The organism is Zoogloea sp., from assembly GCF_023150065.1.
In the GTDB taxonomy this organism is placed as follows: domain Bacteria; phylum Pseudomonadota; class Gammaproteobacteria; order Burkholderiales; family Rhodocyclaceae; genus Zoogloea.
This window is the reverse complement of sequence record NZ_JAKLLN010000003.1, coordinates 166,209-221,398: the sequence shown is the minus strand read 5'-3', so window position 1 is coordinate 221,398 and position 55,190 is coordinate 166,209. Positions and strand designations below refer to the sequence as shown.

The window sequence follows — 55,190 nt, the reverse complement described above, 5'->3', positions numbered from 1 at the left end:
TACCATCCCGGCGCAACAATGAGCCCCGGGGCAAGGAGACAGTCTGGTGAATGACAGGGATCAGCAGGAGGCACGGCGCTTCACCCTGCCCGATGACGAGAAGGAGCGCCGCCTGCAGGACGTACGGGCGCGCCTGCGCGTGGACGGGCATGCCGCGCCGGAAACGCCTGGCGGCGGTGGCTGGCTGCTGCCGGCCCTGTTCTGGACGGCGCTGATCGGCCTGGGCACCCTGGGCGCCAGCTACTGGATGTCGAACAGCAAAGGCGACACCACGTTTCAGGTGGTGGCCGACGGCAATCTGGAGCTGCGCATGGGGCGTGGTGGCCACTACGCGGTGAGCGGCGCGGTGGGGGGCGTGCCCGTGGAGTTTCTGGTGGACACCGGGGCCAGCGTCACCGCCATTCCCCGCCAGCTGGGGGAGCGCATCGGCATCCGTGAATGCGCCGCCATCGGCTTCGACCTGAGCGCCGGCAACGCGCCCGGCTGCTGCCGCAAGCAGACCTTCCATACCGCCAACGGCACCACCGAAGCCTGTGTCGGCCGCGTGCCCTCCCTGCGTTTCGGGCCCTTCGAGGTGCGCAATGCCAGTGTTGCGGTGATGCCCGGCATGGGTGAGCAGGCCCTCTTGGGCATGAACGTGCTGAAACACTTCAACCTGCTCCAGGAAGGGCGCCGGCTCACCGTGTCGCCGGCGCTGGTGGCGCGCTGATGGCGACCCCGGGCCGCTACCCCCTGGCCATCCTCGGTGCAGGCGCCCTGGGCCTGCACTTTGCGGCCCGCCTCGCGGCCGTCGGCCCGGTGGCGCTGGTGGCACGCAATGCAGTCCGGGCTGCCGCCCTGCGTGCCGGCGTGGAGGTGGATTCGCGACGCTTCGTACCCGAGGTCTTCGCGCCGGATGCGCTGCCGCAGGCCGACTGGGTGATCCTGCTGGTCAAGACCGGCGACACCGCCGAGGCCGCCCGCACCGCCCTGGCCCTGCAGCCGCGGGGCGTCGTGTCCCTGCAGAACGGGCTGGTGGAGGCGTTGCTGACGGAGGCATGTGGCACCGTGCCGGCGGGGCAGGGCATCACCACCGAGGGCGCGTTTCGGGAGGGTTCCCGGGTGCAGCCCGCCGGGGCCGGCGAGACCCTGCTGCCGCCCGGTTTCGAGACCTTGGCCGCGGCCCTGGGTGCCGCGGGTTTGCGTGCCCGCGTCGAGCCGGACATTGCCGCCGCACGCCTGGCCAAACTGCTGGTGAACGTGGCCATCAACCCGCTGGCAGCCTTGTTCCGGGTGCCCAACGGGGCTCTGCTGGAGGCACCCCACCGGGTGCTGCTGGAGGCCCTGGTGAGCGAGGCCTGGCCGGTGCTGCGGGAGGCCGGATTGACGCTGGACGAAGCCGCCGCGCTGGCACGGGTGCAGGCGGTCGCCACCGCCACGGCGGCCAACCGGGCCAGCATGCTGCAGGATGTGCTGGCCGGGCGACCCACCGAGATCGACGCCATCACCGGTGCCCTGCTGGCCATGGCTGCGGCCCAGGGGCGGGGGCTGCCCACCCACCAGGCGGTCTATACCCTCATCCGGCGTCTGGCGGGCTGACTTCGCTGGCGGCGGGGGCGTCGCCGTCCTTCAGGTGGGTGCGGATCAGGAAGCCGCCACCCGCCACCAGTACCGAGCCCACAAAGGCCACCAGCCCCAGGGCCATGCCCATGAACATGTTCCAGTTGGCCTCGGCGTTGAGGCCGTCCGGCTGGTCCACGCCCCCGCTGAAGGCGGTGACGAGGCTGTCGATGGCGGGCAGCGCGGTGTAGCGCAGGGCCGTGAGGCCCAGGGCGATGAAGATCACCCCGATGAACAGGAAGGGGCCGGGCCGCAGCAGGCGGGCCAGAAAGGGCGGGCGTGACGGTGTTTCGGACATGGCCATTCGTCCTGTGGGCTCAGACGCCGCCGGGGCCGGCAAACACCGGCTCGGGCTCCAGGCTCACGCCGAAGCGCTGCCGTACCTCGGCCTGCACCGCGGCGCTGGCCGCCACCACGTCGGCGCCCGTGGCCCCGCCATGGTTCACCAGCACCAGGGCCTGCTTCTCGTAGCAGCCCACCGGGCCCAGGCGCCGGCCCTTCCAGCCGGCCTGTTCGATCAGCCAGCCGGCGGCCAGCTTGACCCGGCCGTCGGGCTGCGGGTAGCTGGGCAGGCCCGGGTGCAGGGCGATGAGGCGCGCGTGTTCGGCGGCGTCCACCACCGGATTCTTGAAGAAGCTGCCGGCGTTGCCGATCTCGTCCGGGTCGGGCAGCTTGCGGCGACGGATGGCGATGACCGCGTCCGACACCTGCAGGGCGTTGGGCTGGGTGATGCCCCGGGCTTCCAGCTCCCGGGCCACGTCGGCGTAGCCGGTGCTGGCCTTCCAGGCCTTGGGCAGGCGGAAGGTGACGGCGGCGATGAGGTAGCGGCCCTTGCCGGCCTGCTTGAAGAAGCTGTCCCGGTAGCCGAAGGCGCAGTCGCCCTTGTCGAAGCCCACCGTCTTGCCGGTTTCCAGGTCGTAGGCGCGCAGGCTGTAGAAATGTTCGGCCATCTCGATGCCGTAGGCGCCGATGTTCTGCACCGGCGCGGCGCCGACGGTGCCGGGGATCAGGGACAGGTTCTCCAGCCCGGGCCAGCCCATCTCCAGGGTCCAGCGCACGAAGTCGTGCCAGTTCTCGCCGCCCCCGGCGCGGATGTAGAAGGCCTCGGCGTCCTCCTGCACCCGGCTGCGGCCATGAAAGGCCACGTGCAGAACCAGGCCGGGAAAGTCGCCGGTGAGCACCAGGTTGGAGCCGCCGCCGATCACCAGCCGGGGCAGGCCGGCCACCCGTGGATCGTCGAGCACGGCGCGCAGGCCGTCCACGTCGTCCACTGCGGCAAACCACGCGGCCCGGGCGGGCAGGCGCAGGGTGTTGAGGCTGTCGAGGGCCACGCCCTGGCGCAGCAGGCTGTCGGCGGAGACGGTGGGATTGCGGCTCATTGGCGGACTTCGGCAAGGAGCGCCGGCGCGGACAGGCCCGCGGTGCGCCGGCAGGGGTTGATGTCCAGCCCGCCGCGGCGGGTGTAGCGGGCCCACACGCACAGCTCGGTGGGCCGGCACTGGCGCAGCACGTCGGTGAAGATGCGCTCCACGCACTGTTCGTGGAATTCGTTGTGGCGGCGGAAGGAGATGATGTAGCGCAGCAGGGCCTCCCGGTCGATAGGCGCGCCCCGGTAGCGGATCACCACCATGCCCCAGTCCGGCTGGCCTGTGACCAGGCAGTTGGACTTGAGCAGGTGGGAGTACAGGGTCTCCTCCACCTCGGGCTGGCTGGCGTCGGCGCGCAGCAGGCCGGGGTCGGGGGTGTAGCGGTCGACTTCGATGTCCAGGGTGTCCAGCAGCACGCCCTCGGGATAGCCAATGGCCCGCCGGGGCCGGCCCGACAGGGGCTCCACCTGCGCCGTTACGGGGGCGCCGGCCGCGGCCGACAGATCCCGCGCCAGCGTCGCCTCCAGCTCGGCCACGCTGGCCACGGTGGTCTGGTTGAAGGCGTTCAGGTAGAGCTTGAAGGACTTGGATTCGACGATATTGGGCGAATCCGCCGGCACCCGGAAGTGGGCCAGCGCCACCTCGGGCTTGCCCCGGGGGCCGAGCCACGACAGCTCGAAGGCCGTCCACAGGTCTTCGCCGATGAAGGGCAGGGCGCCGGGCGCGATACCGATCTCGTCCCGCTTGCCCTGGCGGGCGATGGGAAAGAGCAGCTCGGGGGCGTAGTGCTCGGCGTAGGCGACGGCCTTGCCGAGGGGTGAGGCGTCGGGGTGGGACGCGGCTGCGCTCATCCGCGGTTCTCCTTGAGGGCCTTGAGTAGCTTCTGCCCGGCCCGCCCATCCACGTTGTGCCCCAGCCGCTGCTGTTCGACCCGGATGGCGGCCCGGCTGGCGTCGCCGAGCATGCCGTCGATGGCGCCGATGGCGTGGCCGCGGGCGGCCAGCAGGGTCTGCACTTCGCGGCGTTCGGCGCGGGACAGGCCGGCGTCGTCGGTGGGCCAGGGGGTGCTGAAGGGGCCGGCGCCGCGCAGCCGGTCGGACAGATGGGCGATGGCCAGGGCGTAGCTTTCGGCGGCGTTGTAGCCGTAGATGGCGTCGAAGTTGCGGAAGACCAGGAAGGCCGGGCCTTTCGGGCCAGCGGGCAGGAGCAGGCCGGCACTGCCGTCGCCGGCGAGGGGGCTGCCGTCGATGCGCTTGACGCCCCGGGCGGCCCAGGCGGATAGGGCCTGCTTGTTGCGCCGGCCGGCGCCGCTGGTGTCGAAGCCGGCGGGCAGGCGCACTTCGTAGCCCCACACTTCGTCCTCGCGCCAGCCGGCCTTCCTGAGGAAGTTGGCGGTGGAGGCGAGGGCGTCGGGCACGCTGCCCACCAGGTCGCGGCGGCCGTCGCCATCAAAATCCACGGCCAGGCGCAGGAAGGTGGAGGGCATGAACTGGGTGTGGCCGAAGGCGCCGGCCCAGGAGCCGACCATCTGTTCGGCCTTCACGTCGCCGGCGTCCACGATCTTCAGGGCGTCGTAGAACTCGCCGCGGAAGTAGGCCTGGCGGCGCCCGTAGCAGGACAGGGTGGACAGGGAGCCGAGCAGGGAGCGGCTGCCGAAGTTGCGGCCGAAGTTGCTCTCCACGCCCCACACGGCAACGACGGTGGCCGGGTCGACCTTGTAGCGGGCGGCCACGGCGTTGAGGGTGTCGCCCCACTGCTTGAGCATGGCCTGGCCGTCGGCCACGCGCTCGTCGTCCACCAGGCCAGAGAGGTAGTCCCAGATGGGGGTGCGGAACTCGGGCTGGTAGTCGAGAAAGTCCAGCACCTTCAGGTCGGGCTGCAGGCTGGCGGTGAGGCGCTCGTAGCCGGCGGCGGAGACGCCCCGGGCCAGGGCGCCGGCCTTGAGCTCGGCCACACAGGGGGTGAAGCGGGCGGGGTCGGGGGCGTCGGCGTGGGCCAGGCCGGCGGCCAGCAGGCCGAAGAGGGCGGGGAGGATCTTCAGGATCGGTGGGGTGAGTTTCTTCATCGGATGAAGGATTGCATAAGGGCGAAGAAGCGTCCGTAGAACTCGGCGTCGGTGACGGTCTCTTCGCCGACCTTGACCAGGGATTCGTTGTTGCCGCCAAACGGCAGCGACAGGGAGCCGATGCCGGTGACGCTGAGGCCGGTGCTGGCGGAGCCGGCCTTGAGTTCTTCGCGCACCTGGCGGACGTTGGCGTAGACGGCGGACCCCTTGGTGTCGCCCTGATCCTCGGCAAGGCAGAACAGGCTGAAGGTGAGCTGGATCTGGGTGCTGCGGTCGGGCTGGAAGTACTTGCGGGCACGCACCGAGTCAGGCTTGCTCTCGTCGATCAGGTAGCCCTGGCTGAGCAGGGCCCGGCGCCCGGCTTCGCAGGCGGCTTCGGGGCTTATCTCGAAGGACTGCTCATAGGGCGAGTCGGGGGTGAAGTTCTCGAGTTTGTAGCTTTCGTCCTTGGGTTTGGACGACAGGCTGCTGCAGGCGGCGAGAGCGAAGCTGAGCAGGAGTACGGTAAAGCGGTGGTGCATGGGGGAGGGCATTCTGGTCCGGGTTGGGGCTCAATGGGCTTCGTCCCAGTTTGCGCCGACGCCCACTTCGGCAACCAGGGGCACGGAAAGTTGCGCCACGCCGGCCATCAGGCGGGGCAGCTGTTCGCGGATCAGGGCGACCTCGTCGTCGGGCACTTCGAGCACCAGCTCATCGTGCACCTGCAGGATGAGCTTGCTCTTCACGCCGGACTCGCGGAGCCAGGCCGAGGTGGCGATCATGGCCTTCTTGATCAGGTCGGCGGCGGTGCCCTGCATGGGGGCGTTGATGGCGGCCCGCTCGGCGGCCTGGCGGCGGCCCACCTGCTGGGCGCGGATCTCGGGCAGGTGCAGGCGGCGCCCGAACACCGTCTCGACGTAGCCTTGGAGCTTGGCCTCGGTACGGGTGCGCTCCATGTAAGCGGCCACACCGGGGTAGCGGGCGAAGTAGCGGTCGATGTAGTTGGCGGCGGCGACCCGGTCGATGCCCAGGTTCTTGGCCAGGCCGTGGGCGCTCATGCCGTAGATCAGGCCGAAGTTGATCACCTTGGCGTAGCGGCGCTGCTCGCTGCTGACTTCCAGCGGGGTGATGCCGAAGATCTCGGCGGCGGTGGCGCGGTGCACGTCCTCGCCTTCGGCAAAGGCCTTGAGCAGGCCCGGGTCGGCGGACAGGTGGGCCATGATGCGCAGCTCGATCTGCGAATAGTCGGCCGACACGATCCTGTGGCCCGCCGGGGCGATGAAGGCGGCGCGGATGCGGCGGCCTTCCGGGGTGCGGATGGGGATGTTCTGCAGGTTGGGCTCGGTGCTGGCGAGGCGCCCGGTGACGGCCACGGCCTGGCTGAAGCTGGTGTGCACCCGGCCGGTGCGGCGGTTCACCATCAGCGGCAGCTTGTCGGTGTAGGTGTTCTTGAGCTTGGCCAGGCTGCGGTGCTCCAGCAGCAGCTTGGGCAGGGGGTAGTCCTCGGCCAGCTGGGTGAGCACGTCTTCATCGGTGGAGGGCTGGCCGGTGGCGGTCTTCTTGACCACCGGCAGGCCCAGCTTGGTGAACAGGATCTCGCCGAGCTGCTTGGGCGAACCCAGGTTGAAGGGCTGGCCGGCCAGCTCATGGGCCTGCAGCTCCAGCTCGTGCAGGCGGCGGCCGAGCTCCTCGGAGTGCTGGGCGAGCAGGAAATCGTCGATCAGCACGCCGTTGCGTTCCATCTCGAAGAGCACCCGGGCGGTGGGCAGCTCCACGTCCCGGTAGAGGGCGGCGAGGGTGGGCTCGGCCTCCAGCTGGCGTGACAGGGCGTGGTGCAGGCGCAGGGTGATGTCGGCGTCTTCGGCGGCGTATTCGGTGGCCCGGGCCAGCTCCACCTCGCCAAAGCCGATCTGCTTGGCGCCCTTGCCGCAGACCTCGGCGTAGGTGAGGGTCTTGATGCCCAGGTGGCGGCTGGACAGGGAGTCCATGTCGTGGGACTTGTCGCTCTCGAGGATGTAGGACTCGAGCAGGGTGTCGTCGGCAATGCCGGCCAGGGCAATGCCGTGGTTGGCCAGGATGTGGGCGTCGTACTTGAGGTTCTGGCCGACCTTGCGGTGGGTGTCGGATTCGAGCCAGGGGCGCAGCACGTCGAGCGCTTCGGCCAGGGGCAGCTGGGCCGGGGCGTCGGCGTAGGTGTGGGCCAGGGGCAGGTAGGCGGCCTCGCCCTCGACGGTGGCGAAGGACATGCCCACCAGGGTGGCCACCATGGGGTCGAGGCCGGTGGTCTCGGTATCGAAGGCGGTGAGGCTGGCGGCGGAGATCCTTGCCAGCCAGGCGTCCAGGGCGCTGCGGTCGAGCAGGGTTTCGTAGCCTGTGCGGTGGGCGCCGGGTTCGCCCGGGGCTTCCACGGGGGCGGCCTGGTCTGCAGGCGCTGCCACCGGGCGATGGACGCCCTCTTCCAGCTCCTTCAGCCAGCCTTTGAATTCCATGCGCCGGTAGACGGCGGCCAGGGCTTCCTTGTCGTCCTCCCGGGCGGGCAGGTCGGCGGGTCCGACGGGCAGCTTGAGGTCGGTGACCACGGTGACCAGCCGTCGCCCGAGGGGCAGGAAGTCCAGGTGCTTGCGCAGGTTTTCACCGACCTTGCCGCTCACCTTGTCGGCGTTGGCGACCAGGTTGTCCAGATTGCCGTATTCGGTGAGCCATTTGACGGCCGTCTTGGGGCCGCACTTCTCCACGCCGGGCACGTTGTCCACGGTGTCGCCGATCAGGGTGAGGTAGTCGACGATGAGATTCGGCGGCACGCCGAACTTGGCGGTCACGCCGGCTTCGTCCAGCACCTCCTCGCTCATGGTGTTCACCCAGCGCACGCCGGGCTGGACGAGCTGGGTCAGATCCTTGTCGCCGGTGGAGATGACCACCTCCCAGCCGGCCTCCACGGCCCGGCGGGTGAGGGTGCCGATCACGTCGTCGGCCTCCACGCCGTCCTCCATCAGCAGCGGCCAGCCTTCGGCTTTCACCGCTTCGTGCAGGGGCTCGATCTGGGCCCGCAGGTCGTCGGGCATGGGCGGGCGCTGGGCCTTGTAGTCTGGAAACCACTCGTCGCGGAAGGTCTTGCCCTTGGCGTCGAATACGCAGGCGCGATACTCCGCCTTGTAGTCGGATTCGAGGCGACGTAGCATGGACAGCACCCCGCGCACGGCACCGGTCGGCTCGCCCGCCGAGTTGCGCAGATCGGGCAGGGCATGGAAGGCGCGGTACAGGTAACTGGAACCGTCGACGAGCAGCAGGGTCGGCATGGGCAATCGGGGAGGGCCGGGCAAGCCGGGCCTCCCGCACTCCTCAATCAGAAAATCAATGACTGCAAAAGACAAACTTCCCCGGATGGCGCCGAGCACGGCGGCGCAGAACTTCACGGCCAGGGAGTCGTGGCGGATTTTCGGGATTATGGCAGAGTTCGTCGAGGCGACTGAGCGGCTCAAGCCCATCCGCCCGGCGGTGTCCATCTTCGGCAGCGCCCGCACCAAGCCCGATCACCCCTACTACGCCACCACCGAGCGGATCGCCCGGCTGCTGTCGGATGCGGGCTTCTCGGTGATCTCGGGGGGCGGCCCCGGCATCATGGAGGCGGCCAACAAGGGGGCCTACTTCGGCAAGTCGCCCAGCGTGGGGCTCAACATCCAGCTGCCCATGGAGCAGCAGGCCAACCCCTATCAGGACATCTCCCAGACCTTCCAGCACTTCTTCGCGCGCAAGTTCATGTTCGTCAAGTTCGCCACGGCCTACGTGGTGATGCCCGGTGGCTTCGGCACCCTGGACGAACTGCTCGAGGCGATGACCCTGATCCAGACCGGCAAGAGCCGCAAGATCCCGGTGATCCTGGTGCATGAACCTTTCTGGCGCGGGCTGATCGACTGGTTCAAGGAGCGGCTGGTGGCCGAGGGTATGGTCAATCCGGACGATCTGGACCTGATCCAGGTGATCGACGAGCCGGAAAAGGTGGTGGATGCCATCTTCGATCACTACCAGAGCCGCGGCTTCCTGCCCCTGCCCGAAGAGCACGAGCTGATGCTCAACCTGTAGCCGATCGGCCAGGGGTTACAATTGCGGCATAGCCAGGAGATAACGAAAATGCCCCGCGCACCTTACATTGCCGCCCTGTTGCTCGCCCTCGCCGCCCCGGCCTGGGCCCAGCAGCCCCCCAAGCTCGAACCCCTGCCCGAACCGCCGCCCCCGCCGCCGGGCATGGAGCTCGACCAGGCCGCCGAGCCCCAGGTCACCATCACGAAGAAGGGCGAGGACACGGTGGAGGAATACCGGGTCAATGGCCAGCTCTACATGGTCAAGGTCACCCCGCCGGGGGGCGTGCCCTATTACCTCTACGACGATATCGGCAACGGCGACTTCACCCGCCGCGACGCCCAGGACAGCGGCATCCGCGTGCCCAAGTGGGTGATCAAGCGCTGGTAGGGCATACCGGCTGCGTTGGCAAGACGCGTAGGGGCGACTTCAGTCGCCCCTACCGAGCCTCAAACTGAGGGCTTCTTCACCAGTGCTCAGGGCGCCTCGCACTGGCAGTGCAGATACATGTGCCCCGGGTCGTTCCACAGGGCCAGGCCTTCCAGCTCACTGCGCAGTCTGGCCAGCGTGCTGTCCACCAGTGAAACCCGTGCCCGGGCCCCTTCGGCGTCCTCGCCATTGTCGAGCAGCTTGGAGAGCAGCTGGTCCCGCGGGGACAGGGGCTTCTCCACGTAGCTGACTTCGTACTCCTTGATATGGGCGCGGCTGGCGGCGGCCTGGATGGCTTCGTCAAGGCCGCCGATCTTGTCCACCAGGCCCTTTTCCTTTGCCTGACTGCCCAGCCACACGCGGCCCTGGGCCACCTGGTCCACGGCCGCCACGTCCATCTTGCGGCTCTTGCCCACCAGCTCGAGGAAGCGCTTGTAGCCGAACTCGATGCTCTGCTGGAGCACCCCGGCCACCTGCGGGTCGAGGGGGCGGCGGGGATCAAGGCCGCCGGACAGGGGGGTGGTGCCCACGCCGTCCACCGCCAGGCCGAGCTTGTTCAGGGGGCCCGACAGATCCGGCAGCATCGCAAAGATGCCGATGGACCCGGTGAGGGTGCTGCGCCCGGCCCAGACCTCGTCGGCGGCCATGCTGATCCAGTAACCACCTGAGGCCGCCACCGAGCCCATGGAGACGACCACCGGCTTGCCGGCCTGGCGGGTCAGCTCCAGCTCGCGACGGATCACCTCGGAGGCGGTGGCGCTGCCGCCCGGGCTGTCCACCCGCAGCACCACGGCCTTGATGGATTTGTCTTCCCGGGCCTGGCGGATCAGCCCGGCCACGGTGTCGCCCCCCACCACGCCGGAGGGCTGCTCCCCATCGACGATGGCGCCCTGGGCCACCACCACGCCGATCTTGTCTGCGGGGGCGGTGGTTTCCTCACGCATCCGCGAGATGTAGGTGCCCATGTCCACGTGCTTGTAACCCTTGCCCTGCTCACCGGCCCCGAGCTGGGCCTTGAGGTGCTCACGCCACTCGTCGGCGGTCTTCAGGCCATCCACCAGCCCGGCGCCCAGGGCCATGCGGGCTGCGTCGCCCCCGGATTCCGCCAGCAGGGCCGCGGTATCGCCCACATAGCGGGCCAGGTGGGCGGCGGCCTTGGGGCGCACCGCCACGATGTCGGCCTGGTAGGCCTTCCAGGCGGCGTCCAGGTAGTCGCGGGTGGCCTCCCGGTCTTCCGGCGACATGTCGCTGCGGGTGTAGGGCTCGACGAAGGACTTGTAGGTGCCCACCCGGAAGATCTGCATCTTCACGCCGACCTGTTCGAAGAGGCCCTTGTAGTAGGTGGGGAAGCGTCCGAAGCCCGACAGGAAGACGTAACCGTCCGGGCTGACGAAGACTTCATCGCCCTGGGCGGCCAGGTGGTACTGGACCTGGTTGAAGTTCTTGCCGTGGGCATAGACCTTCTTGCCCGTCTTGCGGAACTCGGCCACCGCCGCGGCGATCTCCTGCAGCTTGGGCAGGCCGGTGCCGGCCAGGCCGTCGGTCTCGATCACCAGGGCCTTGATGCGCGGGTCGGTGGCGGCGGCGCGGATGGAGTCCACCACATCGCGCAGCAGGATCTGGCGGATGCCGTCGCCACCCTGCAGCACGCTCATGGCGCTGCGCACGGTGCGCTGCTCGACCAGCTGCCCGCTCGGGGCGATCAAGAGCGCCACGTCCGAGGGCAGGGGCGTCGGCCGGGCTGCCAGCCAGCCAGCCACCAGAAAGACCACCACCGCGATGAACAGGATGTTGAGACTGATCTGCCGGAAGCGGTCAATCGCCCGCCACAGCCCCCCGATAACACTTCTCACGACACCCGGCCGTGCTTTCCGATCCATCACACTCTCCAGAACGGGCCTTGCGACCCGGCGGCCGGCGGCCGCCTCCAAGGTTTGCGGGCACCGCCAATCCGGTAGAATCCCGCCATGTTTGCCAATCCCTCACCCGACCAGATCCGCAGCCTGCTGCAGGAGGTCAAGACCATTGCCGTCGTCGGCCTGTCGCCGCGCCCGGAGCGCCCGAGTTACCGGGTTTCCCGCGCGATGCAGGGCTTCGGTTACCGCATCGTACCGGTTCGCCCGGCCGTTGCCGAAATTCTCGGCGAAAAAGCCTGGGCGCGCCTCTCCGAGATTCCATTCGCCGTGGATATGGTGGATGTATTTCGTGCCGGTGACCAGATCGACCCGGTCGTTGATGAATGCATCGCCCTCGGCGTGAAGCGTCTGTGGCTGCAGGACGGGGTGATCAACGAAGCCGCCGCCGCCCGCGCCCAGGCCGCCGGCATCACCGTGGTGATGGACCGCTGCGTGTGGCGCGACTACATGGATCTCGTCATATGAGCAAAGAACTCGCCTTCACCAAGATGCACGGCCTCGGCAACGATTTCGTGATGATCGACGCCGTGCGTCAGGACATCCAGCTCACCGAAGCCCAGGTGCGCTACCTCGCCGACCGCAATTTCGGGGTGGGCTGCGACCAGCTGCTGGTGGTCGAGCCGGCCCAGGCGCCGGGGGTGGATTTCCGCTACCGCATCTTCAACGCCGACGGCGGCGAGGTGGAGCAGTGCGGCAACGGCGCCCGCTGTTTTGCCCGCTTCGTCTTCGACCAGGGCCTCACCGACAAGCGCGAGATCCGCGTCGAGACCAAGAAAGGCATCATCACTCCGCGCCTCGAGGCCGACGGCAACGTGACCGTGGACATGGGCGTGCCGGTGCTGACCCCCGCCGAGGTGCCCTTCGTCAGCGAGTCCGATGCCTGGGTGCAGCCCCTCGACGTGGCCGGCACCACCGTGGCCATCACCGCCGTGAGCATGGGCAACCCCCACGCCGTGCAGGTGGTGGCCGACGTGGACACCGCTCCGGTGGCCGGGCAGGGCCCGCTCATCGAGCACCACCCGCGCTTCCCGGCCCGGGTCAATGCGGGCTTCCTGCAGATCGTCGATGAGCACCGTGTCCGCCTGCGCGTCTTCGAGCGCGGTGCCGGCGAAACCCTGGCCTGCGGCACCGGCGCCTGCGCCGCCGTGGTGGCGGGCATCCTGCGTGAGCTGGTGGTGTCGCCGGTCACCGTGGAAACCCGCGGCGGCGAGCTCAGCATCGCCTGGAACGGCGTCGGCACCCCGGTGATGATGACCGGCCCGGCGGTCACCGTGTTCAGCGGCACCCTGACCCTTCCCTGAATCTCTCCTGCTCCACCTGCTCCGGCCCCACGCCATGAATCCTTCCGACGTCATCCAGTTCCTGCAGGAAAACCCCGACTTCTTCGACCGGAACTCGACCCTGCTGACTGACCTGACGGTGACCCATCCGCACAACGGGCAGGCCATCTCCCTCACCGAACGCCAGCTCATCGCCCTGCGTGACCGCATCGCCCAGCTCGAGGACAAGTTCGCAGAGCTGCTGTCCTTCGGCGAGGAGAACGACGCCATCGGCGAGAAGGTGCATCGCCTCAGCCTGAGCCTGCTCGAAGCCGAGGATTTCGAGTCGATCCGCACGGCGGTGTATGTGCACCTCAAGGAAGACTTCTCCGTGCCCCACGTGGCCTTCCGGGTGTGGAACAGCGTGCTGTCGCGCAGCGGCCCCGAGTTCCTGCCGGTGGGGGAGGAGGTGCGCTTTTTCACTGGCGATCTGGTCCAGCCCTACTGCGGTGCCCCGGCCCTCAAGGAGATCACCAACTGGTTCGGCCCGGCCGGTCGGCAGATCCGTTCGGTGGCCCTGGTGCCCCTGCGCCGGGACGAACAGACCTTCGGCCTGCTGGCCATGGGCAGCGAAGACCCGGAGCGCTTCTATCCCGAGATGGGCACGCTCTACGTGACGCGCATCGGCGATATGGTCTCTCACATCCTTCGCCGCCAACTCGGCTGAGGCGCGCATAAAGCTACTGCGCAGGCCGATCTTGCGCCTGCGATGCTCGCCGTACTCCAGTACGGCTGCGCTTCTCGGCACAACCTCGACCTGCTCGCTACGCTTTCTGCGCACCTCGAATGTGTGGCGACTCCTTATTTTAGAAGCTTGGTGATTTCCTCATGGCTGATCTGATTCTCAAACCTGGCAGTGACCGTACCGTCGTGCGGCGGCATCCCTGGATCTTCGCGGGTTCGGTGGACCGGCTGGAGGGCCGGGCGCGGCCGGGGGATACGGTGCTGGTGATGGATTCCCGCGGCAAGCCGCTGGCGCGGGCGGCGTGGTCGCCGGAGTCGCAGATCCGGGCGCGGGTGTGGACCTTCGACCCGGAGCAGTCCATCGACCATGCCTTCATCAAGCGGGCGGTGGCGGCGTCGGTGGCGCGGCGGGCGGTGCATCCCTGGCTGGCGGGGCAGGACGGCGTGCGCCTGATCCACGGGGAATCCGACGGCCTGCCGGGGGTCATCGCCGACCGTTTCGGGTCGGTGGTGGTGGTCCAGCTGACCAGCGCCGGGGCCGACAAGTGGCGTGATGCCATCGTCGCCGGGCTGGTCCAGGCCACCGGCTGCAGCACGGTGTACGAACGCTCCGATTCGGACGTGCGCAAGCTCGAAGGCCTCGGCCCGGTGACCGGCCTGGCCCACGGCGAGCTGCCCGAGCTGCTGACCATCGTCGAGAACGGAGTGCGCATGGAGGTAGACGTGGTCAGCGGCCACAAGACCGGCTTCTACCTGGACCAGCGCGACAATCGCCTGCTCACCGGCCAGCTGGCCGTCGGCCGCGACGTGCTCAACTGCTTCTGCTACACCGGCGGCTTCTCCCTGCAGGCCCTGGCCGGCGGCGCGAAGAGCGTGGTGTCCATCGATTCGTCCGGCCCGGCCCTCGTCACCGCGGCGCGCAACGTGGCCCACAACCCCCAGCTCGACGCAAGCCGTGCCGAGTGGCGCGAGGACGACGTATTCCAGGCCCTGCGCGGCTTCAAGACCGAGGGGCGCAAGTTCGACCTGATCATCCTCGATCCACCCAAGTTCGCGCCCTCGGCGGCCCATGCCGAGCGGGCTGCCCGCGCCTACAAGGATATCAACCTCCTGGGCTTCCGCTTGCTCAACCCGGGAGGTATCCTGATGACCTATTCCTGCTCGGGTGGCATCGGCCAGGAGATGTTCCAGAAGATCGTTGCCAGTGCGGCGGCCGACGTGGGTGTGGAAGCCCGCATCATCCACCGTCTGTCCGCCGCGCCGGATCATCCCATCGGTCTGGCCGTACCCGAAGGGGAATATCTGAAAGGCCTGGCCTGCCAGGTTTGAGCGACTGCTCAAAGCGGGTAGTCATCCAGGCGTCAAACCGGGCGGAGGTGTGTATCCTCAAGGGGCTCATGAACAGTTAAAAGTTGTTACTTGAAACTGTTCCGATCATGCCACGGAGATACAGATGAATACCCCGCAGCCCCACGATTTGGCCCCGATGGCCGACGAAGACCCTGGGGTCCAGGCACGACGCCAGCAACGCATCGCTGCCCTGCTGCTTTCCCGCTACAACCTGCGTTACATGGTCCGCCTGTATGCGGCCTTCGAAGGCGATCTGCTGCTGCCCATCGTGCTTGGCGAGGTGGGCCTCTACAACGTCGGCGGGCTCGGGCTGGACGATCAGGCCCTGGCCGCCATCCGCTGCAGCGACGATGATTTCGGCAAGCTGCCCCTGCGCCCCTGCAACGCCTTTTCGATCAGCTCTTCCACCGGCATCCCGCGGGAGACCGTGCGCCGCAAGGTCAGCCACCTGATCCAGCTGGGCTGGATCGCCCGCGATCAGAAGGGCGGCCTGACCATCACCGCCAAGGCCGCCAACCTGTGCCTGGAACCCTTCGACCAGGACAACCTGGCCGATTTCCTCGGCACCGCCGACCGGGTCCGCCTGATCGCCAGCGCCCCGCAAGGCTAGTCTTCCCTCCCGCCGGTGCCCCAGTGGGGAAGGGGCATGTCGGTGACCGAAGTCCGCGGGCGACTGAAGTCGCCCCTACCATCCCTTCAAGCGCACTTCAGCCTGCACCTTCGTCCCACAGCTGCCCACCCTGCCCGGGCGCCCTCAGCCCGAAGTGTTGCCAGATGGATGCCGTCGCGATGCGCCCCCTGGGCGTGCGCTGCAGGTAGCCCTGCTGGATGAGGTAGGGCTCCAGCACGTCCTCGATGGTGTCGGATGATTCGCCGATGGCGGCGGCCAGGTTGTCCAGGCCCACCGGGCCACCGCCGAATTTTTCCAGCATCGCGCCCAGCAGCTTGCGGTCCATCAGATCCAGGCCCAGGTGATCCACGTCCAGCATGGTCAGGGCAGCATCCGCCACCTCGGCGGTGATGCGGCCGTTGGCGCGCACCTCGGCGTAGTCACGCACCCGGCGCAGCAGGCGGTTGGCGATGCGCGGGGTGCCCCGGGCGCGGCGGGCGATCTCGAAGGCGCCGGTGTCGTCGATCTCCACTTCCAGCAGGCGTGAGGAACGGCTGACGATGTAGGCCAGCTCCTGGGCGGTGTAGAACTCCAGCCGCGAGACGATGCCGAAGCGGTCGCGCAGGGGGTTGGTGAGCATGCCGGCGCGGGTGGTGGCGCCCACCAGGGTGAAGGGCGGCAGGTCGAGTTTCACCGAGCGGGCGGCGGGGCCTTCACCGATCATGATGTCGATCTGGAAGTCTTCCAGCGCCGGGTAGAGGATCTCCTCGACCACCGGGCTGAGGCGGTGGATCTCGTCGATGAACAGGACGTCGTGGGGCTCCAGGTTGGTCAGCAGGGCGGCGAGGTCGCCGGCCCGCTCCAGCACCGGGCCGGAGGTCTGGCGCAGGTTAACCCCCATCTCGGCGGCCACGATGTGGGCCAGGGTGGTCTTGCCCAGGCCCGGTGGGCCGAACAGCAGCACGTGGTCGAGGGCCTCGCCGCGCTTGCGCGCCGCCTCGATGAAGATGCTCAGCTGGTCGCGGATCTTCTGCTGGCCTACGTAGTCGGCCAGGCGCTTGGGGCGCAGGGCCCGCTCCAGGGCTTCCTCCTGGTTGCTGGCGCGCTGGCCGGTGATGAGGCGGGCGGAGGGGTCGGGGCTACCGCCCTTGATGTCGTCGGTGTGGATCATGCCTGCCCCTCCCGGGCCAGATCGCTGTCGCTGTCGCTATCGTTCTCGGTGCGGGTTTCCGCTTCAAGCTGGCGGCTGGCCGTCCAGCTGGTGAACAGGGCCTGCCCCAGGGCCAGGAAGGTGGGGCCGAGGAAGATGCCGATGAAGCCGAAGGCCAGCACGCCGCCAAAGGCGCCCAGTGCGATCAGCAGTATGGGCAGGCTGGCGGTGCGGCTGATCAGGAAGGGCTTGAGGAAGTTGTCCACCGAGCTGATGGCCAGCACGCCCCACAGCACCATGAAGATCGCCCAGCCATTTTCGCCCTGCTGATAGAGCCAGAAGGCTGCGCCACCCCAGATCAGGGGCGGGCCCACCGGCACCAGGGACAGGAAGAACACCCCGGCGGCCATCAGCAGCGCGCCCGGAACGCCGGCGAGCAGGAAGCCTACCAGGGCCACCAGGGCCTGGGCCGCGGCGGTGCCGACGATGCCGATCATCACCGCCTTGACGGTGTTGCCGGCCAGCTCCAGCAGCTCGCCCCACAGCTCGCCTCCCAGGCGCGCCGCGCCGGTTTCGAGCTGGGCCTGGATGCGGGCGCCATCCCGGTACAGGAAGAACACGATGAACAGCACCAGGGAGATCTGCAGCAGCCCCTGGCCCACCACGCCGCCGAGCCCGAGGGCAAACTTGCGCGCCGGCTCCACGGCCTGCAGGGCCAGCTTGCGCATCTCGGCCTGGCTGTGGGTGAGCTTGCGGATGTAGGCGTCCACATCGGCGCCCACCACCGGGATCTCCTTGAGCCAGGCGGGGGGACGGCCGTCGGACTGCTCGATGAGCGTGCGCACGTAGTCCACCAGGTCCACCGCCGATTCGGTGAGGGAGGCGGTGAGGCCGATCATGGGTACCAGCAGCACGGCCGTCAGGAGCAGGGTCATGGTGATGGCCGCCAGCCCGTCCCGTCCACCCAGCCGGCGCAGCAGGGACTGGTAGAGGGGCCAGGTGGTGATGCACACCGTGCCGGCAAACAGGATCGCTGCGAAGAAGGGGCTGAGCACGAAGGCGCAGCCGAGAAGCAGCACGGCGGTGATGGCCAGCTGGGCGATGCGTCGGGGTGTCATGGGGGCGAGGTCCGGAACGGAATGGCGGGATTATCCCTGATTCTTCTGCTCCGCAGCATGGCCGCCGCCGCTGGCCGGAATGACGTTCAGCTGCCGGGCTTGAGGCGCACGTAGATCGTCTTGTCCACCCGCGCCACCACCTCGCCCTGGCGGTTGAGCACGTCAACGCCGAACACCGGCTCGTGCTTGTCGCCGCCTGCGGTGGCCTGGCGGATGGCGTCGATCTGCGCCGGGGTGATGCGGAAGGTGGCGTGCACCGTGCCCCGGCCGGGCAGCCTGTAGTCAATGGCCGAGGCCTTGTCCCAGACCACGTAGCGGCGCCCCAGCTGGTGCATGATCAGCAGGGCGAAGAAGGGGTCGGTCATGGCGTACAGGGAGCCGCCGAAGTGGGTGCCCATGTAGTTGCGGTTGAGCAGGCCCATGCGCATGCGCACCCGGGCCTGGGTGTAATCCGCCGCGATGTGCTCCACATGGATGCCCGCGCCGATGAAGGGCGGCCACAGGTTCATGAGCAGGCGCAGGCTGCCGGCGCCCAGCTTGACGTTGCGCATGAAGCCCTGCTTGAGTTTCTGGCTCATGGCGGCGGTGGTTCAGGCCTTCGACAGGCCCTTGAGGGCCTGGCGGATGCCGTCGGAGACGCTGACCCCCTCGGGCAGGGCCTTGGTGGCGCCCAGAGCTTCCTTCTCGTTGTAGCCCAGGGCCAGCAGGGCGTTCATGATGTCGCTGCGGTCGTCGCCGGGCAGGCTGGCAGCCACGCTGCCGGCCACGGCGGGCAGGGCCTTGGCGAGCTTGTCGCGCAGTTCCAGCAGCAGGCGTTCGGCGGTCTTTTTGCCGATGCCGGGGATCTTCACCAGGCGGCCGCTCTCCTGCAGCGCAATGGCCTGGGCCAGGTCGGCCACCGACAGGCCGGAGAGCACCGCCAGGGCGGTGCGGGCGCCGATGCCGGCCACCTTGAGGAGCTGGCGAAAGGCGGTGCGCTCGTCCTCGGTGGCAAAGCCGTACAGGAAGTGCCCGTCCTCCCGCACCGCCAGATGGGTGGACAGGGACACGGCCTGGCCGGTGGCGGGCAGGCCGTAGAAGGTGCTCATGGGCACCTCCAGTTCGTAGCCGACGCCATTCACGTCCACGAGGATCTGGGGCGGGTTCTTCTCGGCCAGGCGGCCGGTGATGCGTCCGATCATGAGTGCTTTCAGGGTTACGCGGGGGTTACGAGTAGTCGGCGGCGGTGAAGGCCGGCAGGGCCTCGGCATTGGCGGCCAGGGCGGCGATGCCCGGGTAGTCGCTGTCGGCCACCAGGCCGGGGGCCGAATAATGGGTGAAACGCCAGGCCACCGCCACCGTGATGTCGGCCTGGGTGGGGTGTTCGCCGCACAGCCAGTCGCCATCGCCCACGTGTTTCTCGAGCACCGCGTAGGTGTCGGCGATCTGCCCTTCCACCCGGCGCAGCCACTCCGGGTCGCGGAATTCCCGGGGGCGCACCTTGGTCTCGTAGACCCGATGCACGCTCTTCTCGGCGGCGGCCAGGCCCAGGCTGGTGAGCTGCAGGCAGCGCCGGTACAGGTCGTCGTCCGTCGGCCACAGGCTGTGCCCGGGGGCGGCGATGCGTTCCAGCCAGGCGATGATCTGGGAGCTGTCCACCATCACCTCGCCGTCGTCCATGACCAGGGTGGGGGCCTTCACCAGGGGGTTGATGGCGTGAAACGCGTCGAAGTTGCGAAACACCGACAGGGACTCGTGCTCGAAGGGAATGCCGAGCATCCGGGCGGTGATGAAGGTGCGACGCACGAAGGGGGAATCCAGCATGCCGATCAGTTTCATGGTGAGCCTCCGGAGACAGGTTGAGCACACAGGGCGGCGCTGCGGCGCAGCCGGGCGAGGACGGCTTCGGCCTCCTCGCGGCTTTTCACCGGGATGCGGGCCTCGTGGCCGCTCCCCAGGTTGCCGCCGCCGTAATAGATGCGGACATCGTCGTTGCGGGCTTCCACATACTGGACGATGCCCAGGTTGATCCAGCGCTGCACCCCGCCATCGGCCGGCACGGGAAACAGGCAGAAGGCGGTGGAGCCGGTGGCCTGGGCCAGGGCGCCGCTGGCCTGCAGCAGCAGGGCGAGGAGCAGGGCGGCGCGCATCAGCCGACCCTCGTGGCCAGAAAGCCGGCGATGTCATGCAGGCTGGCCGCCACGGGTACGCCGGCCTGGCGCAGGTCGTCGGCGGGCTGCAGCAGGTCGGGCACCATCACCACCCGGGCGCCGGCAGCGAGGGCGCCGCGCACGCCGGCGTTGGAATCCTCCAGCACCAGGCAGTGTTCGACCGCCACCCCCAGGCGTTCGGCGGCCGCCAGGAAGATGTCCGGCGCAGGCTTGCCCCGGGCCACCTCGTCACCGCACACCATGCCATGCACCCGGGGCAGCAGGCCCACAGCGGCCAGCTTGGGTTCGGCCCGGGAGCGCCGGGTGGAGGTGGCGACGACGCGGCCCAGGGGCAGGGCGTCGAGCACGTCGAAGAGGGCGTGGACGCCCGGCTTGAGGGGGATGCGGCCTTCCTCGATGGCCAGTTCGTAAAGCCGGCCGAAGGTGTCGTACAGCGCGGCGGTGGGGTAGTCCTTGCCCAGGTGCTGGCGGATCACCGCCGGGCCGTCCTTCGAGTTGAGGCCGACCAGGGCCAGGCCCACCTCGTAGCGCCAGGGCACGCCCAGCTCGGCGGCAGCGTCGGCGACGGTGGCCAGGGCCACCCGCTCGCTGTCCAGCAGCAGGCCGTCCATGTCGAAGATGACGGCGTGCACGTCGTGGGGAGTGAAGGGCAGATGAAGGTTCATGGGGTGGGTCCGGGCCAGCGGCCGAAGGCCAGGGTGGCGGCCAGCAGCAGGCCGTGCAGGTTGGCGGCGAGGATGGTGAGCTTGAGGGCCGGGGCCAGTTCGGCGGGCTCGTGGGCGTGGGCCATCAGGTTGCGGGCAGCGCGGAAGGAGAACACCAGGGTCATGGCCGCGGCGCCGGCGCCCTGGGGCAGGCGGTCGCGCCCGACCATCAGCACCAGCCAGGCGTAGGCCACCAGCACCAGGCCGAGGAGCGCCCACTTGGCGTTGTCGGGCCCCAGGCGGACCACCAGCGTGCGCTTGCCGGCGGCCTCATCGCCGCGCCGGTCGGGGAACTCGTTGATGAACAGGATGGCGGCCACCAGCAGGGCATAGGACAGGCCGGCCACCAGGGGCGTGCTCGAGAAGCTGCCGCGCTGCACGAAGTCGGCGCCCGCCACCACGGTCAGCCAGCCCGCCGCCACGGCGGCCTCGCCCAGGCCCCGGCTCACCAGGGCGAAGGGGGGCGCGGTGTAAGCCCAGCCCAGGAAGAGCCCGGCCAGGCCGATGAGGATCAGGCCCGGGGCCGACTGCAGCGTGAGCCACAGGCCCGCCGGCACCACCAGGGCCAGCAGGGCATAGCCCAGGCGCCCGGTCTCGGCCTCGCTGAGCACCCCGTTCTGGATGAAGCGGCTGCCGCCGGTGAAGGGGAAGAGGCGCTCGGTGTTGGCCGCGTCGGCGCCGCTGCGGGCGTCGTAGTAATCGTTGAGCACGTTGATGCCGGCGTGGGCGACCAGGGCGAAGAACACGGTCAGCACGGCCTTGGGCACGTCGAGCAGGACGCCGCTGCCGTGGGCAGTGGCCAGCCCGATCAGGCAGGCGAACAGGGTGACCCCGAGAAAGGCCGGCCGGGTGGCGAGCAGCAGGGCGAGCAGGGGCCTGGCACGCAGGCCGGGCGCGGGTTCGGCGGGGTGGTTGGAAGGGGGCATGGTGGTGTCGGGGGCTCGGGCAACCTATGCTGCGTTGCCCGTGTCACCCGGTCAAGCCTTGCGCTGCCGGGGCGGGCGGGTCGCCAGGCGGCGCCAGTGGAGGTGCTGCAGGGCGGCCAGGGTGAGCGCAGCCATGACCAGGGCCGCGGCCAGGCGCAGCCACAGTGCTGCTCCGGTGGCGTAGTGGCCGCGGTCGGTGCTCAACAGGAACTGCAGGGCCGAAAAGACCTTGTCGTACTTGACGATGGTGGCCTCGGTGCCGAGGACGAAGCACACCGGAGCCAGGGCCGCCCCGGCCAGCAGGCCCGTTGCCAGTCCGGCCCGGGATCCGGCCCCTGCCACCAGGGCCGACAGGCAGGAACCGCACAGGGCCACGGCCATCAGGCCCAGGGCCACGAGGCTCGCGGCCACGAAGCTGCCGCCCTGGGCCACCAGCTCCGTGAGGTTGTCGGTGGCGGCAAGGGTGATCACCACATGGAACAGCGGGCCGGCGGACACGCCCGCCACGATCGCCCAGTTGAGCAGCAGCGGCAAGCGGCGCGCATGGCCCAGGGTGGCCGCCAGGGCAAAGGCGCCCGCGACCTGCAGGCTGACCGCCATCCACAGGGCGATGAAGCGGCCCAGGCGCTCCCACTCCCAGGGCCAGCCCAGGATGGGCGAACCGACGATGTCGTCCATGCTCTCGGTGGGGACGCCGGCACGCAGCAGGGCAAAGACCACCGTGCCGCTGGCGGCGAGCCACAGGGGCGCCGCCAGCATGCGGGAGGCGGGCCGGCCCCGGCCCAGGGGCAGCGCGGCGTTGGCCAGCAGGTAGCTGGCGGCGGCCAGGGCCAGCAGGGAGAAGACGCCGGCAGGCCCGCCAGACACCAGCTCGCGCACGTTGTAGGGCACGCCTGGCAGGCGCACGGCAATGCCGATCAGCAGCGCCAGCGCGAGCACCGCCAGCACGTGGTGACCCGGCCCGGGCAGGCTGGCGGCGTCGGTCGGTGGCGGTGCGGCATGCCGAGAGGGCGCGGGCGCCGCAATCGGGGCCGGCTGCGGGCGGGCCTCGACCGGGCGGTCCGTCGTGTGGTGGGCGGCCCGTATCAGCGTGGTCGCCAGCACCAGGCCCAGGCCGCCGCCGAGGAGCTCCAGGAGCACGTCGGTGAGGTCGGCCACCTTGCCGGGGAGAAAGACCTGGCCGCCTTCCACCAGCAGGGCGACGCCCAGCAATGCGATAAGGCCGGAGCGGCTGGACCGCCCGTCCTGCCGACGACCGCTCCGGGCGATGCCCCACAGCAGGCCGCCGGGCAGGAACAGGCCGAGCTTGCGCAGCAGTTCATTGGCGGCGTTGTATTCGTCCTGAACCTGATAGTTGGCAAACGGCACCTGCAGCAGGGCCGTGTCCACCGGATTGAGCTGGAAGTTGAAGGGAAACCAGAACAGCGCCAGGATCGTCAGCGCCCAGACGGCCCAGGCGCCATACCATCTGCCGGTGGATGGATGGCTGCCCGGTGTGCGCAGATGCCGTGCCAGGCCTGCGCCGGCGAGGCTCCCGACACCCGCCAGCAGGATGTCGGTGACGTCCGTCCAGCGGGAGTACACAAAGAGCTGGAGCCCCTCCAGAGCGGCCGCCAGCAGCATGCCGAAGAGGGCGACCTGCAGCGCCCGGCCTCGTCCCGACAAGCTCAGGAAGACGCCAACCGGCACCCACACGGCCACGTCGGTGAAGCACTCGTACACCTTGTCGGCCAGGGATCCCCGCAGGCCCGCGAAGGGAATCAGCACGACGCGCCCCTCGGACCATTTGTGATAGATCTCCACCGGGCTGATGGTCAGGTCGAGGGGCAGGAGCGTGAAGCCCGCCAGCACCACCAGGTAGAGCTTGAGGGCACGGATCAGGCGGTCGGCGCCTTTCTCCTGCTGCCACCAGCCAGCCAGCCAGCGGTGCACCGGTGCGCCCCAGACCCGCTGGGCCACCAGGCCGGCAAGGGCCCCCAGCGCCTGGGCCTGGATGTCGCTGAGGGAGATGTTGCGCGGTGGAAAGAACTGCTGGGCAAACTCCACGCCGGTGGAGACCAGGCCGATCCCCAGCAGGATCAGGCACCGGACCCCGATCCGCCCCAGGCCCGAGCGGCCCGGCAGAAAGCGGGCGGCGGCGGCGAAGCTGATGGGGACTGTGAGCAGGAAGTTGCTGGCCCAGTCGATGCTGCCGCCGCTACCCTGGGGAGCATCGCCCAGGGCGAGGAAGGCCGCCACCGCCGCGGACCAGGGCATCGGCTGGTAGTTGAGAGGCACCAGGCTGCCATAGATGAGGAAGGCCAGACTGCCCAGCAGAATGAAGGTCCACAGGCGTGACTGCGCCTGGATCGGGTCCGGTGGGGCGAGCTGGGCGTCAGGAGGCATACGGGAAAGCACGGCCTGGAAGAGGAGCCGCCATGGTACTCAGCAAGTGGACACGGCTCAATGCAGGACCTGACGGCCGGCACCGAATACGTTTAGCATGCTGACCGTGCCACGCTCTCTCCTCCTTGCCCTCGTGTCCCTGGCTGCGGCCGGGCCGCTTTGTGCCGCGACCCTCGTGGTGGGGCCCCATGAGGCGCTGACCCGCATCGCCGACGCCGCCCGCCTGGCCCGGGATGGCGACACCGTGCTGATCCGGCCCGGCACCTACACCGGCGATGTGACGGTGTGGCCCCAGAAGTCCCTGGAGATCCGCGGCGTGGGCGATCGGCCGGTGCTTGATGCCGGTGGTGCCGTGGCCGATGGCAAGGCGATCTGGGTGTTTTCGGGGGGGGATTTCAAGGTCCGCAACATCGCCTTCCGCGGCGCCCGTGCGGCCGACCACAACGGTGCCGGCATCCGCTTCGAGCGGGGCCGTCTGGAGGTGCGTGACTGCCTCTTCGAGGACAACGAGCACGGCATCCTCACCGCCAACTTTGCCGATGCCGAGCTGACGGTGGTGGACAGCGTGTTCCGGGATGCCCCCCGGGACACCCGCGCCCTGCACCACCTGCTCTACGCCGGACGCATCGGGCGCCTGTCGGTGGAGGGCAGCCGCTTTCACGGGGGCTACCAGGGGCATCTGCTGAAGAGCCGGGCCCGCCATAACGACATCCGCTACAACCTGCTGGTGGATGGCCAGGCCGGGCGGGCCTCCTACGAGCTGGAGTTTCCCGAAGGCGGGGTGGCGGTGGTGGTGGGCAACGTGATCGGGCAGGGGGCCGACAGCGCCAACCCAACCCTGCTGGCCTACGGGGCCGAAGGCGCCCGCTGGCCCGACAACCGCCTGCTCATGGCCCACAACACCCTGATCAGCGAGGGCTGGCGGCCGGCCCTGTTTGCCCGGGTGTGGGCGGACCGGCTGCCCCCCGACACGCGCTTCGTGGCGCGCAACAACCTCACGGTGGGGCTGGGGGTGTTCACCCTGGCCCTGCCCGGGTGGCATCAGGGCAACCATGCCCTGCCGCCGGGCGCCCTGGACCCGCAACGGCTGGATTTCACCCTGGCGGCCGGTTCGCTGCTGCGCGGCCGGGTGAGCCGGCTGGAGCAGGCCGACGAGGCGGCCCTGCGACCGACGGCGGAGTTCCGCTTTCCGGTGGGGCGCACGCCCCTGGTGGAGCCGTCGCGCTGGGTACCCGGGGCGTTTCAGCGGGCGGAGGCGATGCTCCCCGGCTTACCTGCCGTGTCGGGCCCGCCGCCCTGAGGGGAGGCGCTCACGCTGCCGGACGGGGAACCGCCTTCTCCCCGTCGGGAATCACCGTGACGCGGACTTCCGGCACCTGGGCCAGGCCGCCGAGGATGACCCCGCGCAGGGGCGACACGTCCTGGAAGTCACGGCCCCAGCCCAGGGTGACGTGACGCACGTCGGGCTGGATGCCGTTGGTCGGGTCGTACTCGACCCAGCCGTTTTCCGGGCACCACACCGCGACCCAGGCGTGGGAGGCGTCGGCGCCGATCAGACGCGGCTTGCCCGGTGGCGGGTCGGTGAGCAGGTAGCCCGACATGTAGCGGGCGGGCACCCCCACCGAGCGCAGGGCGGCGATCATCAGGTGGGCGAAGTCCTGGCACACCCCGCGTTTCTTCTTCAGTACCTCGTGCACCGGGGTGCTCACCTCGGTGGCCTTGGCGTCGAAGGTGAAGGTCTTGAATATCAGGTCCATCAGCGCCCGGGCGGCCACCAGCAGGGGCAGGCCGGGCTTGAAGGCGGCCTGGGCGAACTCGGCCAGCTGGGTGTCCCGGGGCACCCGGGGGGAGGCATAGAGATAGCGCAGGGCGTCGAGGGTGTCGGCGTCGCGGGGCTCGGGGCGGTAGCGCAGGCTGTCGCGCACGCTCTCCCAGGCCGGTGAGTCCTCGGCCTTGGGCAGCGGCCGGCCGATCACCGTGACGTGGCTCTCGGCGCGCACCAGCAGGCCGTCGTGGGGGGTGTCGAGGGACAGCCAGGCCACCGGGTTGCCGAAGGCGTCCTCGCCTTCGCTCAGCCGGGCCAGATCGGGCTCGATGGTGATGACCCCCGACTCGCGGGTCTGCCAGGGCAGCTCCCGGGGGATCAGGTGCAGCAGGTGCTGGGCCAGGGAGACCGGCACACCGCAGGGGGCGTACTCGGTCTCGTGGAGGATGGTGTAGGGAACGCGGCGGGTCATGACGGGCGGGGGCAAGGGGGCTTCAGGCGGCGAAGGTGGCCTGACCGGCGCCGCCCACATGGCTGAAGAAGCGCATGGCCAGGCGATCGGACAGGGTGCGCCCGGCCCGGGCCAGGTCGTCCAGGCGATTGGCCAGCTCGAGGGTGGCCTCGGCGCGCTCGCCCTCCGGCCCGGCGGCCTCCAGGTCGGCCCACGGGAAGGCCTGCAGGGCCGCGAAGCTGGCATCCAGCGCCTCGATGCCCAGCTCGCTGCCATCCACGTCGAAGCTCTGCAAGTAGTTGGTCAGCATGCGCACCTGGAAGGCCAGGGCGTGGGGGTTGGCGCCGTCCATGGTGAGCATGTGGATGGCGGGCAGCAGCTCCGGCTGGGCGCGGTAACGGGTGCGGTAGGTGATGATGGAATCGAACAGCTCGAGCAGGGCCTCCACGGCCAGCTCGCGCTGCAGCGGGCCGGCGATGTCCACGTGGCGCCGCAGGAAGCGCGCCAGGCTGCCGGAGAGGTTGTCGAGGCGCTCGATGCGCCGCCCGACGATGTGCAGGCGCCAGCCCATGTCGCGGGTCATGTTGTCCATGGCGAAGCCGGACAGGGACACGAAGGTGGTCAGGGCTTCGTCGAGGAATTCGAGCAGGGCGGAGACGTCGGAGACCCGCCCGCGGGCGCTCTCGAGTTCGGCGGAGAGACGTTTGAGGGCGTGCCAGTGGTCGAGGGAGAGGTGCTCCCGGGCCTGGGTGGCGCACCAGGTGAGGCGCTGCAGGTTGGCCGCCAGGCCGCTGTCGGCGCGGCGGTCGAGCACGGCGCGGAAGAGGTCCAGCTCGGCCTTGGCCAGGGGCAGGGTGGCCACGTTCTTTTCCACCAGGCCGGCACCGGCGGCCAGCTCCAGCATCATCGACAGGGCGCCGGCCCGCTCGGTGCGGCGCCCTTCGGAGAGGCGTGACAGGGCCAGCCGGGCCAGCCGGGCCACGGCGTCGCAGCGCTCGCCGTAACGCCCGAACCAGAACAGGTTCTCGGCCAGGCGCGACGACAGGGTGCCGGTCTCGTCGATCAGGTCGTCGACCCGGATGGTGTTCTGGAGCAGGCTGAAGGTGGATACCGGGCCGTCGGAGAGCACCCAGGTGTCCTTGCTGCTGCCGCCCTTCTGCATGGTCAGGATGCGGGTGTTGTCCACCCCCGCCACCCGGGCCAGGCCGCCGGGCAGCACGCTGTAGCCTTCCGGGGTGATCGCCGCATAGACGCGCAGGCCCATGGCCCGGGTCATCAGCTTGCGGCGCTGGCCGCCGGACCAGGCCGGCGCGCGGGACAGCTTGACCAGCTCCTGGGCGACGAAGGCCGACGGGTCGGCCTCGATGCGACGGGTCAGGGCGGCCAGTTGTTCGTCGTTGAGCTGGTCGCCGAAGATGACTTCGCTGCTGCCCCCGGGGAAGGTGGGCTTGATGACCAGATCCTTGATGTTCTTGATGACCTCGGCCCGGGCCGGCTCTTCGCCGCACCACCAGGTGGCGACGGAGGGCATGGCCAGCTCCTCGCCCAGCAGGTGGCGCGAGATGCCGGGCAGGAAGCCGGGCAGGGCGGCGGATTCGAGCAGGCCGCTGCCCAGGGCATTGGCCACCAGCACGCGCCCGGCGCGCACGGCGCCGAGCAGGCCGGGGATGCCCAGGGCGGAGTCGGCACGCAGCTCCACCGGGTCGCAGAAGTCGTCGTCGAGGCGGCGCAGGATGGCGTGCACCCGCTTCAGGCCGGAGACGGTCTTCAGATAGACGGTGTCCTTGCGAACGGTGAGATCCTGCCCCTCGACCAGGGGGAAGCCCAGGTAGCGGGCCAGGTAGACGTGCTCGAAGTAGGTTTCGTTGAAGGGCCCGGGGGTGAGAAGTACGGTCAGGGGCGGCTCGCCGTCGGCCGGGGCCTGGCTGCCCAGGCTGCGCTGCAGGCCGCGGAAGAAGCCGGCCAGGGTCTGCACCTGCAGGTCGCGGAACAGGTCGGGGAAGGCCCGGGACACCAGCAGGCGGTTTTCCAGGGCGTAGCCGGCGCCGGAGGGGGATTGGGTGCGGTCGGCGATGACCCACCACTGGCCGTCGGGGGAGCGCGCCAGGTCGGCGGCATAGAGGTGCAGGTAGGTGTCGCCGATGGGCTGGATGCCCTTGCACGGCCACAGGAAGCCCCGGTGGCCGTGGACCAGTTCGGGGGGGAGCAGGCCCTCGGCCAGGGTGGTCTGCTCGCCGTAGAGGTCGCCCAGCAGGGCATTGAGCAGGCGTACCCGCTGGCTGATGGCTTCCGAAATGCCGCGCCATTCATCGGCCGGGAGGATCAGGGGCAGCAGATCGAGGGACCAGGGGCGATCGGTGCCGCGGGGGTCGGCATAGACGTTGTAGGTGACGCCGTTCTGCTGGATGCCGCGGGACAGCTGGGCAGAGCGGGCCTTCAGGGTGTCGGCACTGACTTCGTCGATGTGATCGAGGAATTCCTGCCAGTGGGGGCGTACGCCGTCTTCGCCGAACAGCTCGTCATAGCTGTCGGGGCGGTAGGGGTAATGGGCAAGGATCGAGCTGGGCATCCGCGGAAACTAACACTCTTGCCGGCATTCGGGAAATGGCGAAATGCGCAGGGCGCATGCGCCTTGCGGGCGGGGAAGGCTGGCCTTCCCCGCCCGCAGGCTGCGCCCGCGATGTGCTGCTCAGCGCCGCAGATCGAGGGTGAAGGGGAATTCCCGCTCGACCGGAGAGACCTTCACCTGGGGTTCGCCCGGGGTGTGGCCCATGCGGAAGAAGCGCGCCAGGCGCCGGCTCTCCGCCTCGAAGGCGTTGACCGGGAAGGTCTCGAAGCTGCGCCCGCCCGGGTGGGAGACGTGGTACTGGCAGCCCCCGAGGGAGCGGCCGGTCCAGGTATCCACCAGGTCGAAGACCAGCGGGGCGTGGGGCGGAATGGTCGGGTGCAGGCAGGACGGCGGCTGCCAGGCCCGGTAGCGCACCCCGGCCACATGCTCACCCACCGTGCCGGTGGGCTGCAGGGGGATGGTGCGGCCATTGACGGCGAGCAGGAAGCGGTCGTCCGACATGCCGGTGGCCCGCACCTGCAGCCGCTCGACGGAGGAGTCGACGAAGCGCACGGTGCCGCCGATGGCGCCTTCCTCACCCATCACATGCCAGGGCTCGAGGGCGCTGCGCAGCTCGACCTCGATGCCGCGCACGGCAAACTCGCCGATCTTCGGGAAGCGGAACTCCATGTGCGGAGCGAACCACTCCGGCTTGAAGGCCAGGCCGTGGGCCTGCATGTCTTCCATGACGTCGTTGAAGTCCTGCTCGACGAAATGGGGCAGCAGGAAGCGGTCGTGCAGCTCGGTGCCCCAGCGCACCAGGCGGTCGGGTGCGTAAGGGGTTTCCCAGAAGCGGGCCAGCAGGCCGCGCAGCAGGAGCTGCTGGGCCAGGGACATGCGCGCATGGGGCGGCATCTCGAAGGCGCGCAGCTCCAGCAGGCCGAGGCGGCCGGTGGGGCCGTCGGGCGAATAGAGCTTGTCGATGCAGAACTCGGAGCGGTGGGTGTTGCCGGTGACGTCGATGAGCAGGTTGCGTAGCAGGCGGTCGATGAGCCACGGCGGCACGCTCTCGCCGACCTTCGGGAACTGGCGGAAGGCGGTTTCGATTTCGTACACCGAATCGTTGCGCGCTTCGTCGATGCGCGGGGCCTGGCTGGTCGGGCCGACGAACATGCCGGAGAACAGGTAGGACAGGCTGGGGTGGTTGTGCCAGTAGGAGATCAGGCTGCGCAGCAGATCAGGGCGGCGCAGGAAGGGCGAGTCGGAGGGCACGGCGCCGCCGAGCACGAAGTGGTTGCCGCCGCCGGTGCCGGTGTGGCGACCATCCACCATGAACTTCTCGCTGGTCAGGCGCGAGTAGTGGGCCGATTCGTAGAGGTGGGTGGTGCGGTCCACCAGCTCTTCCCAGTTGCTGGCCGGGTGGATGTTCACCTCGATCACGCCAGGGTCGGGGGTGATGCGGAAGTGCTGCAGGCGCGGGTCGGAGGGCGGCTCGTAGCCTTCCAGCACCACCGGCATGCCGAGCTCCTCGGCGGTGGCCTCGATGGCGGTGACCAGCTCCAGGTACTTCTCGAGGCTGGACAGGGGCGGCATGAAGATGTGCATGGTGCCGTTGCGCGGCTCGGCGCACATGGCGGTGCGCACGATCCAGTCCGCCGACTTGAACATCTCGGGCTGGCGGTCGGTGGGGCTGCGCTTCTCGGCGTCGCGGGCGGCCTTCAGGGCGGCGGCGGCGCGGGCGGCGGCAGAGCTGCCAAAGCCGGCCTCGTCGTCCTTGAGGGCGTTGAGCACTGCGGTCTGGCCGCCGGGCAGCTGACGGCGGATGGCCTTGTACTCCGGCAGCGGCGGGAAGGACTGGTGGCTGTCGATGGGATTGACGTAGGGGTAGTCACCCTTGCTTACCCAGGGTTGGGAATCCAGGGGCAGGCGGTAGCCCACCGGGGAATCACCGGGGATCAGGTAACAGCGTTCGTCGCGCAGGAACCACGGCCCGGTCTGCCAGGCGCCGGTGTAGGCGTCGAGGCTGATCGGCAGCACGTAGCCGACCGGGTTGGGCAGGCCGTGTTCGTACACGCGGCGGATGCGGTCGCGCTCGAGGGGGTCGTCCAGGCGGGCATCGAAGGGGTCCACGTTGCCCGGCAGGCGGCGCTCGCGCCACAGGTAGTAGAAGGCGTCCTCGTAGGCCGGGAAGACCCGGCGCTGGTCCACGTCGAGGCGGGCGGCCACGCCGGCCAGGAAGGTGTGGGCCTTGTCCACCTTGACGTCGCCGGGGGTGTTGGCGTCGCCGATGAGGTCGGGGTTCATCCACACCGGCTGGCCGTCCTTGCGCCAGAAGCAGGTCAGGGACCAGCGCGGCAGCTGCTCGCCCGGGTACCACTTGCCCTGGCCGAAGTGGGCCAGGCCGAAGGGGGCGTACTTGTCGCGCAGGCGGTGGTAGAGGTCTTCGGCGCGGACGCGCTTGGTGGGGCCCATGGCCTCGGTATTCCACTCGGCGCCGTCCGGATCGTCGATGGACACGAAGGTCGGCTCGCCGCCCATGGTCAGGCGCATGTCGTTGGCTTCGATGTCCGTGTCGATCAGGTGGCCGAGGGCTTCGATCTCGGCCCACTGCTCTTCGGTGTAGGGCTTGGTGACCCGCGGCGCTTCCTTCACCCGGGTGACCTTCATGAGGTGCTCGAACTCGCACTCGCATTCGTCGATCAGGCCGGATACCGGCGCGGCGGAGGAGGGGTCGGGGGAGGCCGCCAGGGGGATGTGGCCCTCGCCGGCGAACAGCCCGGAGGTGGGGTCGAGGCCGACCCAGCCGGCACCGGGCAGGTACACCTCGGTCCACGCGTGCAGGTCGGTGAAGTCCACCTCGGTGCCGGAGGGGCCGTCGAGGGATTTCACGTCGGCCTTCAGCTGGATCAGGTAGCCCGACACAAAGCGCGCGGCCAGGCCCAGGTGGCGCAGCAGCTGCACCAGCAGCCAGGCGGAGTCACGGCACGAGCCGGTGCGTTTGGTGAGGGTCTCTTCCGGCGTCTGGACGCCCGGCTCCATGCGGATCACGTAGCCGATGTGCTGCTGCAGGTCGGCATTGATCTTGACCAGGAAGTCCACCATGCGCAGCTTGTCGCGGGGAATGGTGTCCAGATACTTCTTGAATTCGGGGGTGGCTTCGTCCTTCAGGCGGTAGGGGGCCAGCTCGTGGCTGAGGGCGCCGGCGTATTCGAAGGGGAAGTTCTCGGCCTCGGGCTCCAGGAAGAAGTCGAAGGGGTTGATGACCGACATCTCGGCCACCAGGTCCACCTCCACGCTGAACTCGGTGACCTTCTCCGGAAAGACCAGGCGCGCCAGGTAGTTGGCCTGGGGGTCCTGCTGCCAGTTGATGAAGTGCGGCTTGGGCAGCACCCGCAGGGAGTAGGACAGGATGCGCGTGCGGCTGTGAGGGGCCGGGCGCAGGCGCACGACCTGCGGGCCGAGGTTCACCGGGCGGTCGTACTTGTAGGAGGTCAGGTGATTGAGGGCAACGTGAATGGTCACGGGATACTCCGTTCTTGGGGCTGCGGGTTTCAGGCTTTGCCAGGACTTCTAGCAAGCTTCACGCCACCCGGTTTACGCCTCCCGCATTGCACCCGTTTTGCGTTTTTCCGGCCCGTGAGGGCGTTCGGCAGCCTTTATGGGGCATCAGGCAGTCCGGCGGATCTTCCCCGGCCGTGCCATGCACCAGTGTGGACACCTTGCCGTGCACCATCGTGGTGCAGCGTCTGCGGGCCGGATTGAGGCCTGGATCGCCGGGGCCGGCGTTATCCGGCCGGCAATTGTTCCGGTGGGCCAACCAGGCCGTCACCACGGCCCTGGGCAAGGCCTTGTTCTGGGACATGCTGCGCAACTTGTGGGGTGGCCGTGCCCAGACCCTGTTCAATGGGGGCAACCCCTGGGGCAAGCGGGACGCCGACGCCCCGATGAGCACCACCGGGATGAGCGCCGTCGGGCGTGGCTTTCCGGACCTGGGCCGCAAGATGCTGTTCCTGCGGCCGCTCTCCGGTCAGCAGGGCCCCATTGATGACAGCCTGCCGGCCGGCTACCGGGCCAGCCCCGGCGACGGCCTGAACAAGGCCAGCCATGCGAGCTGATCAAGACCGCCTTCCGCTCCGCGTGGTGGAACGGTACCCAGACCGTCAGCATCAAGGGCAAGAGCTACAGCCAGGCGGAGGCCAATTTCAGCCTGCCCCTAAAACAGTCCCTGCTCAAGTTCAACTACCTGGAGAACGCCCTCTCCAACCTGTTGATCACGCCGATCTCGGTCAATGGCAGCTTCAAGACCCCGGGCCGACCTGGATGCGGACATCCAGCCCTTGTGCTTTCAGCTGGCCTCGGCCAGCGCCATCGGGGTCGGGGCAAACCAGTCCAGGGTGCCCGCCAGGCTCACCACCTCACCGACGATCAGCAGGGCCGGCGGGCGGATACCTGCCTCCACGGCCCGCGCCGGCAGGCTCTCCAGAGTGCCGGTGACCACCCGCTGACGGGCCGTGGTGGCGTTTTCCACCAGGGCGGCCGGCGTACCGGCGCCCCGGCCGTGGGCGATCAGTGCGGCGCAGTGGGCTGCCAGCTGGCCGACGCCCATGTAGATCACGGCGGTCTGGTGGGGGCGGGCCAGGGCCGCCCAGTCGAGGGCCGATTCCCCCTCCCGGCGGTGGCCGGTGGCGAACACCACCGACTGGGCATGATCCCGGTGGGTCAGGGGGATGCCCGCATACGCCGCGGCACCGCAGGCCGAGGTGATGCCCGGCACCACCTCGAAGGGCACGCCGGCGGCCACCAGCTCCTCCACCTCCTCGCCGCCACGGCCGAAGATGTAGGGGTCGCCCCCTTTCAGGCGCACCACCCGCCGGCCCTCCCGGGCCAGGCGCACCAGCAGCGCATTGATCTGCTCCTGGGGCAGGGTGTGGTGGCCCGACTCTTTACCCACGTAGATGCGCTCGGTGCCTGGCCGCGCCAGGTCGAGCACACCCTCGCCCACCAGATGATCCACCACCAGCACGTCGGCCTCGCCGATCAGCCGGGCGGCGCGCAGGGTGAGCAGTTCCGGGTCGCCGGGGCCGGCGCCCACCAGGGCAACGCGCCCCGGCTCGGGCCTGGGGCGTCGGGCGCTGTCAGGCGATCGGTCGGTCGCAGTGGGCCGCCACAGGGGGCGCAGCCCGGTGTCGCGCAGGCGGGCCTGCTGTTCGATCCGATGCACCAGTTCGGCCAGCCTGCCCGGTGCTGGCGCTGGCTGGCGACGGGCAATGTAAAGATCTGTCACGCGATCCATGATGCATCCTCATTAAGGGTTGGCCGGACTGTAGCGCCTTCACCCCCTGGAGCAAATTGACTGCAATCAAGGACTTCCAGACCCCCCCGCTCAATGATCCGCCCCGCAAGAAGATCCATCCGTCCGTTTCTTGAAGGGAGACACAGCATGACAAAACGTGGAATCTGGTATGCGGGCCTATTTGCCCTCGCTGCCCTGCCGATGACCATCGGCAGCGCCTTTGCGCAGGAGGGCGGAGCCCTTTCGGCGGATGAGAAGGCTCAGGCAAAGAAGATCTATTTCGAGCGTTGCGCCGGCTGTCACGGCGTGCTGCGCAAGGGCGCCACCGGCAAGAACCTCGAGCCGCACTGGACCAAGACCCTGAAGGACGGGACCAAGCTGGAAGGTGGCACCACCAAGCTCGGCACCAGCCGCCTCGAGAAGATCATCGGTTACGGCACCGAAGGCGGGATGGTCAACTTCGACGACATCCTGACCAAGGAAGAGATCAACCTGATGGCACGCTACATCCAGGAAACCCCGGATGTGCCGCCCGAGTACACCTTCAAGGAGACCATGGACTCCTGGAAGGTCATCGTGCCGGTGGATCAGCGTCCCAAGAAGCAGATGAACAACATCAACCTCAAGAACGTGTTCTCGGTGACGCTCCGTGACACCGGCGAGGTTGCCCTGATCGACGGCGACACCAAGGAAATCCGCAGCATCGTCAAGACCGGCTACGCGGTGCACATTTCCCGCCTGTCCGCCTCCGGCCGCTACGTTTACGTGATCGGCCGTGACGGCCGCCTGTCCCTGATCGACCTGTGGATGGAGAAACCCGCTGTCGTGGCCGAAGTGAAGATCGGCTTTGACGCCCGCTCGGTGGACACCTCCAAGTTCAAGGGCTTTGAAGACAAGTACGCCGTGGCCGGCTCCTACTGGCCGCCCCAGTACGTGATCATGGACGGCGACACCCTCAAGCCGCGCAAGGTCGTGGGCACCCGCGGCATGACCGTGGATGGCGAATACCACCCGGAACCCCGCGTGGCCTCCATCGTGGCCTCCTTCACCAAGCCGGAATGGGTCATCAACATCAAGGAAACCGGCCAGATCCTGCTGGTGGACTACTCGGACATCGAGAACCTCAAGACCACCACCATCGGCTCCGCCAAGTTCCTGCATGACGGCGGCTGGGATGCCTCCAAGCGCTACTTCCTGGTGGCCGCCAACGCCTCCAACAAGATCGCCGCGGTGGATACCAAGACCGGCAAGCTGGCCGCTCTGGTTGATGTGGCCAAGATCCCCCACCCGGGTCGTGGCGCCAATTTCGTGCATCCCCAGTTCGGTCCGGTGTGGGCCACTGGTCACCTTGGCGCCGACGTGGTGACCCTGATCTCCACCCCGTCCGACGAGAAGAAGTTCTCCAAGTACAAGGACAACAACTGGAAGGTGGTGCAGGAGATCAAGCACGTACCGGGCAACCTGTTCGTCAAGACCCATCCGAAGTCCAAGCACTTCTGGGCCGATTCGCCCCAGAACCCGGACAAGGATCTGGCTGAATCCGTCGCCGTGTGGGACATGGCCGACCTGTCCAAGCCCAAGGCCATCCTCAACGTGGCCAAGGACTCGGGCCTGCCGGAGACCAAGGCGGTCAAGCGCGCGGTGCATCCGGAATACAGCGCCGACGGCAAGGAAGTGTGGATCTCCCTGTGGGGTGGCAAGACCGACCAGTCCGCCATCGTGGTGTATGACGACGCGACCCTGAAGGTCAAGAAGGTGATCACCGATCCCAAGATGATCACCCCGACCGGCAAGTTCAACGTCTTCAACACCCAGCACGACATCTACTGATGACCGTCAGGCCGGCCCCTCCCGGGGCTGGCCGACGGCCCTCCAGCCGAGAGGATTCCGACCATGGCCATTCCGCCCAACGAAGAACAAACGCCCCGCCCCGGCCTGTGGGCACGCCTGCGCCGGCCGAGCGCGCGCTACTCACTGATCGGTCTGCTGAGCACCGGCATGATCCTGGGGGTGATCTTCTGGGGCGGCTTCAACACCGCCATGGAGGCCACCAACCAGATGGATTTCTGCATCTCGTGTCACGAAATGCGGGACAACGTCTATCAGGAATACAAGAAAACCATCCACTACTCGAACCGCACCGGGGTGCGCGCCACCTGCCCCGATTGCCATGTGCCCAAGGACTGGACCCACAAGATCATCCGCAAGGTGCAGGCCTCCAAGGAGGTCTACGGAAAGATCATGGGCACCATCGACACCAAGGAAAAGTTCGAGGCCAAACGGCTTGAGCTGGCTCGTCACGAATGGGCCCGCATGAAGGCGTCCGACTCCCGCGAGTGCCGCAACTGCCACAGTTTTGACGGTATGAATGCCGAGTCCCAGAAGCCCCGCGCCCAGAAATCCCACGAGATGGCCCGCAAGGACAACGAGACCTGCATCGATTGCCACAAGGGCATTGCCCACCACAAGCCGGAAGGCATGACAGAAGAAGACGAGTGAGCCCCCATTCGTTGCCACACACACAGGAGTTGCCAAAAATGAATATCCGCTTCACTGCCCTCGCCGCCGGCATGGCCCTGGCCCTGGGTTCCGGGTCTGTTCTGGCCGCGCCGGACTGGGCCAAGGTGCCCGCCAAGAAAATCACCGTGTTCTACCCCGGGACATCCCCCATGGAGTGGATCACCAAGGGCACCGAGCACGGCGGCGCCAAGGCGCTCAAGAAGGGTGAGACCTGCGTCGGTTGCCACGAGAAGGAAGTGGCTGACATGGGCAAGAAGATGGCCAGCGGCCAGAAGCTCGAGCCCACCCCGATCGCCGGCAAGGCACCGTCCATCGCCGTCAATGTGCAGGCCGCCTACGACGACGCCAACCTGTACCTGCGCTTCAGCTGGCCCAAGCCGGCCGCGTCCGGTGGCACCAAGATGGATGCTGCCAATGCCGTCAAGCTGGCCTACATGCTGGAAGCCAACAAGGTGGAACTGGCCGGGCAGAGCGGCTGCTGGGCAACCTGCCACACCGACGCCCGGACCATGCCCGGCGCTGCGGAAACCAAGACCAAGTACGTCACCGGCGGATCCCTGGCCAGCGGCAAGTTCTATGACCTGGTGCAGTGGCGCAGCAAGGAAAAGGCCCTTGATGGCTACGTGGCCGACAAGCGCGTCATGGAAGGGGGCAAGGCCCTGGTGGAAGCCAAGGGCGACCTGAAGGGCGACACCTGGACGGTCACCATCACCCGCAAGCTGGTTGGTGGCGAGGGTGACGTGAGCCTCGAGCCGGGCAAGGTGTACAACTTCGGCTTTGCCATCCACGACGACCACACCAGCGGCCGTTTCCACCACGTTTCCCTGGGCTACACCCTGGGTCTGGACGCCAAGGCCGACATCACCGCCACCAAGTAAGCGGCGATGCGTTGCCTGGCGGGCATCCTGATCGCGATCACGGCCGTCTCCGCTGCCGCGGCGGAAACGGTGGAGGTCGCGATCCGGGATTTCCGTTTTGTGCCCGCCCGCGTGTCAATCCGCGCAGGCGACACGGTGCGCTGGACCAACCAGGAAAAGCGTGCCAGCCATTCCGTATTGTTCACCGCAGAAGCCCTCGAGTCGGAGCGCCTCTTCCCCGGTGAAAGCTGGAGCCGGCGCTTCGACGGCCCCGGCAGCCAGGCCTACCGCTGCGGCCCCCATCCGGAGATGGAGGGCGTGGTGGAGGTGCGGGGCGACTGAGCGTTCAGTGCCCCTTCAGGGCGTAGATGCCCGGCGCGTTGCGCCAGTAGCCCTTGTAGTCCATGCCACCGCCGAACAGGAAGCGGTCAGCCACCTCCAGCCCGGTAAAGTCGGCGCGCATGCCCGGATAGGCCTTGCGGTCGTGCACCTTGTGCACCAGCACCGCCGAGTGCACCTCGCGGGCCCCCTCCTGTTTCAGATAGTCGATGATCGCCGCCAGGGTGTGGCCTTCGTCGAGGATGTCGTCGAGCACCAGCACATTGCGGTCGCGCAGGTCTTGCGTGGGGCGCACGCGCCAGTCCAGCAGCGTGCCCTGCAGGGCGTGGCCGTAGCGGGTGGCGTGGAGATAGGCCAGCTCGAGGGGAAAGGGCAGGCGCGGCAGCAGGCGCCCGGCCAGGATCAGCCCCCCGTTCATCACCACGTACACCAGCGGGTTCCTGTCCTGCAGGCGCACGGTGATGTCGGCGGCGAGCTGGTTGAGGGCGGCATCCACCTCGGCGGGGGAGCACAGGCAGTCCGCCTCTTCGCGGGCACGGCGGATTTCTTCCAGGTCGACGGTCATGGCGGTACGCAAAGGGTCAGGGAATCAGGTTGCGGGCGCGGCGCAGCAGCTGCCAGCCCAGCCAGCCCCGGCGGACCCAGCGCAGGGCGGCCCGGGGGCGGGCGACCACCACGAAGATGGCCAGGCCGGACAGGATGGGGGCGTTGTCACGGGCCCACAGCACGCCGTTCACCACCCGGTCGACGCCGCGGAAGACGGGCGTGAAGGCCTGGGCATGATGGATCAGGGCGTCGCGCTGCTCGGCGCTGCGGGCCTGCAGGCGCTGCTTGCGCAGGGCCAGTTCGACGAGTTCGGGCTTCATTCCCGGGGGCGCAGGGCTTCCCGGTCCTGGGCGATCTCGGCCAGGCTGGAGGCAAACAGGCGCGAACCGGAGCGCATCCGCCCGGCGGCCCGGGTGGCGGCCCACACCCCGGCGATGAACAGGCCGGTGGTGGCCAGACCCAGGGCCAGCAGGCGGTGGCTGTCCCAGAACAGCACGGTCAGGAAGGCCATCAGGAAGACCACGCCGAAACCGATGAACAGGGCGGCGAGTACCGTATCGAACAGGAAGCCGCTGGCGCGCAGCTTTTCTTCCTTGAGTTCGACGGAGAAGAGTTCGAGCCGGGTCTGGAGCGTGGCCAGACCCGAGTCGGCGAGCCCCTTGAGGGACTCGCCGAGGCGCGTGGGCGCGGGGTCGCTCATGGGGGAGCGAGGCACTTAGCGACGGTTGACCAGCAGGCCCAGGAGGAAGCCGACACCGGCTGCGACGCCGACGGCCTTCCAGGGGTTGTCATGCACGTAGTCGTCGGTGGCACGGGCGGCGGCCTTGGTCTTTTGAACCACGGCGGCTTCCAGGTCCTGCAGTTTGTACTTGGCGGAGGTCAGCTTCTCGGACAGACGACCACGCACGTCGGCCACCTTGTCGCCGGCCTGGCCGGCGGTGAGCTTGAGCAGCTCTTCGGTGTCGGCCACGACGGCCTTGAAATCGGAAACCAGTTTTTCCTTGGTGACTTGTGCTTCGCTCATGGGTTTCTCCAGGTGAAAGGCAAAATTATCGGGTACGGCACTGGATGTGCCGCCTCTTCTTATCCGGACCTAGGCTAATCCGATTCGTTCCCCGTGGCAATGCGAGCGGCTTGCTGACGGCCCCCCTGCTGGCGTCGGAAAACCCGCGCCAGCAGGTCTTCCAGGTCATCCACGTAGGTGTATACCGCGGGCACCACCAGCAGGCTGAGCAGGGTCGAGCTGATCAGGCCGCCGATCACCGCAATGGCCATCGGCGCCCGGAAGCTCGGGTCGGCACCCAGGCCCATGGCGATGGGGAGCATGCCGGCGCCCATGGCCAGGGAGGTCATGACGATGGGGCGGGCGCGCTTGCGGCAGGCGTCCACCAGGGCATCGAAGCGGTTCAGCTCCACGCCGCCGCGGCCGCGGCGGGCCTCGATGGCGTACTCGATGAGCAGGATGGAGTTCTTGGTCACCACCCCCATCAGCATCAGCAGGCCGATCAGCGAGGGCATGGAGAAGCTGCTGCGGGTGGCCAGCAGGGCCACGAAGGCGCCGCCGATGGCCAGAGGCAGGGCGGCCAGGATGGTCACCGGCTGGGTGAAGCCCTTGAACAGCAGCACCAGTACCATGTAGATGCACAGCACGCCGATGCCCATGGCCAGGCCGAAGCTGCCGAACAGCTCCTGCATCATCTCGGCGTCGCCGGAGTCGGCCAGGCGCACGCCGGGGGGCAGGTTCTGCAGGGCCGGCAGGGCCAGGGCCTCGTTGTACACCTCGCCCAGCTCGCGCTGGCCGAGCTCGACTTCGAGGATCACGTTGCGGCTGCGGTCCAGGCGGTTCACCTGGGCCGGGCCGCTGTCCATGCCGATGCTGGCCACGTTGGCGAGCTGTACCGGGCCGTTCTTGCCGGGTACGGTGAGCCGGCCGATGGCGTCCAGGTCGGCGCGCACACCATCGGGCAGGCGCACCCGGATGGGTACCTGGCGGCGCTCCAGGTTGAGCTTGGCGAGGCCCACGTCGTAGTCGCCGGCGGTGGCCACGCGCACCGTCTCGCCAATGGCGTCGGCGGTCACGCCCAGGTCGGCGGCGCGGGCGAAGTCGGGGCGCAGCACCACTTCGGGGCGCACCAGGCTGGCGCTGGAGGTGATGTTGCCGACCCCCTGCAGGGTGCGCAGGTCGCGGGTGGCGGCTTGGGCAGCCACGCCCAGGGCGGCCGGGTCGTCGCTCTTCAGCACCAGGATCATCTTCACCCCGGAATCCGCCGGGCCGACGGTGACGCGCACGCCGGGCAGCACGCCGAGGCGCTCGCGCATCTCTACCTCCACCGCCTGCTGGTTGCGATGGCGTTCGGTGCGATGGCTGAGGGTGACGGTGAGCACCGCCCGGCGCACTTCGGCCGCGGCGCCCGGGTTGAAGCCGTCACCGGCCGCGCCGCCGCCGATGGAGCTGAACACCGCCTTCACGTCGGGCATGGCGGCGATGGCGGCACGGGCCGTTTCGGCCGCGGCCCAGGTCTCCTTGAGGGTGCTGCCCGGGGGCAGCTCCACGTTCACCAGGGTCTGGGCCCGGTCGGCCGGGGGCACAAAGCCGGTGGGCAGCAGCGGAATCAGCATCACCGAGCCGACAAAGAAGGCGATGGCGCCGAGCAGGGTCAGGAAGCGATGGCGCAGGCACCACTGCATGCTGCGCATGTAGCTGCGCATGATGCGGCCCTCGGGCACTTCGCCATGGGCCACCGGGCGCATGAAGTAGGCGGCCATCATCGGGGTGAGCAGGCGCGCCACCACCAGCGAGGCGATGATGGCGAGCACCGCGGTCCAACCGAACTGCTTGAAGAACTTGCCGGCGATGCCGGCCATGAAGGCGGTGGGCAGAAACACCGCCACCAGGGCGAAGGTGGTGGCGATGACCGCCATGCCGATCTCGTCGGCCGCTTCCATGGCGGCCTGCAGGGGCGTCTTGCCCATGCGCAGGTGGCGGGCGATGTTCTCGATCTCGACGATGGCATCGTCCACCAGGATGCCCACCACCAGGGCCAGGGACAGCAGGGTGACGGTGTTGAGGGTGAAGCCGAACCAGGCCATGCCCAGGAAGGTGGGGATCACCGACAGGGGCAGGGCCAGGGCGGCGACCAGGGTGGCGCGCCAGTCGCGCAGGAACCACCACACCACCAGCACGGCCAGCAGGGCGCCCTCGTAGAGCAGCTGCATGGAGCCGTCGAAGTTTTCCTGCACGGCGGCCACGTTGTCGTAGGCGTGGGTGAAGCGCAGCTCCGGGTGGGCGGCCTGCAGCTCGGCCACGGCCTTCACCACCCCGTCCGTCACGGTGATTTCGCTCGCCCCCCGGGTGCGGGAGACCTCGAAGCCGACCACCGGCTTGCCGTCGAGCAGGGCCACCGAGCGGCGCTCGGCGGTGGTGTCGGTGATGCTGGCGATGCGCTCCAGGCGCACGCTGCGCCCGCCGGGCAGGGGGATGTCCATGGCTGCCAGGGCCTGGGCGTTGGCCACGGTGGCGATGGTGCGCACGGCCTGTTCACCGCCGCCCACGTCGCCGCGGCCGCCAGGGGCCTCCAGCTGGGCCCTGCGCAGCTGGCGCGACACGTCGGCGGCGCTGACCCCCAGGGCGGCCATGCGGTCGGCGTCCAGTTCCACCCGCAGCTCGCGGGTCAGGCCGCCCATGCGCTTGACGGCGCCGACGCCCTTCACCGCCAGCAGGCGGCGGGTCACGGTGTCATCCACCAGCCAGCTCAGGGCCTCCTCGTCGAGGCTGTCGGAGGTAAGTGTCCACGCCCCCAGGGGCCGGCCGGCGGTGAGGATCTTGGCCACCACCGGGTCGCGCACGTCGGCGGGAAGGTCGGAGCGCACCCGGCTGACGGCGGCGCGCACCTCGGTCTCGGCCTCGTTGGCGTTCTTTTCCAGCTCGAACTCGATGGAGATCGTCACCTCCCCGTCGAGGATGGTGGTGTACATCTTTTTGATCTGGGCCAGGGTCGCGATGCTGTTTTCCAGCTTGCGGGCGACCTCGGTTTCCAGGGTGCCGGGGGCGGCGCCGGGCAGGCTGGCGCTGACCGTGACTACCGGCAGTTCGATGTCCGGGAAATCCTGGACGCCAGAGCCCCGGAAGGCCAGCAGGCCGGCCAGGGTAAGCAGGGCGAAGAGCAGGATCGCCGGGATGGGGTTGCGGATGGAGAGGGCGGAGAAATTCATGGCGCGCTCAACGGGTGGTCGGGGCGAGGGCCTGGACGCTCGCCGGCACACGCTGGACGAGATCGCCGTCGTTGAGGAAGCCGGCGCCGCTGGCCACCACCTGGGCGTCGGGCTTGATGCCGGAGAGGATCTCGACCCGCTCCGCATCCCGATAGCCGACCTCGACCTTGGCCTGGGTGACGCGGTTGTCGGCGCCCACCAGGAAGACGTGGTTGAAGCCGTCGCGCATGGCCACAGCCTGGCGCGGCAGGGTCAGGCCGCGGGACTGGCCCAGGGCGAAGTCACCGCGGGCGAACATGCCGGCCTTGAAGGCCGCCTCGGCGCCATTGCCGGCGCTGGCGGGCAGGTCCACGTACACCAGCGCGTTGCGGGTCTGGGCGTCCACGGTGGGGGCCACGGTGCGCACCGTGCCGGTGACCTGGCTGCCACCCGGCGCGGTGATGCGCACCTTCTGGCCGGCGTGCACCCGGGCCAGCTCGGCGGCGGGCACGTCGGCGCGCCACTCCAGGCGATGCTGGCGGATCAGGCGGAACAGCTCCTGCCCCTGGGGCACCACGGCGCCGAGGGTGGCTGCCGGGGCGCGGAAGGAGATCACCCCGTCGTCACTGGCGAGCACCTTGGTGTGGCGCAGGCGCAGGTCGGCGGCGGCCAGGCTGGCCCGGGCGGCCTTCACCCGGGCGTCGGCGGCCGCCTCGGCCGTGAGGTATTGCTGGAGCTGCTGGGCGCTGAGGGCGCCAGTGCCATCCACGCTGCGGGCCCGGCCGGCGTTGCCGCGGGCCTCCTGCAGGGCGGCCTCGGCTTCGGCCAGGGCGGCGCGGGCCTGGGCCTGGTCGGCGGCGGGGATGTCGGCGGCGAACTCGGCCAGCAGCTCCCCACGCTTCACCCGGGCGCCGACGTTCACCTTCACGTCGATCAGGCGCAGGCCGCCGGATTCAGCGCCGAGGGAGGCTTCCTGCCAGGCGGCGATGCTGCCGTTGGCAGCCAGCCGGCGCTCCAGGTCGCGGCTCTCGGGGGTGGCGATGGTGACCGTCAGGGCCGGTTTGGCCGGGCTGGCGGTCGCTGCCGCCGGGGTGGCAGGGGCGTCCTCGCCGGAGGAGCAGGCGGCCAGGCAGGTGAGGCCGGCGAGGGCGAGGAGGGTGCGGCGGGCGGCGATCATCGGGCGTCTCCGGAGAGGGCGGCTTGGGGGGAAGAGGAGGGAGAGGTGGGGGCGGAGGTCGTCCAGCCACCGCCGACGGCCCGGTACAGGGCTACCCAGGCGGCGACGCGCTCCTGTTCCCAGCCGGCCAGGGTGGTGTCGGCGGCGAGCTGGGTGCGGCGGGCATCCTCCAGCTCCATCAGGCTGGCGAAGCCGGCGCGCTGACGGGCCTCGGTGGCGGTGAAGGCGGCCCGGTAGTCCCGGGCGGCGCGGCGCACGTCGGCCTCGCGGGCGGTGGCGGCGTCCAGGCGTACCAGGGCCTGTTCCACCTCGGCCACGGCGTCCCGGACCTTCTGGCGGTAGCTGCTCTCGGCGGCGACATAGGCGGCTTCGGCGGCCTCGACCCGGGCGCCGATGCGGCCGCCATCCAGCAGGGGCATGGACAGGGTCGGGCCGATGGACCAGGTGGTGGCCGACATGCGGTCGCCGTTGGTGTTGAGGCGCAGGGGGGTGATGAAGCCGCTGAGGCTCAGGCGCGGGTAGCGGGCGGCCTGGGCGGTACCGATGGCGGCGCTGGCGGCGGCCAGATCGCGCTCGGCGGCGGCCACGTCGGGGCGCTGGCCGAGCACCTGGGCGGGCAGGGCCTCGATGGCGAAGGCGGCCGGGCGCGGAAAGCGGCCGTCGGCGCTCTTCAGCTGGGCGCGCAGGGCGGGCTCGTCGAGGCCGGTAAGGGCTACCAGGGCCTTGATCTGCTGATCCCGCACCGAGCGCAGTTCGGTGAGCGCGGCGGCGCCGTCGGCGGCGCTGGCGGCGGCCAGGGCGACCTGGGCCGGGGCGCTCAGGCCGGCGCGGCCCAGGGTGTCGATCAGGCGCGCGGTCTCGGCCCGGGAGGCGGCGTCGGCCTCGGCCTGGGCCACCCGGCGCTCCTGGAAGCGCAGCTGCAGGTAGGCGTTGGCAGTTTCGGCCGCCACCGACACCCGGGCTTCGTGCCAGCGCGCCGTGGTGGCCGCCAGGCGGGCGTCGGCGCCCTCCTGGTCGCGGGCGATGCCGCCGAACAGATCGATCTCCCAGTTGGCCATCACCGAGGCCTGGCGGGTGGTCTGGAAGGTGGTGGGGGCGCCGAAGGTGAAGGCGGCGCGCTTGGCGGCCAGGCTGCCGTCGAGGGTGGGCATGCCGGCCACGCCGGCGCGCACGGCGTCGGAGCGGGCCTCGGCGATGCGGGCGCGGGCCTGGGCCAGGGTGGCGCTGTGCCGCTGGGCGGCGTCGATCAGGCTGGACAACGCGGGGTCGTCGAGCTGGCGCCACCAGTCGTTGAGGGTGCCGAGCTGGCCGTTGTGGGGCAGGGGCGCGTGCCAGCCGGCGGGGGCGGCCAGGGGGGCGGGCTGATAGTCGGGGCCGACCCGGGGCAGCAGGGAGCAGGCGGGCAGGGCCAGGAGCAGGCCGAGAAGGTAAAGGTGGCGCATCAGGCGGGGCCTCCGGAAGTGTGGCGGCGGCGTGCTTCGGCGTCGATCATCCCGGCCGCCCAGGCGGCCAGGCGTTCGGCCAGGGCATCGATGGATTCGGGTTTGGCGACCAGTTCGGGGCTGACCTGGTCCACCAGGTCCTGGGCGACGAAGAAGTGCATGGCCATGCCGAGCACGGCGTGGGTCAGGCGCAGGGTGTCGGTGTCGGGGCTGGCCAGGCCGAGGTGGCGGCTGATCAGCTGGCTCATGTTGCGGAAGAGATCGGCCAGGTCGTCGTCCATCTCGGTGCCCATCACCCCGCTGGGCTCCACCAGCTCGCGGAAGTGCAGGCGCATCACCAGGCGGATCAGCGCCCCCTGCTTGAGGGGATGCAGGAAGTTGAAGAAGAAGCCTGCCAGCGCGGCGTCCGGGTCGAGCGCGGCGGTGGGGTCGGGCAGGCAGTCCCGCGCCTGCAGGATGTCGGGTGTGGCGGTGGCGTCGCAGAAGGACTCGCAGAACACCGCCCGGTACAGGCCGGGTTTGTCGCCGAAGTAATAGCTGATGGAGCCCAGGTTAACCCCCGCCGCATCGGCGATCTCGCGGGTGGAGGTCTTCTGGTAGCCCTTGTCGGCAAACAGCTGCAGCGCCGCTTCGAGCAGGCGCTGCCGCGCCAGCGTGCCGTCGCTGCGGGTGGGGGTGTGGCTGGGCGGGGGAGGAACGCTCATGGAGGCCTTGCTCCGCCATGGGAGGCGGATTCAGTCAATCGACTGACTTAAGTTAGTCGATTGACTGAATCGGGTCAAGGCCTGCTTCGCGTAGCCGGGGCCGGTGCGTCAGGCGGCATCCGCCCACCGCCCGGTTTCAGGACAGGGTGATGGTCTTGCGTGCTTCGAGGGGCGGGTCCTTCTCGTCGGTCCACACCATCACCAGCTCGCCGCTCTCCCGGGCGGCGAAGGTGAATTCGATGTAGGGGTTCTGGGCGATGCTGATCCCCGGTTCCCAGGTGAACAGCAGGTTCTGCCCGAGCCGGGCTTCGAACCTTTTGACGATGTTGCGTGGCCGCAACCTGCCTGCCTCATCGCTGCGCAGGCCGCTTTCCATCTGGTGCTCGATCTGGGCCCGCACGCGCACGATCTCGCCCCTTGCGGGTTTGGCGTTGCTGACCCAGATGCGGGGTGGTTTTGCCATTCGGGAGACCTCCTTACATGCCGCAGCCGCTGGCCGCGACGGTGATGGCCTGGCGGGCGACGAGGACCTTGCCGTCACTCATCCGGGCCAGGGCATGGATGGTCTGGCTCTGGCTCAGGCGGAGGCGCACGGCGGCTTCGGCGGTGCCCGCGGCCGGCGAAAAGCTGAAGCGGCAGGCCAGGGGCGAGGGGTTGAGCTCGGCCAGAACGATGAGCTCCTTGCAGTAATGGCTGTCGCTGATGGGGGCGGTCACCCACACATGCACGGGCACCGCGCCGGGGTTGTCGGCGAGCACCGGCAGCTCCAGCTTGAGGCCGCTTTCGAGCGGCCTGGCGGAGCCCACGAACTCCGCCATGGTCCGCTTGAACTCGGCCGGGTTGGGCGCCAGGGGGTTGGCGGGGGCCGGCCTCGACTGGGCCCGGGCCGGGCCGGCAGGCAGCACCAGGGCGCCGCCCAGGGCCACGCCACCGGTCACGAAATCACGTCGTTTCATGGTGCGGATCACCGGTCAGATGGCCAGAAAGTCGCTGAACTTCTCCCTGATCCAGGCGAAGTCTTCCTTGACGAGGTCTTCGGTGCGGACGTCCATATCGATCTGGGTCTGGATGACCTTGCCGGAGGCGGGGTCGACCTCGTACTCGAACTTGACCGAGATCTCTTCCTGGGGCTCGGCGTTGACCATCATGTAGCACAGGTTGTCGGGCAGGCGCGCGACGACCTCCTTGCCCGACACGCGCTCGGCGATGTTGCGCGCCACGATGCGGCCGACGTAGTTGGCCACGTGGCCGCTCTTCGGGTAGTGGCCGAACTGGTCGGAGATGGCGCCCATCAGATCGCCGACGAAGTACACGCTGTCATCGCTGTGGGCGTGGAACAGGCGCGGGTGCATGTCGGCCCAGCCGGTGGGCTTGCCGTTGGCGTCCTTGCCGATCAGGTCGGCCTGCCACACCATCTCGGCGGCCTGGTGGGGTGGCATCAGGATGGCGTCGTCGAACTTGAACTCGCCGGCGCTGGTCTTGATGCGCTTGTTGAACGGGTCCAGCTCCTGCACCCGGGCGTTGGGCACATGGGTGATGATGTCCGGGTAGAGCTCGCGGAAGGCGGTCTGGTAACCCATGTGGATGGGCGCCACCTTGGGCTTCGGATCGAGGATCAGGATCTTGCCCGGGATGCGGTTCTTCTTGATGTGCCAGGCGATCAGACAGGCCCGCTCGTAGGGCGAGGGCGGGCAGCGATGGGGCGGCGGGGGCAGGGTCATGACCAGGGTGCCGCCCTTGAACTCCTGGATCTTGCGCTTGAGGGCGAACATCTCGGCGTTGGGGATGTAGGCCGACGGGAAGTGGGTGCGGGTGTGGTCGATGGCCCGCTGATCGTTGCCGAACCAGGCTTCGTAGGCGTTACGGATGCCGCCGGAGAGAATCAGGAAGTCATACTCGATCAGGCCGTGGGCGGTGCGCACCAGCTTGCGGTCCCGCTCGAAGCCCATCACCTCGGTCTGCAGCAGGGTGTAGCCGTAGCGGTTGGCCGGGCGCTGCATGTCGTGGTTCACAAAGTCGGTGTTGACGATGTCGATCAGCCACTTGTTGCTCATGGGGCCGGACCAGAAGGTCGGGTTGCGCTCCAGCAGGATCACGTCAGAGTTGGGGATGAGCTCGCGCAGGTAGCGCGCGGCGGTCATGCCACCCCAGCCGCCGCCACAGACGACGATGCGCGGCCGCTTGCCCTCGCGGGGCAGGATGCGCGAGGCGGGCGTGAGGATGGCGGGGGCTGCCACCGACTGCAGCGGCGTGCTGCCCAGGCCCAGGGCGAGGGCCATGGCCGGCGGGGTGATCAGGAAGTTGCGACGATTCATGGTGTGTTCCCCCTCAAGGAGTGGATCGAGTTTTCGGCCGTCAGGCCAAGCAGACAGCCCAGCACGATCCCGACACAGGCCGGGATGCTGGCCAGGGCCAGGGTGGACAGGCCGGAGAGGCCCTGGCCGATGGAGCAACCCACCGCCAGCACGCCACCAAAGCCCATCAAGCCGCCCCCGACAATGGACGCCAGGAGACGCCCGGGGCTGTCGAAGCCGGTCAGTTGAAAGGATCGCGTTGCCAGCGCCACGCAGCCGGCGCCGGCCAGCGTGCCCAGCACGATCGCCGGCCCCAGGCCCAGGGCCCGCCCCACGGCCAGCTGCAGGTAAAGAAAGCTCTCCGCCACCGGGCCGATGAAGCTCAGGGAGGTGGGGGCCGCCGGGTCGAAGGGATCCACCTCCACATGGGTGCTGACCCACCAGCCCAGCGCCACCAGCGCGCCGATCAGGACCGCGGCCAGGGCCTCCCGCGGGGCCCGGCGCAGGCCCGGGCGGTGCAGCGCGAACCACAGCAGCATGGCGACCAGGGGCAATACCGCGAGCAGCGTCGCCGGCGTGTCCCCGATCCCCGCCTGCCGGAGCTGCTCCGGCAGGGTGCCGGCGGCCAGTTGTACCTGCCCGAAGCCCTGGAGCGCCTGGCGCAGGGGCGCGAGGACGCCCGTCAGGGTGGCCTGGGCCGCCAGGCCGAGGCTGACCAGCACGACCAGGGCGCGCAGGTTGCCGCCGGCCAGCAGCACCAGGGCGCGGGCACCACAGCTGCGCGCCAGCACCATGCCGAAGCCGAACAGGGCTCCACCGGCGAGCACCGCCGGAAGGGCGAAGGTGCTGCGGACGACCTGGGCCCGGGCCGGCTCGATCTGTTGCAGCCAGGCCAGCCCCTGGGTGGCGGCGATGGCTACGGCCAGCGCCAGGGCCCAGGCGCGTAGTGCCCGGGCATCGGTGTGACGCTCGCGGGCCTGCCGGAGGCCCCGAAGCAGGCAGAAGTCGCCCAGACGCGCGGCAACGCCGAACCCGCAACCGAGAGCAAGGCCAGCACCCAGCAGCGTCATCACCCGGCGCCCCAGATGTCGGCGCAGATCGCGGCGTACCAGCTCGCGCCGTGGGCCGCTTCGGCCGCCCGGAAGGCCGCGTCCGCAGTGCCGGGGCTGACGCCGCCGGAGCCTGGCCGCTCGACGATCCGGCCCTCCGCGGCCCCGTATACCCCGGCTACCGAGATGCCGTAGTCGGGGCCGATCAGGCTGTAGCAGGTGTTGGTGAACAAGGCCGCTGGCGGCGCCTGGCCGAGCAGGTCGGCGGCGATGGTTGCCGCGGCCAGCTTGGCCTGGGTGTTGGCGACGAAGGCCGACTTGGGCATGGGGGCGGCCAGCGTGGCGTCACCCAGGGCGTAGATGCCGGCCACCTGCCGGGTCTCGAAGTTCTCGGCCTTCACCGGTACCCAGCCGCTGGCATCCACCACGCCGGCGCGCTCGGCAATCAAGCCGGCCTTCTGGGGCGGAATCACGTTGAGCACGGCCGCCTTGTGAATCTGGCCAAAGGCGGTTTCCACCGTCAGCGTGCCCGCATCCACCCGGGTCACCCGGCCATCGTCGGCCAGCCCGACCCACTCGATCATGTCGCCGTAAAGTGCCTTCCAGCCCTGCTGGAACAGCCCCTTCTTGGAAAAGTTGTCCTTGGCGTCGAGGAGGAGGATCTTGGAGCGGGGTTTGTGCCGCTTGAAGTAGTGGGCCACCATCGCCGCCCGCTCGTAGGGCCCCGGGGGGCAGCGGAAGGGGTTGTCCGGGATGACCATGACGAAGCTGCCGCCATCTTCCATCGCCTCCATCTGCCGGCGCAGGAGCTGGGTCTGGGGGCCGGCCTTCCAGGCATGGGGGGCGAGCTGCGAGGCGGCCTCGTCGTAGCCCGCCAGGGCATCCCAGCGCATGTCCACACCGGGCGACAGCACCAGCCGGTCCCAGCCCAGGGTCTGCCCCGTGGACAGGCGGACGTTGCGCCGGCGGGCGTCCACGTCCTCGGCCCGGGCGTGGATGACCTCGACCCCCGCGGCACGCAGGCCTTCGAAACCATGGCCGAGGCTGTCCCAGCTGCGCAGGCCGGCCAGGTAGAGATTCGAGAAGGGGCAGGTGTGAAAGCGCGGGGCGGGTTCGACCAGCGTGACCTGCAGCTGCGGCGCATGCCGTTTCAGGTAGCGGGCCGCCGTGGCGCCGCCGAAGCCACCGCCGACGATCACCACCCGGGCCGACCCGGCGCCCGCCCGCACGATGGCGGGCAGCGCCAGGGCCGCGCCACCTGCCGCCAGGCTGCCCAGCATCTGCCTGCGTGATAGTCCGCTCATCGCGTTCCACCCCGGGCAAACCACTTCGCCAGCGCCTCGATCTGGTCGGTGTCATGGCCTTTCATCAGGCGCGTCATGACGCTGCCCGGGGCGTCACGGCCGTCGCGAAACGCCAGCAGGCGGGCGCGCAGGTAGCCCTCGTCCAGCCCGCCGATGGGCGGGATGGCACCTTGGGCGCGGCCATCCGGGCCGTGGCAATTGACGCAGCCGCCCGCCAGGACGGCTGCCGTCGTGGCGGGGAGCTCGGCCGCCGCTGCGGGCCCGGCGAGTGCCAGGCCCAGGCTGGCGAGGGAAAGGAGGGCGGGAGCGACGCGGGAAGAGGGCTGCACCAGGAACCTTTGAGCAGTAGGCAAGCCCCCGTTTCCAGGCACTCGCCGTCGCCCGATGCCTTGCGCGCAGTGCACGTGATCGCTTGCTGCCGGCATCGAGCGGGTGGGGAAGACGGCGCCGATTGTACCAACGAAGCCGGCCCCCGGCCGGATCGTGGGCTCAGGGCGCCAGGCGCTGCCGCGTCCAGCTGCCGTCGTCGGCGGGCCGGTAGGTGATGCGGTCGTGCAGGCGTGAGCTGCGGCCCTGCCAGAATTCCCAGTAGTCGGGCACCAGCCGGTAGCCGCCCCAGTGGGGCGGGCGGGGCGGGTTGAGGCCGAAGCGCAGGCCGTATTCGGCGGCGCGGGCGACGATGGTGCCGCGGCCGGGGATGGGCTGGCTTTGCTCCGAGGCCCAGGCGCCGATGCGGTGGGTGAGGGGGCGGCTGGCGAAGTAGGCGTCGGATTCCTCGGCCGAGACCTTCTCCACCCGGCCTTCGATGCGCACCACCCGCTCCAGCTCGACCCAGTGAAACTGCAGGGCGGCGAAGGGGTGGGCATCGAGTTCGTGGCCCTTGCGGCTGGCGTAGTTGGTGTACCAGACGATGCCGCGGGCGTCGTAGCCCTTGATGAGCACGACCCGGGTGGACGGACGGCCATCGGGGCCGACGGTGGCGACGGTCATGGCGTTGGGTTCGGGGAGCTGCTGGGCCAGGGCTTCGCTGAGCCAGCTGCCGAACTGGGCCAGGGGGTCGGTGGCCACGTCGTCCACGTCGAGGCTGCCGCGCTCGTAGGATTTGCGCAGGTCGGCGAGGTTGGGGGTGTCGCTCATGACAGGCTTTCCGGGAGGCTGTGATACCCGCTCGGACTGTTGCCCAGGCGCAGGGTTTCAAACTCGCTTGCTGGCACCGCCCGGGAGAACAGGAAGCCCTGGGCGTAGTCGCAACCGATCTGGCGCAGCAGCTCACGCTGCAGTTCGGTCTCGACCCCTTCGGCCACCACCTTCAGGCCGAGCTTGTGGGCCATCACGACGATGGCCTCGCAGAGGGCGAAGTCGGCGCTGTCGGGGGCCAGGTTGCGGGTGAAGGACTGGTCGATCTTGAGGATGTCGATGTCGAACTTCTTGAGATAGGAGAGGGACGAGTAGCCGGTGCCGAAATCGTCGATGGCCACGCCGATGCCGGCGTCGCGGAAGTGCAGCAGGGTGTCGCGGATGCCCGGGTCGGTGCCCATCAGCAGGCCTTCGGTGATCTCGATGACCAGGTTGCTGCCGGGCAGGCCGGCGGACTGCAGGGTGTCGATCCAGCGCCGGAAGGTCTGCTCGCCGGGATTGAACTGTACCGGGGAGATGTTGATGCTGACCTGGAAGTCGGTGCCGAGGGTGCGGCGCCAGCGCAGGGTCTGGCCGAGGACCTGCTCGAACACCCATTCGCCCAGCTCGTGGATGATGCCGGTGTCTTCGGCGATGGGGATGAAGGTGGCCGGGCTGACGAAGCCCTGGATGGGGTGCTTCCAGCGGATCAGCGCCTCGGCCTTGATGATGCGGCCGCTGTCGAGCTCGACGATGGGCTGGTAATACACCTCCATCTGCCCGCCTTCCAGGGCCCGGCGCAGTTCGCCGGCCAGGCGCACGCGCTGTTCGGCGCTCTCCTGCAGGGCCCGGGTGAAGAAGCGGAAGCAGCCGCGGCCGGCGTCCTTGGCCAGGTACATGGCCTGGTCGGCGTGCTTGATGAGCTCACTGATGCCGGTGCCGTCGGCGGGGTAGAGGGCGATGCCGATGCTGGCCGAGACGAAGTGCTCGTTGCCGTTGAGGGCGAAGGGTGCCGACAGGCGCTCGATGACGTCCTGGGCGATGCGCCCGATGTCGGTGCCGCCCTGCAGCTCGGACAGGATCACCATGAACTCGTCGCCGCCCAGGCGCGCCACCGTGTCGTAGTCGCGCACGCTCTGGCGGATGCGGCTGGCGGCCTCGACGAGGAGCAGGTCGCCGGTTTCGTGGCCCTGGGTTTCATTCACCTCCTTGAAGCGGTCCAGATCGATGAGGAGCAGGCCGATCACGGTCTCGTCGCGCTGGGCCTTCTTGATCTCCCGCTCCAGGCGGTCGTTGAAGAGGCGCCGGTTGGGCAGCTGGGTGAGGTGGTCGTAGTTGGCCTGGGTCCAGATCAGGTTGTCGGCCTTCTTTTTCTCGGTGATGTCCGAGAACAGGATGACGCGGCGGTGCACCGCCGCGTCGTCGCGGAAAACGGTGCTGACGGTGATCCAGGCGATGAAGTCGCTGCCGTCGGCGCGCCGGCTGCAGACTTCGCCCTGCCAGCGGCCGCTGGCCTCCACGGAGGCCCACAGGTTGCGGTAGGAGTCGTCGTCGAGCTGGTCGCACTGGAGCAGGCGGGGCTCGCGGCCGGCCATCTCGTCCTGGGTGTAGCCGGTGATCTCGCTGAAGGCCGGGTTGATGGTGAGCACCCGGTTGTCGGCGTCGGTGATCATCACCGCCTCGGAGGTGTTGGCGAAGACGGTGGCGGCCAGGTGCAGCTGCTCTTCGGCCATCACCCGTTCGGTGATGTCCCGGTTGGTGCCGCGGGTGCCCAGGAAGCGGCCGCGTACGTCGATCACCGGCTGGCAGACGTGCTCGATCCAGCGCTCCGAGCCGTCCCGGGCAATGATGCGGAAGGGGGTGAGGCGGTGGCCGCCGGGGGTGACCACCTTTTCGTCGTGGCCGAGCCAGATGGGCAGGTCTTCCGGGTGGATGATCTTGCGCATCAGGTCCGGGTCGCCGATGAAGTCCACCGGGCCGTAGCCCGACACCTCCAGGCAGGCCGGGGAGATGTAGAGGTAGAAGCCGTGGGGGTCGACCCAGTATTCCCAGTTGGGGGAGTACTCGGCCAGGATGCGGTACTTCTCCTTGCTCTCCGCGAGGGCGTCGTTGGCCTCCTGCAGGGACGCCATGCGGGCGTCCACCAGGTCTTCGAGGGAGCGCTGCAGGCGGATCAGGTCCAGGTGGGTGCGCACCCGGGCGCGCACCTCGTCGATGTCGAAGGGTTTGGTGATGTAGTCGGCGGCGCCGATGGCAAAGCCCTGGACCTTGTCCACCACGCTGTCCACCACGGTCACGAACATCACCGGGATGCGGCTGCCCTCCGGGCTGGCCTTGATGCGTCGGCACACTTCGTAGCCGTCCATCTCCGGCATGATGATGTCGAGCAGCACCAGATCGGGGGGGTGGGGGCCGGTCACCAGCTCCAGGGCCTTGGGGCCGTTGGCGGCCACCATGATGCGGTATTCGTCCTGCAGGGCGGTGGCCAGGCCGTGGAGGTTTTCGGGGATGTCATCCACCAGCAGCAGGGCCGGCTTGTCCTGGCGCAGCAGGGCCTGGCTGCCCACCCCGGCGGCGCTGCGGCGGCGGTGGCGGCGCAGCTCGAGCTGGTTGCTGACGCGCAGCAGCAGCAGCTCGGGGTTGATGGGCTTGGTCACATAGTCGGCGGCGCCCAGGCGCAGGCCGACGGCTTCGTCGGCGGTCTCGGCCAGGGCGGTGACGAAGATCACCGGGATGTCGGCGGTGGCCGGGTCGGACTTGAGCCGGTGCAGCACCTCGTAGCCGTCCATGCCGGGCATGCGGATGTCGAGCAGGATCAGGTCGGGGGCCGGCTGTCGGGTGGCCAGCTCCAGGGCCTTGGGGCCGTTGGTGGCGACGATGACCGCGAAGTCGTTGCGCAGGATGCCAACCAGGATGTGCAGGTTCTCGCTGACGTCGTCGACAACGAGAATGCGTGGTTTGGCCTTGTCCGGTGTAGGGGTGTCGCTCATGTTCGTCCGACCAGTTGCGTGTTCAGGTCATTCAGCAGGGTCAGGGCTTCATCGATCTCGAACAGATCGATTTTTTCGGCCACGTCCCGGATCAGGTCTTGCAGCAGGCTGTCGCCGACGCCGCTGCGCAGCTCGGCCAGGGTGGCCTGGGCGGCGCCGAGGTCGGTCTCCAGCAGGGCCTGCAGGCGGCTCACCCGCAGGGCGATCTCACTGTTGCTGAGCGCTGCCGTAGCGCCTGGCTCCGCCCCCGGAGGGGCCGCCAGGCTGTCGATATCCTTCATCACCTGCTCCAGCAGGGCGCCCATCCGGGCCAGGGCCTCGGCAGCGGGCGGGCTGCTCTGCTTGAGCTCGCCATCGATCTCGGTGATGCAGGCAAACAGCCCATCGGCCCCGATATTGCCACACACGCCCTTGAGGGCGTGGCAGTACTCCTCGGCCCGCTGCAGGGCGCCTTCGGCAATCAGGGCGGCGAGCCGGGCGGGGGCGTCGTCGTAGCGGGTCCGGAAGCGTCGCAGCTGCTTGCGGTAGGCCTCGCTGTCGCCACCGATGCGGTGCACGCCCTGGGCACTGTCCAGGCTCTCCAGGCGACGCAGGTCGTCGGGCAGGGCGGCCTGGTGGCGGCCGGGGGCGGCCGGGCCGACGGGGATGTGCAGCCAGCGCGCCAGGGCCGCCTGCAGGCGTTCGGGGGAGACGGGTTTGGTGATGTGGTCGTTCATGCCGGCGGCGAGACTCTGCTGCTCGTCCCGAGCCATGGCCAGGGCGGTCATGGCGATGAT

Annotated in this window: 53 protein-coding genes (2 of these 53 cut by a window edge); 16 read left to right on the top strand and 37 right to left on the bottom strand. The window is 69.2% G+C overall.

Annotated elements, in window-relative coordinates; genetic code table 11:
• The 3 genes in view from L6Q67_RS06035 to L6Q67_RS06025 are tightly spaced (at most 24 nt apart) and all read left to right on the top strand, a layout consistent with a single transcriptional unit that may run on beyond the window.
• Positions 1-22, top strand: the end of a protein-coding gene (locus L6Q67_RS06035; protein ID WP_296566777.1) for a transglycosylase domain-containing protein. 2,312 nt of this gene lie to the left of the window's left edge; 22 of the gene's 2,334 nt are visible here — the last part of the coding sequence; its start codon lies off the left edge, out of view; it ends in the stop codon at positions 20-22.
• A 24-nt stretch (positions 23-46) separates the two neighbouring features.
• Complete coding sequence (locus L6Q67_RS06030) at positions 47-709, top strand: retropepsin-like aspartic protease (RefSeq protein WP_296566774.1); 663 nt, start codon at positions 47-49, stop codon at positions 707-709.
• Positions 709-1,578, top strand: a complete 870-nt coding sequence (locus L6Q67_RS06025; RefSeq protein WP_296566772.1) for a ketopantoate reductase family protein — start codon at positions 709-711, stop codon at positions 1,576-1,578. Before L6Q67_RS06030 ends, L6Q67_RS06025 begins: the two co-directional genes overlap by 1 nt.
• Here L6Q67_RS06025 and L6Q67_RS06020 read toward each other — a convergent pair.
• The 6 genes from L6Q67_RS06020 to polA are packed head-to-tail and all read right to left on the bottom strand — an operon-like array spanning position 1,556 to position 8,306.
• Positions 1,556-1,897, bottom strand: a complete 342-nt coding sequence (locus tag L6Q67_RS06020; protein ID WP_296566768.1) for a hypothetical protein — start codon at positions 1,895-1,897, stop codon at positions 1,556-1,558. The two genes, L6Q67_RS06025 and L6Q67_RS06020, sit on opposite strands and share 23 nt — an antisense overlap.
• A 19-nt stretch (positions 1,898-1,916) precedes the next feature.
• Positions 1,917-2,978 (bottom strand): UDP-N-acetylmuramate dehydrogenase, encoded by a 1,062-nt coding sequence (murB, locus tag L6Q67_RS06015; RefSeq protein ID WP_296566766.1) that lies wholly within the window; start codon positions 2,976-2,978, stop codon positions 1,917-1,919.
• On the bottom strand, positions 2,975-3,817 hold the full coding sequence (gene queF, locus L6Q67_RS06010; protein WP_296566765.1) for an NADPH-dependent 7-cyano-7-deazaguanine reductase QueF: 843 nt from the start codon (positions 3,815-3,817) through the stop codon (positions 2,975-2,977). The genes murB and queF overlap by 4 nt, the downstream gene beginning before the upstream one ends.
• Positions 3,814-5,031, bottom strand: a complete 1,218-nt coding sequence (locus tag L6Q67_RS06005) for a lytic murein transglycosylase (RefSeq protein WP_296566763.1) — start codon at positions 5,029-5,031, stop codon at positions 3,814-3,816. Before L6Q67_RS06005 ends, queF begins: the two co-directional genes overlap by 4 nt.
• Complete coding sequence (locus L6Q67_RS06000) at positions 5,028-5,564, bottom strand: DUF2242 domain-containing protein (protein ID WP_296566760.1); 537 nt, start codon at positions 5,562-5,564, stop codon at positions 5,028-5,030. The genes L6Q67_RS06005 and L6Q67_RS06000 overlap by 4 nt, the downstream gene beginning before the upstream one ends.
• 18 nt (positions 5,565-5,582) lie before the next feature.
• Positions 5,583-8,306, bottom strand: a complete 2,724-nt coding sequence (gene polA / locus L6Q67_RS05995) for a DNA polymerase I (RefSeq protein ID WP_296566757.1) — start codon at positions 8,304-8,306, stop codon at positions 5,583-5,585.
• A gap of 58 nt (positions 8,307-8,364) precedes the next feature.
• On the opposite strand from polA, the gene L6Q67_RS05990 reads away from it, so the two are divergent.
• Entirely contained in the window at positions 8,365-9,090 is a 726-nt protein-coding gene (locus tag L6Q67_RS05990) for a TIGR00730 family Rossman fold protein (RefSeq protein ID WP_296566754.1), read from the top strand.
• A 48-nt stretch (positions 9,091-9,138) separates the two neighbouring features.
• Positions 9,139-9,477: a DUF2782 domain-containing protein gene (locus tag L6Q67_RS05985; protein WP_296566751.1), complete on the top strand. Its 339-nt coding sequence runs from the start codon at positions 9,139-9,141 to the stop codon at positions 9,475-9,477.
• An 86-nt stretch (positions 9,478-9,563) separates the two neighbouring features.
• Here the strand turns inward: L6Q67_RS05985 and sppA are convergent, their stop codons facing one another.
• Positions 9,564-11,396 carry a signal peptide peptidase SppA gene (sppA, locus tag L6Q67_RS05980; RefSeq protein WP_296566748.1) on the bottom strand — a complete coding sequence of 611 codons (1,833 nt, stop codon included), beginning with the start codon at positions 11,394-11,396 and terminating at the stop codon, positions 9,564-9,566.
• An 87-nt stretch (positions 11,397-11,483) separates the two neighbouring features.
• Between sppA and L6Q67_RS05975 the strand changes: the two genes are divergently transcribed.
• From L6Q67_RS05975 to L6Q67_RS05955, 5 genes are all read left to right on the top strand, one after another.
• Positions 11,484-11,897, top strand: coding sequence for a CoA-binding protein (locus L6Q67_RS05975; RefSeq protein WP_296566745.1), 414 nt, complete (start codon positions 11,484-11,486; stop codon positions 11,895-11,897).
• On the top strand, positions 11,894-12,733 hold the full coding sequence (dapF, locus tag L6Q67_RS05970) for a diaminopimelate epimerase (protein ID WP_296566743.1): 840 nt from the start codon (positions 11,894-11,896) through the stop codon (positions 12,731-12,733). Before L6Q67_RS05975 ends, dapF begins: the two co-directional genes overlap by 4 nt.
• 34 nt (positions 12,734-12,767) lie before the next feature.
• Positions 12,768-13,418, top strand: a complete 651-nt coding sequence (locus tag L6Q67_RS05965) for a DUF484 family protein (RefSeq protein ID WP_296566740.1) — start codon at positions 12,768-12,770, stop codon at positions 13,416-13,418.
• Between the two features lie 161 nt (positions 13,419-13,579).
• Positions 13,580-14,764 carry a class I SAM-dependent methyltransferase gene (locus L6Q67_RS05960; protein ID WP_296566738.1) on the top strand — a complete coding sequence of 395 codons (1,185 nt, stop codon included), beginning with the start codon at positions 13,580-13,582 and terminating at the stop codon, positions 14,762-14,764.
• A 124-nt stretch (positions 14,765-14,888) separates the two neighbouring features.
• Positions 14,889-15,395: a hypothetical protein gene (locus L6Q67_RS05955; protein ID WP_296566735.1), complete on the top strand. Its 507-nt coding sequence runs from the start codon at positions 14,889-14,891 to the stop codon at positions 15,393-15,395.
• 97 nt (positions 15,396-15,492) lie between these two features.
• Here L6Q67_RS05955 and ruvB read toward each other — a convergent pair whose 3' ends face one another.
• The 9 genes from ruvB to L6Q67_RS05910 all read right to left on the bottom strand — a co-directional run bounded on the left by ruvB (position 15,493) and on the right by L6Q67_RS05910 (position 23,828).
• Positions 15,493-16,566, bottom strand: coding sequence for a Holliday junction branch migration DNA helicase RuvB (gene ruvB / locus L6Q67_RS05950; RefSeq protein WP_296566733.1), 1,074 nt, complete (start codon positions 16,564-16,566; stop codon positions 15,493-15,495).
• Entirely contained in the window at positions 16,563-17,663 is a 1,101-nt protein-coding gene (locus L6Q67_RS05945; RefSeq protein ID WP_296566730.1) for an AI-2E family transporter, read from the bottom strand. Before L6Q67_RS05945 ends, ruvB begins: the two co-directional genes overlap by 4 nt.
• Positions 17,664-17,749: 86 nt before the next feature.
• Positions 17,750-18,241, bottom strand: coding sequence for a DUF4442 domain-containing protein (locus L6Q67_RS05940; RefSeq protein WP_296566727.1), 492 nt, complete (start codon positions 18,239-18,241; stop codon positions 17,750-17,752).
• Between the two features lie 12 nt (positions 18,242-18,253).
• Complete coding sequence (ruvA, locus tag L6Q67_RS05935; RefSeq protein ID WP_296566725.1) at positions 18,254-18,844, bottom strand: Holliday junction branch migration protein RuvA; 591 nt, start codon at positions 18,842-18,844, stop codon at positions 18,254-18,256.
• Between the two features lie 25 nt (positions 18,845-18,869).
• The gene (locus L6Q67_RS05930) at positions 18,870-19,481 is read right to left on the bottom strand and encodes a glutathione S-transferase family protein (protein WP_296566723.1); all 612 of its coding nucleotides are present in this window, start codon (positions 19,479-19,481) and stop codon (positions 18,870-18,872) included.
• A complete protein-coding gene (locus L6Q67_RS05925; protein WP_296566720.1) occupies positions 19,478-19,792 on the bottom strand; it encodes a hypothetical protein in 315 nt (104 codons plus the stop codon). Before L6Q67_RS05925 ends, L6Q67_RS05930 begins: the two co-directional genes overlap by 4 nt.
• The gene (locus tag L6Q67_RS05920; RefSeq protein WP_296566717.1) at positions 19,792-20,478 is read right to left on the bottom strand and encodes an HAD family phosphatase; all 687 of its coding nucleotides are present in this window, start codon (positions 20,476-20,478) and stop codon (positions 19,792-19,794) included. The genes L6Q67_RS05925 and L6Q67_RS05920 overlap by 1 nt, the downstream gene beginning before the upstream one ends.
• Entirely contained in the window at positions 20,475-21,443 is a 969-nt protein-coding gene (locus L6Q67_RS05915; RefSeq protein WP_296566715.1) for a prenyltransferase, read from the bottom strand. Before L6Q67_RS05915 ends, L6Q67_RS05920 begins: the two co-directional genes overlap by 4 nt.
• Positions 21,444-21,494: 51 nt before the next feature.
• Positions 21,495-23,828, bottom strand: a complete 2,334-nt coding sequence (locus L6Q67_RS05910) for a VanZ family protein (protein WP_296566712.1) — start codon at positions 23,826-23,828, stop codon at positions 21,495-21,497.
• A 106-nt stretch (positions 23,829-23,934) separates the two neighbouring features.
• On the opposite strand from L6Q67_RS05910, the gene L6Q67_RS05905 reads away from it, so the two are divergent.
• The gene (locus L6Q67_RS05905) at positions 23,935-25,128 is read left to right on the top strand and encodes a hypothetical protein (RefSeq protein WP_296566710.1); all 1,194 of its coding nucleotides are present in this window, start codon (positions 23,935-23,937) and stop codon (positions 25,126-25,128) included.
• A 10-nt stretch (positions 25,129-25,138) separates the two neighbouring features.
• On the opposite strand, the gene L6Q67_RS05900 is transcribed toward L6Q67_RS05905, so the two are convergent.
• The 3 genes from L6Q67_RS05900 to L6Q67_RS05890 all read right to left on the bottom strand — a co-directional run bounded on the left by L6Q67_RS05900 (position 25,139) and on the right by L6Q67_RS05890 (position 32,114).
• Entirely contained in the window at positions 25,139-26,065 is a 927-nt protein-coding gene (locus L6Q67_RS05900; protein ID WP_296566707.1) for a transglutaminase family protein, read from the bottom strand.
• A gap of 22 nt (positions 26,066-26,087) precedes the next feature.
• Positions 26,088-28,613, bottom strand: a complete 2,526-nt coding sequence (locus L6Q67_RS05895; RefSeq protein WP_296566704.1) for a circularly permuted type 2 ATP-grasp protein — start codon at positions 28,611-28,613, stop codon at positions 26,088-26,090.
• A 120-nt stretch (positions 28,614-28,733) separates the two neighbouring features.
• A complete protein-coding gene (locus tag L6Q67_RS05890) occupies positions 28,734-32,114 on the bottom strand; it encodes a DUF2126 domain-containing protein (RefSeq protein WP_296566702.1) in 3,381 nt (1,126 codons plus the stop codon).
• A 278-nt stretch (positions 32,115-32,392) separates the two neighbouring features.
• On the opposite strand from L6Q67_RS05890, the gene L6Q67_RS05885 reads away from it, so the two are divergent.
• On the top strand, positions 32,393-32,707 hold the full coding sequence (locus tag L6Q67_RS05885) for a hypothetical protein (protein ID WP_296566699.1): 315 nt from the start codon (positions 32,393-32,395) through the stop codon (positions 32,705-32,707).
• A gap of 230 nt (positions 32,708-32,937) precedes the next feature.
• On the opposite strand, the gene cobA is transcribed toward L6Q67_RS05885, so the two are convergent.
• Positions 32,938-33,885: a uroporphyrinogen-III C-methyltransferase gene (gene cobA / locus L6Q67_RS05880; protein WP_296566696.1), complete on the bottom strand. Its 948-nt coding sequence runs from the start codon at positions 33,883-33,885 to the stop codon at positions 32,938-32,940.
• 147 nt (positions 33,886-34,032) lie between these two features.
• Here cobA and L6Q67_RS05875 point away from each other — a divergent pair, with 147 nt between their 5' ends.
• The 4 genes from L6Q67_RS05875 to L6Q67_RS05860 all read left to right on the top strand — a co-directional run bounded on the left by L6Q67_RS05875 (position 34,033) and on the right by L6Q67_RS05860 (position 37,604).
• Entirely contained in the window at positions 34,033-35,715 is a 1,683-nt protein-coding gene (locus L6Q67_RS05875; protein ID WP_296566693.1) for a cytochrome D1 domain-containing protein, read from the top strand.
• Positions 35,716-35,778: 63 nt separating this feature from the next.
• The gene (locus L6Q67_RS05870; protein ID WP_296566690.1) at positions 35,779-36,384 is read left to right on the top strand and encodes a NapC/NirT family cytochrome c; all 606 of its coding nucleotides are present in this window, start codon (positions 35,779-35,781) and stop codon (positions 36,382-36,384) included.
• A gap of 38 nt (positions 36,385-36,422) precedes the next feature.
• Entirely contained in the window at positions 36,423-37,283 is an 861-nt protein-coding gene (locus L6Q67_RS05865; RefSeq protein ID WP_296566682.1) for an ethylbenzene dehydrogenase-related protein, read from the top strand.
• 6 nt (positions 37,284-37,289) lie between these two features.
• Entirely contained in the window at positions 37,290-37,604 is a 315-nt protein-coding gene (locus L6Q67_RS05860; protein WP_296566680.1) for a plastocyanin/azurin family copper-binding protein, read from the top strand.
• Between the two features lie 4 nt (positions 37,605-37,608).
• On the opposite strand, the gene L6Q67_RS05855 is transcribed toward L6Q67_RS05860, so the two are convergent.
• The 17 genes from L6Q67_RS05855 to L6Q67_RS05775 all read right to left on the bottom strand — a co-directional run.
• Complete coding sequence (locus L6Q67_RS05855; RefSeq protein ID WP_296566678.1) at positions 37,609-38,166, bottom strand: hypoxanthine-guanine phosphoribosyltransferase; 558 nt, start codon at positions 38,164-38,166, stop codon at positions 37,609-37,611.
• A gap of 16 nt (positions 38,167-38,182) precedes the next feature.
• On the bottom strand, positions 38,183-38,467 hold the full coding sequence (locus L6Q67_RS05850) for a YqjK-like family protein (protein ID WP_296566675.1): 285 nt from the start codon (positions 38,465-38,467) through the stop codon (positions 38,183-38,185).
• Positions 38,464-38,847, bottom strand: coding sequence for a phage holin family protein (locus L6Q67_RS05845; RefSeq protein ID WP_276656428.1), 384 nt, complete (start codon positions 38,845-38,847; stop codon positions 38,464-38,466). The genes L6Q67_RS05850 and L6Q67_RS05845 overlap by 4 nt, the downstream gene beginning before the upstream one ends.
• Positions 38,848-38,862: 15 nt before the next feature.
• Positions 38,863-39,171: a YqjD family protein gene (locus tag L6Q67_RS05840; protein ID WP_296566668.1), complete on the bottom strand. Its 309-nt coding sequence runs from the start codon at positions 39,169-39,171 to the stop codon at positions 38,863-38,865.
• A 74-nt stretch (positions 39,172-39,245) separates the two neighbouring features.
• Positions 39,246-42,359 (bottom strand): efflux RND transporter permease subunit, encoded by a 3,114-nt coding sequence (locus L6Q67_RS05835; RefSeq protein WP_296566666.1) that lies wholly within the window; start codon positions 42,357-42,359, stop codon positions 39,246-39,248.
• A gap of 7 nt (positions 42,360-42,366) precedes the next feature.
• Positions 42,367-43,515, bottom strand: coding sequence for an efflux RND transporter periplasmic adaptor subunit (locus L6Q67_RS05830; RefSeq protein ID WP_296566664.1), 1,149 nt, complete (start codon positions 43,513-43,515; stop codon positions 42,367-42,369).
• Positions 43,512-44,957, bottom strand: coding sequence for an efflux transporter outer membrane subunit (locus tag L6Q67_RS05825; protein ID WP_296566661.1), 1,446 nt, complete (start codon positions 44,955-44,957; stop codon positions 43,512-43,514). The genes L6Q67_RS05830 and L6Q67_RS05825 overlap by 4 nt, the downstream gene beginning before the upstream one ends.
• Entirely contained in the window at positions 44,957-45,661 is a 705-nt protein-coding gene (locus L6Q67_RS05820; protein WP_296566659.1) for a CerR family C-terminal domain-containing protein, read from the bottom strand. Before L6Q67_RS05820 ends, L6Q67_RS05825 begins: the two co-directional genes overlap by 1 nt.
• Positions 45,662-45,797: 136 nt before the next feature.
• Positions 45,798-46,124 carry a thiosulfate oxidation carrier complex protein SoxZ gene (locus L6Q67_RS05815; RefSeq protein ID WP_296566657.1) on the bottom strand — a complete coding sequence of 109 codons (327 nt, stop codon included), beginning with the start codon at positions 46,122-46,124 and terminating at the stop codon, positions 45,798-45,800.
• Between the two features lie 13 nt (positions 46,125-46,137).
• On the bottom strand, positions 46,138-46,617 hold the full coding sequence (locus L6Q67_RS05810) for a thiosulfate oxidation carrier protein SoxY (RefSeq protein ID WP_296566654.1): 480 nt from the start codon (positions 46,615-46,617) through the stop codon (positions 46,138-46,140).
• Between the two features lie 15 nt (positions 46,618-46,632).
• The gene (locus tag L6Q67_RS05805; RefSeq protein WP_296566651.1) at positions 46,633-47,976 is read right to left on the bottom strand and encodes an FAD/NAD(P)-binding oxidoreductase; all 1,344 of its coding nucleotides are present in this window, start codon (positions 47,974-47,976) and stop codon (positions 46,633-46,635) included.
• Entirely contained in the window at positions 47,973-49,025 is a 1,053-nt protein-coding gene (locus L6Q67_RS05800) for a YeeE/YedE family protein (RefSeq protein WP_296566648.1), read from the bottom strand. The genes L6Q67_RS05805 and L6Q67_RS05800 overlap by 4 nt, the downstream gene beginning before the upstream one ends.
• Complete coding sequence (locus tag L6Q67_RS05795) at positions 49,025-50,308, bottom strand: NAD(P)/FAD-dependent oxidoreductase (RefSeq protein WP_296566646.1); 1,284 nt, start codon at positions 50,306-50,308, stop codon at positions 49,025-49,027. Before L6Q67_RS05795 ends, L6Q67_RS05800 begins: the two co-directional genes overlap by 1 nt.
• Positions 50,305-50,661: a c-type cytochrome gene (locus tag L6Q67_RS05790; RefSeq protein ID WP_296566643.1), complete on the bottom strand. Its 357-nt coding sequence runs from the start codon at positions 50,659-50,661 to the stop codon at positions 50,305-50,307. Before L6Q67_RS05790 ends, L6Q67_RS05795 begins: the two co-directional genes overlap by 4 nt.
• Positions 50,662-50,797: 136 nt before the next feature.
• Positions 50,798-51,445 carry a pyridoxamine 5'-phosphate oxidase gene (gene pdxH / locus L6Q67_RS05785; protein ID WP_296566641.1) on the bottom strand — a complete coding sequence of 216 codons (648 nt, stop codon included), beginning with the start codon at positions 51,443-51,445 and terminating at the stop codon, positions 50,798-50,800.
• Positions 51,442-54,414, bottom strand: coding sequence for an EAL domain-containing protein (locus tag L6Q67_RS05780; protein WP_296566638.1), 2,973 nt, complete (start codon positions 54,412-54,414; stop codon positions 51,442-51,444). The genes pdxH and L6Q67_RS05780 overlap by 4 nt, the downstream gene beginning before the upstream one ends.
• Positions 54,411-55,190 carry the 3' end of a response regulator gene (locus L6Q67_RS05775; RefSeq protein WP_296566635.1) on the bottom strand. 2,640 nt of this gene lie beyond the right edge of the window, so 780 of the gene's 3,420 nt are visible here — the last part of the coding sequence; its start codon lies off the right edge, out of view; it ends in the stop codon at positions 54,411-54,413. Before L6Q67_RS05775 ends, L6Q67_RS05780 begins: the two co-directional genes overlap by 4 nt.

Excerpts from the sequence above, each read along its gene's own strand:
- L6Q67_RS05855 (WP_296566678.1), bottom strand. The coding sequence starts at position 38,166 with ATGACCGTCGACCTGGAAGAAATCCGCCGTGCCCGCGAAGAGGCGGAC.
- ruvB (WP_296566733.1), bottom strand. The coding sequence starts at position 16,566 with ATGATCCACACCGACGACATCAAGGGCGGTAGCCCCGACCCCTCCGCC.
- L6Q67_RS05930 (WP_296566723.1), bottom strand. The coding sequence starts at position 19,481 with ATGAAACTGATCGGCATGCTGGATTCCCCCTTCGTGCGTCGCACCTTC.
- L6Q67_RS06000 (WP_296566760.1), bottom strand. The coding sequence starts at position 5,564 with ATGCCCTCCCCCATGCACCACCGCTTTACCGTACTCCTGCTCAGCTTC.
- L6Q67_RS05815 (WP_296566657.1), bottom strand. The coding sequence starts at position 46,124 with ATGGCAAAACCACCCCGCATCTGGGTCAGCAACGCCAAACCCGCAAGG.
- L6Q67_RS06005 (WP_296566763.1), bottom strand. The coding sequence starts at position 5,031 with ATGAAGAAACTCACCCCACCGATCCTGAAGATCCTCCCCGCCCTCTTC.
- L6Q67_RS05840 (WP_296566668.1), bottom strand. The coding sequence starts at position 39,171 with ATGAGCGAAGCACAAGTCACCAAGGAAAAACTGGTTTCCGATTTCAAG.
- L6Q67_RS05800 (WP_296566648.1), bottom strand. The coding sequence starts at position 49,025 with ATGACGCTGCTGGGTGCTGGCCTTGCTCTCGGTTGCGGGTTCGGCGTT.
- L6Q67_RS05915 (WP_296566715.1), bottom strand. The coding sequence starts at position 21,443 with ATGCCCCCTTCCAACCACCCCGCCGAACCCGCGCCCGGCCTGCGTGCC.
- L6Q67_RS05940 (WP_296566727.1), bottom strand. The coding sequence starts at position 18,241 with ATGAGCCAGAAACTCAAGCAGGGCTTCATGCGCAACGTCAAGCTGGGC.
- L6Q67_RS05820 (WP_296566659.1), bottom strand. The coding sequence starts at position 45,661 with ATGAGCGTTCCTCCCCCGCCCAGCCACACCCCCACCCGCAGCGACGGC.
- L6Q67_RS05900 (WP_296566707.1), bottom strand. The coding sequence starts at position 26,065 with ATGACCCGCCGCGTTCCCTACACCATCCTCCACGAGACCGAGTACGCC.
- L6Q67_RS05945 (WP_296566730.1), bottom strand. The coding sequence starts at position 17,663 with ATGACACCCCGACGCATCGCCCAGCTGGCCATCACCGCCGTGCTGCTT.
- L6Q67_RS05835 (WP_296566666.1), bottom strand. The coding sequence starts at position 42,359 with ATGAATTTCTCCGCCCTCTCCATCCGCAACCCCATCCCGGCGATCCTG.
- L6Q67_RS05910 (WP_296566712.1), bottom strand. The coding sequence starts at position 23,828 with ATGCCTCCTGACGCCCAGCTCGCCCCACCGGACCCGATCCAGGCGCAG.
- L6Q67_RS05985 (WP_296566751.1), top strand. The coding sequence starts at position 9,139 with ATGCCCCGCGCACCTTACATTGCCGCCCTGTTGCTCGCCCTCGCCGCC.
- L6Q67_RS05975 (WP_296566745.1), top strand. The coding sequence starts at position 11,484 with ATGTTTGCCAATCCCTCACCCGACCAGATCCGCAGCCTGCTGCAGGAG.
- L6Q67_RS05780 (WP_296566638.1), bottom strand. The coding sequence starts at position 54,414 with ATGAGCGACACCCCTACACCGGACAAGGCCAAACCACGCATTCTCGTT.
- L6Q67_RS05805 (WP_296566651.1), bottom strand. The coding sequence starts at position 47,976 with ATGAATCGTCGCAACTTCCTGATCACCCCGCCGGCCATGGCCCTCGCC.
- pdxH (WP_296566641.1), bottom strand. The coding sequence starts at position 51,445 with ATGAGCGACACCCCCAACCTCGCCGACCTGCGCAAATCCTACGAGCGC.
- L6Q67_RS05795 (WP_296566646.1), bottom strand. The coding sequence starts at position 50,308 with ATGAGCGGACTATCACGCAGGCAGATGCTGGGCAGCCTGGCGGCAGGT.
- L6Q67_RS05825 (WP_296566661.1), bottom strand. The coding sequence starts at position 44,957 with ATGCGCCACCTTTACCTTCTCGGCCTGCTCCTGGCCCTGCCCGCCTGC.
- dapF (WP_296566743.1), top strand. The coding sequence starts at position 11,894 with ATGAGCAAAGAACTCGCCTTCACCAAGATGCACGGCCTCGGCAACGAT.
- L6Q67_RS06025 (WP_296566772.1), top strand. The coding sequence starts at position 709 with ATGGCGACCCCGGGCCGCTACCCCCTGGCCATCCTCGGTGCAGGCGCC.
- L6Q67_RS05845 (WP_276656428.1), bottom strand. The coding sequence starts at position 38,847 with ATGAGCGACCCCGCGCCCACGCGCCTCGGCGAGTCCCTCAAGGGGCTC.
- cobA (WP_296566696.1), bottom strand. The coding sequence starts at position 33,885 with ATGGATCGCGTGACAGATCTTTACATTGCCCGTCGCCAGCCAGCGCCA.
- murB (WP_296566766.1), bottom strand. The coding sequence starts at position 2,978 with ATGAGCCGCAATCCCACCGTCTCCGCCGACAGCCTGCTGCGCCAGGGC.
- L6Q67_RS05875 (WP_296566693.1), top strand. The coding sequence starts at position 34,033 with ATGACAAAACGTGGAATCTGGTATGCGGGCCTATTTGCCCTCGCTGCC.
- L6Q67_RS05830 (WP_296566664.1), bottom strand. The coding sequence starts at position 43,515 with ATGATCGCCGCCCGCCGCACCCTCCTCGCCCTCGCCGGCCTCACCTGC.
- queF (WP_296566765.1), bottom strand. The coding sequence starts at position 3,817 with ATGAGCGCAGCCGCGTCCCACCCCGACGCCTCACCCCTCGGCAAGGCC.
- L6Q67_RS05965 (WP_296566740.1), top strand. The coding sequence starts at position 12,768 with ATGAATCCTTCCGACGTCATCCAGTTCCTGCAGGAAAACCCCGACTTC.
- L6Q67_RS05925 (WP_296566720.1), bottom strand. The coding sequence starts at position 19,792 with ATGCGCGCCGCCCTGCTCCTCGCCCTGCTGCTGCAGGCCAGCGGCGCC.
- polA (WP_296566757.1), bottom strand. The coding sequence starts at position 8,306 with ATGCCGACCCTGCTGCTCGTCGACGGTTCCAGTTACCTGTACCGCGCC.
- L6Q67_RS06020 (WP_296566768.1), bottom strand. The coding sequence starts at position 1,897 with ATGTCCGAAACACCGTCACGCCCGCCCTTTCTGGCCCGCCTGCTGCGG.
- L6Q67_RS05920 (WP_296566717.1), bottom strand. The coding sequence starts at position 20,478 with ATGAACCTTCATCTGCCCTTCACTCCCCACGACGTGCACGCCGTCATC.
- L6Q67_RS05865 (WP_296566682.1), top strand. The coding sequence starts at position 36,423 with ATGAATATCCGCTTCACTGCCCTCGCCGCCGGCATGGCCCTGGCCCTG.
- ruvA (WP_296566725.1), bottom strand. The coding sequence starts at position 18,844 with ATGATCGGACGCATCACCGGCCGCCTGGCCGAGAAGAACCCGCCCCAG.
- L6Q67_RS05850 (WP_296566675.1), bottom strand. The coding sequence starts at position 38,467 with ATGAAGCCCGAACTCGTCGAACTGGCCCTGCGCAAGCAGCGCCTGCAG.
- L6Q67_RS05955 (WP_296566735.1), top strand. The coding sequence starts at position 14,889 with ATGAATACCCCGCAGCCCCACGATTTGGCCCCGATGGCCGACGAAGAC.
- L6Q67_RS05810 (WP_296566654.1), bottom strand. The coding sequence starts at position 46,617 with ATGAAACGACGTGATTTCGTGACCGGTGGCGTGGCCCTGGGCGGCGCC.
- sppA (WP_296566748.1), bottom strand. The coding sequence starts at position 11,396 with ATGGATCGGAAAGCACGGCCGGGTGTCGTGAGAAGTGTTATCGGGGGG.
- L6Q67_RS05895 (WP_296566704.1), bottom strand. The coding sequence starts at position 28,613 with ATGCCCAGCTCGATCCTTGCCCATTACCCCTACCGCCCCGACAGCTAT.
- L6Q67_RS05960 (WP_296566738.1), top strand. The coding sequence starts at position 13,580 with ATGGCTGATCTGATTCTCAAACCTGGCAGTGACCGTACCGTCGTGCGG.
- L6Q67_RS05990 (WP_296566754.1), top strand. The coding sequence starts at position 8,365 with ATGACTGCAAAAGACAAACTTCCCCGGATGGCGCCGAGCACGGCGGCG.
- L6Q67_RS05860 (WP_296566680.1), top strand. The coding sequence starts at position 37,290 with ATGCGTTGCCTGGCGGGCATCCTGATCGCGATCACGGCCGTCTCCGCT.
- L6Q67_RS05870 (WP_296566690.1), top strand. The coding sequence starts at position 35,779 with ATGGCCATTCCGCCCAACGAAGAACAAACGCCCCGCCCCGGCCTGTGG.